Origin of the sequence: Williamsia muralis NBRC 105860 (assembly GCF_001598915.1) — a bacterium.
GTDB lineage: Bacteria > Actinomycetota > Actinomycetes > Mycobacteriales > Mycobacteriaceae > Williamsia > Williamsia muralis.
On sequence record NZ_BDAP01000007.1, the window covers coordinates 115344 to 172406 of the forward strand.

The 57063-nt window shown below is 65.3% G+C and carries 55 protein-coding genes and 1 tRNA gene (1 of these 56 cut by a window edge); 31 read left to right on the forward strand and 25 right to left on the reverse strand.

What is annotated here, in order from left to right:
* Positions 1-223: 223 nt before the first annotated feature.
* Complete coding sequence (locus tag WIMU1_RS22285) at positions 224-1534, forward strand: DUF222 domain-containing protein (protein WP_062800457.1); 1311 nt, start codon at positions 224-226, stop codon at positions 1532-1534.
* 16 nt (positions 1535-1550) lie between these two features.
* Positions 1551-2120, forward strand: a complete 570-nt coding sequence (locus WIMU1_RS22290) for an HNH endonuclease signature motif containing protein (protein WP_245969082.1) — start codon at positions 1551-1553, stop codon at positions 2118-2120.
* 117 nt (positions 2121-2237) lie between these two features.
* On the opposite strand, the gene mscL is transcribed toward WIMU1_RS22290, so the two are convergent.
* From mscL to WIMU1_RS22305, 4 genes are all read right to left on the reverse strand, one after another.
* Entirely contained in the window at positions 2238-3167 is a 930-nt protein-coding gene (gene mscL, locus WIMU1_RS22295; RefSeq protein WP_062800460.1) for a large-conductance mechanosensitive channel protein MscL, read from the reverse strand.
* Positions 3168-3258: 91 nt separating this feature from the next.
* Complete coding sequence (locus tag WIMU1_RS22300; protein ID WP_062800462.1) at positions 3259-3930, reverse strand: SAF domain-containing protein; 672 nt, start codon at positions 3928-3930, stop codon at positions 3259-3261.
* 93 nt (positions 3931-4023) lie between these two features.
* The gene (locus WIMU1_RS25910) at positions 4024-4353 is read right to left on the reverse strand and encodes an FmdB family zinc ribbon protein (RefSeq protein WP_081906855.1); all 330 of its coding nucleotides are present in this window, start codon (positions 4351-4353) and stop codon (positions 4024-4026) included.
* An 81-nt stretch (positions 4354-4434) separates the two neighbouring features.
* The gene (locus WIMU1_RS22305; RefSeq protein WP_307715565.1) at positions 4435-5061 is read right to left on the reverse strand and encodes a 5-formyltetrahydrofolate cyclo-ligase; all 627 of its coding nucleotides are present in this window, start codon (positions 5059-5061) and stop codon (positions 4435-4437) included.
* Between the two features lie 47 nt (positions 5062-5108).
* On the opposite strand from WIMU1_RS22305, the gene WIMU1_RS22310 reads away from it, so the two are divergent.
* The 8 genes from WIMU1_RS22310 to crtI all read left to right on the forward strand — a co-directional run bounded on the left by WIMU1_RS22310 (position 5109) and on the right by crtI (position 13133).
* Positions 5109-6059, forward strand: coding sequence for a UTP--glucose-1-phosphate uridylyltransferase (locus tag WIMU1_RS22310; RefSeq protein ID WP_062800466.1), 951 nt, complete (start codon positions 5109-5111; stop codon positions 6057-6059).
* A 187-nt stretch (positions 6060-6246) separates the two neighbouring features.
* Positions 6247-7512: a molybdotransferase-like divisome protein Glp gene (gene glp / locus WIMU1_RS22315; protein WP_030170543.1), complete on the forward strand. Its 1266-nt coding sequence runs from the start codon at positions 6247-6249 to the stop codon at positions 7510-7512.
* Positions 7513-7521: 9 nt separating this feature from the next.
* Positions 7522-8175: a GNAT family N-acetyltransferase gene (locus tag WIMU1_RS22320; protein WP_062800468.1), complete on the forward strand. Its 654-nt coding sequence runs from the start codon at positions 7522-7524 to the stop codon at positions 8173-8175.
* A 222-nt stretch (positions 8176-8397) separates the two neighbouring features.
* The gene (gene sepX, locus WIMU1_RS22325; RefSeq protein WP_062800469.1) at positions 8398-9600 is read left to right on the forward strand and encodes a divisome protein SepX/GlpR; all 1203 of its coding nucleotides are present in this window, start codon (positions 8398-8400) and stop codon (positions 9598-9600) included.
* Between the two features lie 40 nt (positions 9601-9640).
* Positions 9641-9713 (forward strand) — tRNA-Ala (locus tag WIMU1_RS22330).
* Positions 9714-10009: 296 nt separating this feature from the next.
* Positions 10010-10585: an isopentenyl-diphosphate Delta-isomerase gene (gene idi, locus WIMU1_RS22335; protein ID WP_023962789.1), complete on the forward strand. Its 576-nt coding sequence runs from the start codon at positions 10010-10012 to the stop codon at positions 10583-10585.
* A gap of 38 nt (positions 10586-10623) precedes the next feature.
* Positions 10624-11541: a phytoene/squalene synthase family protein gene (locus WIMU1_RS22340; protein ID WP_062800471.1), complete on the forward strand. Its 918-nt coding sequence runs from the start codon at positions 10624-10626 to the stop codon at positions 11539-11541.
* Complete coding sequence (gene crtI, locus WIMU1_RS22345; protein ID WP_062800473.1) at positions 11538-13133, forward strand: phytoene desaturase family protein; 1596 nt, start codon at positions 11538-11540, stop codon at positions 13131-13133. Before WIMU1_RS22340 ends, crtI begins: the two co-directional genes overlap by 4 nt.
* A gap of 41 nt (positions 13134-13174) precedes the next feature.
* Here the strand turns inward: crtI and WIMU1_RS22350 are convergent, their stop codons facing one another.
* From WIMU1_RS22350 to WIMU1_RS22360, 3 genes are all read right to left on the reverse strand, one after another.
* On the reverse strand, positions 13175-14290 hold the full coding sequence (locus WIMU1_RS22350) for a polyprenyl synthetase family protein (protein ID WP_062800474.1): 1116 nt from the start codon (positions 14288-14290) through the stop codon (positions 13175-13177).
* A gap of 143 nt (positions 14291-14433) precedes the next feature.
* Entirely contained in the window at positions 14434-15219 is a 786-nt protein-coding gene (locus WIMU1_RS22355) for a class I SAM-dependent methyltransferase (RefSeq protein WP_062800476.1), read from the reverse strand.
* Entirely contained in the window at positions 15216-15923 is a 708-nt protein-coding gene (locus tag WIMU1_RS22360) for an alpha/beta hydrolase (RefSeq protein WP_062800478.1), read from the reverse strand. Before WIMU1_RS22360 ends, WIMU1_RS22355 begins: the two co-directional genes overlap by 4 nt.
* Before the next feature lie 118 nt (positions 15924-16041).
* Between WIMU1_RS22360 and WIMU1_RS22365 the strand changes: the two genes are divergently transcribed.
* Positions 16042-16743 (forward strand): CDP-alcohol phosphatidyltransferase family protein, encoded by a 702-nt coding sequence (locus WIMU1_RS22365; RefSeq protein WP_062800479.1) that lies wholly within the window; start codon positions 16042-16044, stop codon positions 16741-16743.
* On the opposite strand, the gene WIMU1_RS22370 is transcribed toward WIMU1_RS22365, so the two are convergent.
* From WIMU1_RS22370 to WIMU1_RS22395, 6 genes are all read right to left on the reverse strand, one after another.
* Complete coding sequence (locus WIMU1_RS22370; RefSeq protein WP_062800481.1) at positions 16722-18245, reverse strand: phytoene desaturase family protein; 1524 nt, start codon at positions 18243-18245, stop codon at positions 16722-16724. The two genes, WIMU1_RS22365 and WIMU1_RS22370, sit on opposite strands and share 22 nt — an antisense overlap.
* Entirely contained in the window at positions 18242-19141 is a 900-nt protein-coding gene (locus tag WIMU1_RS22375; protein ID WP_084248485.1) for a YihY/virulence factor BrkB family protein, read from the reverse strand. The genes WIMU1_RS22370 and WIMU1_RS22375 overlap by 4 nt, the downstream gene beginning before the upstream one ends.
* 37 nt (positions 19142-19178) lie before the next feature.
* Positions 19179-19652 carry a phosphoribosyltransferase gene (locus tag WIMU1_RS22380; protein WP_023962797.1) on the reverse strand — a complete coding sequence of 158 codons (474 nt, stop codon included), beginning with the start codon at positions 19650-19652 and terminating at the stop codon, positions 19179-19181.
* A 32-nt stretch (positions 19653-19684) separates the two neighbouring features.
* Positions 19685-20704, reverse strand: a complete 1020-nt coding sequence (locus WIMU1_RS22385) for an LLM class flavin-dependent oxidoreductase (protein WP_062800483.1) — start codon at positions 20702-20704, stop codon at positions 19685-19687.
* 144 nt (positions 20705-20848) lie between these two features.
* Positions 20849-21544: a type 1 glutamine amidotransferase domain-containing protein gene (locus tag WIMU1_RS22390; protein ID WP_062800645.1), complete on the reverse strand. Its 696-nt coding sequence runs from the start codon at positions 21542-21544 to the stop codon at positions 20849-20851.
* A 78-nt stretch (positions 21545-21622) separates the two neighbouring features.
* Entirely contained in the window at positions 21623-22597 is a 975-nt protein-coding gene (locus WIMU1_RS22395) for an EamA family transporter (protein ID WP_245969081.1), read from the reverse strand.
* Between the two features lie 77 nt (positions 22598-22674).
* On the opposite strand from WIMU1_RS22395, the gene WIMU1_RS22400 reads away from it, so the two are divergent.
* Entirely contained in the window at positions 22675-23220 is a 546-nt protein-coding gene (locus WIMU1_RS22400; RefSeq protein ID WP_062800486.1) for a CGNR zinc finger domain-containing protein, read from the forward strand.
* A gap of 10 nt (positions 23221-23230) precedes the next feature.
* Here WIMU1_RS22400 and WIMU1_RS22405 read toward each other — a convergent pair whose 3' ends face one another.
* Positions 23231-24280, reverse strand: coding sequence for a type III polyketide synthase (locus WIMU1_RS22405; RefSeq protein ID WP_062800488.1), 1050 nt, complete (start codon positions 24278-24280; stop codon positions 23231-23233).
* A 267-nt stretch (positions 24281-24547) separates the two neighbouring features.
* Between WIMU1_RS22405 and WIMU1_RS22410 the strand changes: the two genes are divergently transcribed.
* The 5 genes from WIMU1_RS22410 (at position 24548) to WIMU1_RS22430 (ending at position 29319) form a co-directional block, all read left to right on the forward strand.
* Positions 24548-25840 (forward strand): glycosyltransferase, encoded by a 1293-nt coding sequence (locus WIMU1_RS22410; protein WP_245969079.1) that lies wholly within the window; start codon positions 24548-24550, stop codon positions 25838-25840.
* The gene (locus WIMU1_RS22415; protein ID WP_062800490.1) at positions 25837-27366 is read left to right on the forward strand and encodes a bifunctional 3-(3-hydroxy-phenyl)propionate/3-hydroxycinnamic acid hydroxylase; all 1530 of its coding nucleotides are present in this window, start codon (positions 25837-25839) and stop codon (positions 27364-27366) included. The genes WIMU1_RS22410 and WIMU1_RS22415 overlap by 4 nt, the downstream gene beginning before the upstream one ends.
* A gap of 62 nt (positions 27367-27428) precedes the next feature.
* A complete protein-coding gene (locus tag WIMU1_RS22420; RefSeq protein WP_062800492.1) occupies positions 27429-28619 on the forward strand; it encodes a lipase family protein in 1191 nt (396 codons plus the stop codon).
* Entirely contained in the window at positions 28616-28996 is a 381-nt protein-coding gene (locus WIMU1_RS22425) for a DMT family transporter (RefSeq protein ID WP_062800494.1), read from the forward strand. Before WIMU1_RS22420 ends, WIMU1_RS22425 begins: the two co-directional genes overlap by 4 nt.
* Positions 28993-29319: a DMT family transporter gene (locus tag WIMU1_RS22430; RefSeq protein ID WP_062800496.1), complete on the forward strand. Its 327-nt coding sequence runs from the start codon at positions 28993-28995 to the stop codon at positions 29317-29319. The genes WIMU1_RS22425 and WIMU1_RS22430 overlap by 4 nt, the downstream gene beginning before the upstream one ends.
* A gap of 103 nt (positions 29320-29422) precedes the next feature.
* Here WIMU1_RS22430 and WIMU1_RS22435 read toward each other — a convergent pair whose 3' ends face one another.
* Together WIMU1_RS22435 and WIMU1_RS22440 are read right to left on the reverse strand one after the other, a co-directional pair.
* Positions 29423-30391: an isopenicillin N synthase family dioxygenase gene (locus WIMU1_RS22435; protein ID WP_062800497.1), complete on the reverse strand. Its 969-nt coding sequence runs from the start codon at positions 30389-30391 to the stop codon at positions 29423-29425.
* Positions 30392-30502: 111 nt separating this feature from the next.
* Positions 30503-31669, reverse strand: coding sequence for a hypothetical protein (locus tag WIMU1_RS22440; protein ID WP_062800499.1), 1167 nt, complete (start codon positions 31667-31669; stop codon positions 30503-30505).
* Positions 31670-31988: 319 nt separating this feature from the next.
* Here WIMU1_RS22440 and WIMU1_RS22445 point away from each other — a divergent pair, with 319 nt between their 5' ends.
* From WIMU1_RS22445 to WIMU1_RS22470, 6 genes are all read left to right on the forward strand, one after another.
* Positions 31989-32771, forward strand: a complete 783-nt coding sequence (locus WIMU1_RS22445; protein WP_062800649.1) for an ABC transporter ATP-binding protein — start codon at positions 31989-31991, stop codon at positions 32769-32771.
* A complete protein-coding gene (locus tag WIMU1_RS22450) occupies positions 32768-33652 on the forward strand; it encodes an ABC transporter permease (protein WP_062800501.1) in 885 nt (294 codons plus the stop codon). Before WIMU1_RS22445 ends, WIMU1_RS22450 begins: the two co-directional genes overlap by 4 nt.
* Before the next feature lie 53 nt (positions 33653-33705).
* Positions 33706-34761 carry an isopenicillin N synthase family dioxygenase gene (locus tag WIMU1_RS22455; RefSeq protein WP_062800503.1) on the forward strand — a complete coding sequence of 352 codons (1056 nt, stop codon included), beginning with the start codon at positions 33706-33708 and terminating at the stop codon, positions 34759-34761.
* Positions 34762-34775: 14 nt separating this feature from the next.
* Positions 34776-35420: a GntR family transcriptional regulator gene (locus WIMU1_RS22460; protein ID WP_062800505.1), complete on the forward strand. Its 645-nt coding sequence runs from the start codon at positions 34776-34778 to the stop codon at positions 35418-35420.
* 52 nt (positions 35421-35472) lie between these two features.
* Positions 35473-36723: an amidohydrolase family protein gene (locus WIMU1_RS22465; RefSeq protein ID WP_062800506.1), complete on the forward strand. Its 1251-nt coding sequence runs from the start codon at positions 35473-35475 to the stop codon at positions 36721-36723.
* 105 nt (positions 36724-36828) lie between these two features.
* A complete protein-coding gene (locus WIMU1_RS22470; RefSeq protein ID WP_084248486.1) occupies positions 36829-38058 on the forward strand; it encodes an MFS transporter in 1230 nt (409 codons plus the stop codon).
* Positions 38059-38064: 6 nt separating this feature from the next.
* On the opposite strand, the gene WIMU1_RS22475 is transcribed toward WIMU1_RS22470, so the two are convergent.
* Complete coding sequence (locus tag WIMU1_RS22475; RefSeq protein ID WP_211339028.1) at positions 38065-39267, reverse strand: trans-sulfuration enzyme family protein; 1203 nt, start codon at positions 39265-39267, stop codon at positions 38065-38067.
* A gap of 29 nt (positions 39268-39296) precedes the next feature.
* Entirely contained in the window at positions 39297-39872 is a 576-nt protein-coding gene (locus WIMU1_RS22480) for a TetR/AcrR family transcriptional regulator (RefSeq protein ID WP_062800510.1), read from the reverse strand.
* A gap of 98 nt (positions 39873-39970) precedes the next feature.
* Between WIMU1_RS22480 and WIMU1_RS22485 the strand changes: the two genes are divergently transcribed.
* Positions 39971-41782, forward strand: a complete 1812-nt coding sequence (locus WIMU1_RS22485) for an ABC transporter ATP-binding protein (protein WP_062800653.1) — start codon at positions 39971-39973, stop codon at positions 41780-41782.
* Positions 41783-41817: 35 nt separating this feature from the next.
* Here the strand turns inward: WIMU1_RS22485 and WIMU1_RS22490 are convergent, their stop codons facing one another.
* Positions 41818-42675 (reverse strand): helix-turn-helix transcriptional regulator, encoded by an 858-nt coding sequence (locus tag WIMU1_RS22490; protein WP_062800511.1) that lies wholly within the window; start codon positions 42673-42675, stop codon positions 41818-41820.
* A 91-nt stretch (positions 42676-42766) separates the two neighbouring features.
* Between WIMU1_RS22490 and WIMU1_RS22495 the strand changes: the two genes are divergently transcribed.
* Positions 42767-44395, forward strand: a complete 1629-nt coding sequence (locus WIMU1_RS22495; RefSeq protein WP_062800513.1) for an AMP-binding protein — start codon at positions 42767-42769, stop codon at positions 44393-44395.
* A gap of 17 nt (positions 44396-44412) precedes the next feature.
* Here WIMU1_RS22495 and WIMU1_RS22500 read toward each other — a convergent pair whose 3' ends face one another.
* On the reverse strand, positions 44413-44913 hold the full coding sequence (locus WIMU1_RS22500) for a DUF5994 family protein (protein WP_051721550.1): 501 nt from the start codon (positions 44911-44913) through the stop codon (positions 44413-44415).
* Between the two features lie 669 nt (positions 44914-45582).
* Between WIMU1_RS22500 and WIMU1_RS22505 the strand changes: the two genes are divergently transcribed.
* Positions 45583-46458 carry a universal stress protein gene (locus WIMU1_RS22505; protein WP_062800515.1) on the forward strand — a complete coding sequence of 292 codons (876 nt, stop codon included), beginning with the start codon at positions 45583-45585 and terminating at the stop codon, positions 46456-46458.
* 100 nt (positions 46459-46558) lie between these two features.
* The gene (locus WIMU1_RS22510; RefSeq protein WP_023962849.1) at positions 46559-47089 is read left to right on the forward strand and encodes a hypothetical protein; all 531 of its coding nucleotides are present in this window, start codon (positions 46559-46561) and stop codon (positions 47087-47089) included.
* A 6-nt stretch (positions 47090-47095) separates the two neighbouring features.
* Here WIMU1_RS22510 and WIMU1_RS22515 read toward each other — a convergent pair whose 3' ends face one another.
* Together WIMU1_RS22515 and WIMU1_RS22520 are read right to left on the reverse strand one after the other, a co-directional pair.
* Positions 47096-48583, reverse strand: coding sequence for a DHA2 family efflux MFS transporter permease subunit (locus WIMU1_RS22515; RefSeq protein WP_062800517.1), 1488 nt, complete (start codon positions 48581-48583; stop codon positions 47096-47098).
* Positions 48584-48585: 2 nt separating this feature from the next.
* Positions 48586-49116, reverse strand: coding sequence for an NADPH-dependent FMN reductase (locus tag WIMU1_RS22520; RefSeq protein ID WP_062800519.1), 531 nt, complete (start codon positions 49114-49116; stop codon positions 48586-48588).
* A 53-nt stretch (positions 49117-49169) separates the two neighbouring features.
* On the opposite strand from WIMU1_RS22520, the gene soxR reads away from it, so the two are divergent.
* Positions 49170-49646: a redox-sensitive transcriptional activator SoxR gene (soxR, locus tag WIMU1_RS22525; RefSeq protein ID WP_031333534.1), complete on the forward strand. Its 477-nt coding sequence runs from the start codon at positions 49170-49172 to the stop codon at positions 49644-49646.
* Between the two features lie 124 nt (positions 49647-49770).
* On the forward strand, positions 49771-50775 hold the full coding sequence (locus tag WIMU1_RS22530) for a TauD/TfdA family dioxygenase (RefSeq protein WP_084248501.1): 1005 nt from the start codon (positions 49771-49773) through the stop codon (positions 50773-50775).
* On the opposite strand, the gene WIMU1_RS22535 is transcribed toward WIMU1_RS22530, so the two are convergent.
* Positions 50776-51360, reverse strand: coding sequence for a TetR family transcriptional regulator (locus tag WIMU1_RS22535; RefSeq protein ID WP_062800521.1), 585 nt, complete (start codon positions 51358-51360; stop codon positions 50776-50778).
* A gap of 68 nt (positions 51361-51428) precedes the next feature.
* Here WIMU1_RS22535 and WIMU1_RS22540 point away from each other — a divergent pair, with 68 nt between their 5' ends.
* A complete protein-coding gene (locus tag WIMU1_RS22540) occupies positions 51429-52940 on the forward strand; it encodes an MFS transporter (RefSeq protein WP_062800523.1) in 1512 nt (503 codons plus the stop codon).
* 13 nt (positions 52941-52953) lie between these two features.
* On the opposite strand, the gene WIMU1_RS22545 is transcribed toward WIMU1_RS22540, so the two are convergent.
* Positions 52954-55101 (reverse strand): molybdopterin-dependent oxidoreductase, encoded by a 2148-nt coding sequence (locus WIMU1_RS22545; protein WP_062800526.1) that lies wholly within the window; start codon positions 55099-55101, stop codon positions 52954-52956.
* Positions 55102-55156: 55 nt separating this feature from the next.
* On the reverse strand, positions 55157-55990 hold the full coding sequence (locus WIMU1_RS22550) for an oxygenase MpaB family protein (protein ID WP_062800657.1): 834 nt from the start codon (positions 55988-55990) through the stop codon (positions 55157-55159).
* A 149-nt stretch (positions 55991-56139) separates the two neighbouring features.
* Here WIMU1_RS22550 and WIMU1_RS22555 point away from each other — a divergent pair, with 149 nt between their 5' ends.
* On the forward strand, positions 56140-57063 hold the 5' portion of the coding sequence (locus WIMU1_RS22555) for an MFS transporter (protein WP_030170675.1). It continues 288 nt past the right edge of the window; 924 of the gene's 1212 nt are visible here — the first part of the coding sequence; it begins with the start codon at positions 56140-56142; its stop codon lies beyond the right edge, outside the window.

The following is a 57063-nucleotide window of genomic DNA, read 5'->3' on the forward strand; positions in this document are numbered from 1 at the left end:
AAAGCCGGACCACCGCAAGGTGTTCCGGCTTTCGGCGTTTCACCAGGATGCTGACATCGCCGGTGCTGGCCGGGCAGGCGCCGAGGCGGTGATCGGAGTTCGAACACGTGTTCGACAAACTGCGGATACTGGACTACTATCGGTCATAGGGAAACGTCCTGACAACAGAGGCACTTTGTATCTAGTTGTCAGCGTTCGCTTTTCGGTTGACTGGGGGGTCATCATGTCCGACGGTGCTGGCATCGATTCGCCTGTGGTGGGCGCGGTGTCGGGTCTGGAGTCGGCAATCGATCAGCTCGGCGAGGTGAGTCTGACGGCGCTTTCCGACGAGGATTGTGTACGTCTGGTCGACCGGTTGGAGGTCGCGTCGCGGCGGTTGCAGTCCGCGGGGTTGCCGGTGTTGCGGGAAGTGGTTGTGCGACGCGCGTATTCGAAACTCGGGTGCTCCTCGCCGGCTGCGATGTTGACCTCGCTGGCACGGCTACGCCCGGGTGCTGCCCGAGCTCGGGTGGAAGCGATGGACGCGTTGACGCCGTCGGCGACTCCCAGCGGTGAAGTTGTAGATGCTCGATTCCCGAACACCGCAGAAGCGTTGCGCGAGGGTGTGATCGGACTTGATCACGCTGGGGTGGTGGCGAGGGTGATGGCGAAGATTCCGCACAAGGTCGATGCGGAGAAGCGGACAAATACAGAGGCGGCGCTGGCTGATCTGTGCCGCAAGCACACTCCTGGCCAGGTAGAGGCGATCGGTGAGCGCATCGTCGAATACTTGGATCCCGACGGGACGTTGGCCGATGACGCCGACAGGGCCCGGAAACGTGGATTCAGTGTGGGGAAACCGGCCACGGATCTCATGTCGACGGTAGCGGGGCATCTGGACCCGGTGACCCGGGCCTTGCTGGATGTGATGCTCGCGGTGTGGGCCGCTCCGGGGATGAACAATCCTGATGATCCGCTGTCGCCCTCAGGTGCGGCCGATGATCCGACGGTGGACAAGGACCTCTTGCAAGCTGCGGCAGACAACGACACCCGCAGTGCGGCGCAGCGTAATCACGATGCGGTGAAGTCGATGCTGATGTACCTGCTCGAATCGGGGCAGCTGGGCAAGACGCATCACGGATTGCCCGTGCAGGTCATCATCAACATGACCAAAGACCAGCTCGATCAATACATGCTCGAGCAGGTGTCGCCAGAAGGCGTTGACGGAGAGGACGTTTCGGGATCTGAGTTTGAACCCGGTCGAGCGCCGGCGTCAGCAGCAGAATCAGGCCGTGAACCGGAGCCAGGCTGCACGTCAGAGCCAGACCGCGAGGCGGAGCTAGCCCGCGAGGTGGAGCGCACGCCAGAGCCGGCATCAAAGCTGGAGCCAGACCCCGAGGCGGAGCAAGACCGTGAATCGGAGGTCGTTCATCCGTACCGGGAGACGCACTGGGAGGATCCGAGCTGGTTGCCTTCGGTCACTGGTGGGCCGACGCGACCGGTACGGGACGGGGCTGGTCTACACGGCGACCGGTGCGGTGTTGCCGATCGCTGATGCGTTGAGGCTTGCAGTGCGTTCCGACAAGACGTTGGCCATTTTTGCGAACCATTCGAATGAGCCGTTGTTTCTGGGTCGAGCACGCCGTCTGGCCAGTGAGGCGCAGCGTCTGGCGATGTTTGCCGCGCACCGAGGCTGTTCGCATCCGGGTTGTTCGAATCCGGCGTTGTGGGCCGAGGCGCACCATGTTCGCGAATGGGCGCAGGGCGGGTTCACCGACATCACTCACCTGGCTCCGGCATGCCCGCAACACCACCAACTCGTAGGACCGGGGGAGCATCAGTGGCAGACGGTGATGATCACCGACGGCCCCGACGCAGGGCGGTGTGCCTGGATCCCACCGGCACTGTTGGATCCGGAGCGACAACCCCGGGTCAACCGTGCCCACCACCCGGACGAAGCCATCATCGAGGCCCGTCAGGGCATGATCGCGCGCCGCAAAGCCGAACTCGAACAACGCAATCGAGAACTCAGCCCTCAACCACCAGATTCACTACCGACCAGACCGTCGGAGAACAACCCTCCGCCAGAAGCCCCGCCTCCACCAGGTGCCCCGCAGGCCGTGGAGGTCCTCGTGGAATAGGGGCAGTGAAAACAGGAACTGCGAAGCAGCAGGAACGGCGTGCCGAGGTCGCTGGGCCCCTTCGACAAAAAATATCGCCCCGGCCTGAGCCGGGGCGATACGTCGATCTCGAAATGTTTACGGGCTGCTGTGCCTGCCGCCGCCGTTGTGGTCGTCGCGACGTCCCGGTGGGGGCCCGTAGTTCGGTGGTGGACCGGTGAGCGGGTCGTAACCGGGTGACGGGCCGGTCAACGGATCGGGGCGGTAACCCTGACCCTGATCTGGCCCCTCATGCGGCGACGGGTTCGGGCGGGGCGGCGGACCCGGGTTGTACCCGGGCGGCGGGCCCGGCGGCTGCTGATAACCGGGAGGCGGTCCACCCAGCGGCGGCTGGCTCCGCGGCGGCACACCGCCCTGGGGCGGCTGTCCCTGCGGCGGCTGGCCGATCGGTCCTGAGCCACCGGTAGGCGGACCCTGCGTCGGATAGACGTTGGCGCCACCGATCCGGTCCGACTGCTGCGAAGAGAACTGCTGCGTACCGGCAGAAGACGCGCCTGCGCCGGCGGCGGCCGGACCCGAGTAAAGCGGACCGGAGTGCGGGCCGTCGTCGCCACGCCGGTCGATGAGAGCCTGATCCTTCTCGCTTGTCGCGCCGGCGATCTTGGCCTTCTCCTCGGCGGGATCCTTGCCTTGGAGAATGTCGCGGATCTCGGCGAGCAACTCCGACTCCGTCTGGGCCGCGGCGTCGTCGCCGTCGCGCGCTGCGAGCGTCTTCAACTTCTCGTACGGCATCACGATCAGGAAGTAGACAACCGCGGCAACGATCAGAAAGTTGATGGCGGCGGCGATGAGGGCGCCGATGTCCACAAACGTTTCCGGATTGCCGGACCTGATGGTGAATCCCAGCCCCTGCGCGGAATCGGTGCCACCGATCGAGTTCACCAACGGTTGGATGATGTTGGTGGTGAACGCTGTGACGATCGCGGTGAAGGCAGCACCGACGACCACGGCGACAGCGAGGTCGATGACGTTTCCCCGCATGAGGAAATCTTTGAAGCCCTTGAACATGTAGTGACCCTTCCCACGAGGGAAACGAGCTCTAATTGCTGTCCGCTGATCCTAACCAGCGGTCGCGGAATTTGCCGTTCACAACATGCAGTCAGTGAAAAACCAGTGTGATCGGAGCGGTGAGGGTGGCCGCTGCGACCACGTGCGCGTCGCGCTCCGGCAAGGCGAGAACGGCAAGTCGGGCATCTGACCCCGTCCGCGAACCTGACTCCTGCGACACGAGTGCGACCACTGCTCCCTTGGCCAAAACCTTTGTCGCCGATGACTCTTCAGCGGTGTCGGCATCGTCGATGCTCAGCACGTCGACCACGTCTCCTTCGCGGAGGAGATCGATCACCGCTGTGTCGGCCACCTTCACCGGAACCAGGCGCGCATCGGGACGCTGCATGATCTGAGCCGGCAGGCGGCTGGTGAGCACACGGGAATCGGTCAAGATCTCGCCCGCCCGTACCGGGCCGGTCACCGTCTTGTCCAGGAGGTCGGCCGCGTCGTCGACTGTGCCTGCCGGGAGGTCGCCCGGACGGAACTCGCGCGTGGTCAGGTCGCCGATCGTGAGGGGTTGCCCAGGGCTGATGTCATGGGCCGCGATCACCGCCGGCCGCAGTTCCTCGGTGCGGCCCGCCGTCAGTGCGGCCACGAGCGCGACCGCCAGCAGCACGATTGCACAGGCTCGGCGGAGGAGCAGCGACCGTGTCCATCCGGGCCTGACGGCATGACGGACGCGGTCGGAGAGTGTCGGGTTCAGAGCATTGCGCGCGGCCATGGGCGAACGTTATGGCGATTGCCATCCATCGTCCGCTTGGTCAGGCACCGATATGAGGTTGCCTGTGCACAGTCCACTGTGTGTGGACAGGTGTCAGGAAGCAGCCTTGGCAGTGGTCGAACTGCTGGACGTGCTGCTCGACGAGCTGCTGCCCGAATCCGTCGACTTCGCTGCAGGCGCCGATTCCTTGCTGCCGGAGTCGGACTTCGACGAGTCGCTCGAACTCGACTCGCTGCTCGTGGTGGTGGAGCGGCTGTCGTTGCGATAGAAGCCGCTGCCCTTGAACACGATGCCCACGCTGTTGAACAGTTTGCGCAGCTTACCGGCGCATTTCGGGCATTCGGTGAGCGAGTCGTCGCTGAAAGATTGCACGATGTCGAAGCGGTTGTCGCACTGTGTGCAAGCGTACGAATATGTGGGCACCGAAGACCTCCGAAGGTGTTAAGCCGAGAACGTTGTGGATTCTACCGTCGAACTGGCACTCTTCGTTAACGAGTGCCAAGGTCAGCTTGTTCCCAGTCGTCTGAACCCCTCGCCGGGTGTCAGGCTCCAGCCCATCGGCACGTCGAAGTCGTCCGTTGGCAGCTCGTCCACCAGCTCGTCGTCGAACACCACGGCAACCAGTTTGTCTGTGTCCACCTCTGGTATCGACCGGTCGTAGTAACCGGCTCCGCGACCGAGTCGAATACCGTGGCGGTCGACCGACAGCGCCGGGACCAGGATCAGAGCGGCGTCGCCGAGCGCGTCAGGTGAGGTGCTGTCCCCACCGGGCTCCAACAGTCCAAACCGTCCTTCATGCAATGACTCCGGTCCGTCGTACCAGGCCCAACGCAGCGGGGCAGGCGGGCCCGCCGCCACCTTCGGCAGCAAGACCCGGAAGCCGCCCTCGCGCAACACCTCCAACAGCGCAGTGGTGCCCGGTTCGCTCCCGATCGGGACGTAGGCCGCAATGACGGCGCCCGGCTCCACCCGCGGACCGCCCTCGGGGAGGTTCGCGATCCACGTCACAATCGAGGCATCCAGGCTCGCCTTAACCTGGGGAGACAGGCTGTCGCGACGCTCGAGGGCGAGCTTTCTCCAGGTTGCTTTGTCGATGAAAATCGGTACGCCCCTCTCATGTTTGGCGATCAGCCGATAGGTTTACTCACACACCAGTGTGATCAACCTAGGGTGGGAAAATGACTGAAGCGCAGACCAGCCCGGCCAACGAGGTCGAATACGAGTCGGTTCCGGGCACGCCGCCCATTCCGCGAACCGCAATTGTGCCGGCCGCCGGCTTGGGTACCCGTTTTCTTCCGGCGACCAAGACCGTGCCGAAAGAACTCCTTCCCGTGGTGGATACACCCGGTATCGAATTGGTGGCCGAAGAGGCCAAGTCGGCCGGTGCCGAGCGACTGCTGATCATCACGTCGCCGGGTAAAGACGGTGTTGTCGCGCACTTCGTCGAAGACCTGGTGCTTGAACACACCCTCGAGTCCCGCGGCAAAGACACCATGTTGGCCAAGGTGCGGAACGCGCCATCGTTGCTGGAGGTCGCGTCGGTCATCCAGGAGAAGCCCCTCGGACTCGGCCACGCGGTTGGATGCGTCGAGGCCAAACTCGACGACGACGAGGATGCTGTCGCGGTGCTGTTGCCCGACGACCTGGTGCTTCCCAACGGCGTCCTGGAGGTGATGGCCCGAACACGCGCCAAGCGCGGCGGCACGGTGCTCTGCGCCATCGAGGTCCCGACCGAAAAGATCAGCGCGTATGGCGTATTCGACGTCGAAGAACTTCCCGATGCTGCAAATCCCAATGTGATGAAGCTGAAGGGAATGGTCGAAAAGCCCGAGGCAAAAGACGCACCCTCGAATTATGCGGCGGCCGGGCGATACATCCTCGACCGCGCAATATTTGATGCATTGCGACGAATTGAACCCGGCGCAGGTGGCGAATTGCAGCTCACCGATGCCATCGCTTTGTTGATTGACGAAGGTCATCCGGTTCACGTGGTGGTTCACCGCGGAACTCGCCACGACCTCGGGAACCCGGGCGGGTACCTGAAGGCGTCGGTCGACATCGCCCTCAACCGTGAGGATTACGGCCCCGAATTGCGCGATTGGCTGGTCGAACGCCTCGGCTGCAACTGACCGCCGACCCACAACAGCACCCGGTTCAACCGCGTTTATGCGATGGCGCGCGGCGATCCCTGGATGCGAGAGAACGGAAATCGCCGACAAACCAGCTAACGTCAGTCGTCAGAACTACGACACGGCGACCCGTTGGCACGGCGAACGAGCACTATCGGGCCGCCACGGCGATTGAAGGAGGCGATCGGTGCGTTCGGTGGAAGATCACCTGAGCCGGGTGACCGCCGCGGCAGTGGCTCCCAGGCCGGTGCGCGTCGCGATCTCGGAGTCACAGGGTCTGCTGTGTGCCGAAGAGGTTGTTGCCGACAAGCCGTTGCCCGGGTTCGATCAGGCTGCCATCGACGGATATGCCGTTCGCAGTGTGGATGTGGCCGAAGCGGGCACCATCGCCGATGAGGAATCGGAGTCGCCGGGCGACCAGGTGATCGTCGTCCTGCCGGTGGTGGGGGAGTTGAAGGCGGGTTCGCGGACGCCAACACGGCTCCAGCCAAGGCAGGCGGTCAGGGTGGAGACCGGCGCTCCCTTGCCGACACTCGCCGACGCCGTGGTGCCCAAGCGGTGGACCGACGGCGGACTGCCCAAGGTCCGAATCGGTCATGCGGTACGCAGCGGGCAATACGTCCGGCACGTCGGCGATGACGTCCAGCCCGGTGACGTAGCGGTCCGAACCGGAACGATCATCGGTCCCGCGCAGGTCGGTCTGCTCGCCGCAGTCGGTCGCGACCGCGTGCTGGTGCATCCGCGGCCACGGCTTTCCGTCATCTCCATCGGCGGCGAGCTGGTCGATATCGACCGGACGGCCGGGGGCGGTCAGGTGTACGACGTCAACAGTTACGCGCTCGCCGCGGCTGCTCGTGACGCCGGCGCAGACGTCAACAGGGTCGGCATCGCCGACAGCGAGCCGTCGCAACTCCGTGAACTGGTCGAGGGGCAGCTGATTCGTTCTGAGATCGTCGTGATCACCGGCCCGGTCGGTGGGGCCGCCTCGGAATCGATTCGCGAAGCCCTTTCGGAACTGGGCGAATTGGAGATCGAACGCATTGCGATGTACCCGGCGTCGGTCCAGGGTTTCGGCCAGCTGGGCCGCGACGAGGTGCCCACCTTCCTTCTTCCTGCGAACCCGGTCTCGGCGTTGGTGGCTTTCGAAGTGATGGTGCGACCGCTGATCCGGATCGCGCTCGGCAAACGCCAACCGATGCGGCGAGTGGTACGTGCCCGCACGGTCAGCCCCATCACCTCGGTGGAGGGAAGGCGCGGATATCTGCGTGGACAGCTGATGCGCGATGAGCAGACGGGCGAATACCTCGCTCAGGTGATCGCGGCCGCAGACGGTGGATCACATCTGCTCGCGGGCTTGGCGGAGGCGAACTGCTTGGTCATCATCGAGCCGGAAGACGTTGAATTGCGCGCCGGCGATGAGGTGGACGTCGCATTCCTGGCTCAGCGGGGGTGAGAGTGCACCGTGCGCGCCTGGAGCAGGGGTGACACCGGCCGCCGTGGATGGCCGGCCAAGCTCGGGCCGATATCCGTTGCGGGAGGCGCGGTTACGGTACGTCCGGTCCGGCTGCGTGACGCCAGGGTGTGGAGCAGGCTTCGCATCGAGAACCAGAATTCGCTGTTGCCGTGGGAGCCGACGGGCGTCGGCTTGTGGTCGGCCCGGCACAACCCGGCGGCCTGGCCGGGTCTGCATTCGGTCCTGAGGGCCGAGGCAAAGGCAGGGAACATGCTGCCGTTTGTCATCGAATTGGACGGCGAGTACTGCGGACAACTGACGGTGGGCAACATTCAGCGTGGTGCGCTGCGCAACGCATGGATCGGATATTGGGTGGATGCCGCGGTCACCGGACGTGGAGTGGCAACGGGCGCACTGGCACTCGGCGTCGACCACTGTTTCGGACCGGCGGGTCTGCACCGACTCGAGGCCACCGTGCAGCCTGCCAACGCGGCGTCGCTGGCGGTACTGCACAAGGTGGGATTCCGTGACGAAGGCCTGCTCAAGCGCTACATGGACGTCAACAGCGCTTGGAGGGACCACCTGTTGCTCGCGTTGACCACCGAAGATCTCACCAGCAGTGCCGTGGACACATTGATCCGCAGCGGCCACGCCACGGCCTGAACCCCTGCGCCCACATGCCTCTCTGCTCGCGCTGGGAGGCCGCTCCTCTCCGATCACCGCGTGATCACCCACAGATGGAACGAATCGGCCGGGACATCGGCGCGTCGGCGCTGGTTGGGCAGCGGTGAGCCATAGCCTGATTCCTATCGTCTGTTACAGGTGTGACTGACGCGTACTCGACCGGCCGGTCGGGGCGAGATTGCCGACAGGAAGGAGCTGCCCATGCCGAACTCGTTGCTGTGGGTGTGTCTGGTGGCGATCTGGCTCTTTGTTCTGGTGCCGATGGTGGTGAAGTCGCGTCCCACCGTGCGCAAGACAACCGACGCCGCAATGTCGACACGGGTGCTCTATCGAGGTGGCCGGGCCATCGCCAAGACCCGTCGTCGCATGGCTGCAGGCCGTCATCCGCACGATCCCGATTGGGAACCCCCGGTGCGTGAGTACCGCAAGACCGCAAAAGCAACGGCGGCAACAGATGCCGTTGACGTCGAGGACGCCACGACGACCAAGGTTTCGGCCGGCAAGTCCGAGCCTGCACCGGTCTCGGTGAAAACCGTTGCAGCTGCGGCTCAGACAAAGACTGTCGACACCAGTGACAGTGATGCCGACGCAACCACGGACGACAAGACGGTAGTGGCTGAAGCTGCCGACCTTAAGTCATCCGATCACCGCGACGCCGTTGCTGAGCGCGATGACAAAGATGCAGACGCAGATCGCGATGATCGGCGCGTCGAGGACGCAGAGCTCGACGATGCTGAGCTCGAAGACGCGGACCATGATGACGCGGACCATGATGACGCGGAGAACGACGTAGATTACGAGGACGCCGACCACGAGGTCGCCGACCACGAGGACGCGGACTACGACGACGGCGACTACGAAGACGCTGACTACGACGACGATCTCACCGACGAGGACATCAGCGCCGACGAGGCTGCGGATCAGGCGGAGCAGGACGAGGTCGCCCGGCGTGCACGTCGCGGAGGCTTCGACCCCGAGGCCGATCGCGAGCGCAGCGACAAGCGCTACCGGTTCCGCCAGCGTGTGATGGCCGTGCTCGGAGTGCTGGCGCTGCTCGGCATCGCGGCCGGCTTCTTCCTGGGTTCGGTCGGCTGGATCCTCGCCGCGGCCACGGTTGTCGCGCTGGTCGGTTACCTTGCCTTCCTGCGCCGCGCGGTGCGAAACGAACAGCGCATCCGTCGTCAGCGGATGCAGCGGCTCGCCCGGGCCAAGCGCCAGGAGGAAGAACGCCGCGCGCACCCCGAGGTCGACCCCCGGGCCGAGGTGCCCCGCAGACTCCGTCGGCCAGGCGCGATCGTGCTGGAGATCGACGACGAGGACCCGATCTTCGACCACCTGCCGCGGTTCGAGCACCGCGAAGAGGTTGTCCGTGAACCCTCGTACCGGCGGGTGGTGGGGCAGTAGTCCCGCCCTGTTAATCTTGTCGAGTCGCTCACGCGGCAAAGGGGCTATAGCGCAGTTGGTAGCGCGTCTCGTTCGCATCGAGAAGGTCAGGGGTTCGATTCCCCTTAGCTCCACAGAAACACCGAGCCCCACCGAGCCGAATACGCGCCAGTTACCTCGAAACGCTCCACCTACAGGTGGAGCGTTTCTGCGTATGTGGAGCGTTTGGCGCGGATCAGCCGCTGGGCAGGAGTGACCTGGGCTCTTTCGGGGTATCCGAAGACAAGCAGCGCCGGTCCAGACAGCGTTTTCTCGGTTGTGCGCATGTGGCGAAGGGGACCAAAAACTTCTTCTGGTCGTAGTCGTCCGCTCTGTGAGCGGTTCCGAATACCAGGAGAGGAACATACACACCCGAAAAGACGAGGTATGCATGACCGACGACTTGGTGGTTTTGGCAAGCGCTGACGGACGTCCGTGTGGGACGGCTGACCGTGCGACCGTGCACACCTCACACACCCCCTTGCATTTTGCATTCTCGTGCCACGTGGTCGACGAGGGTCGCCTGCTGATGACCCGGCGTGCACTGAGCAAGCGGACATGGCCCGGCGTGTGGACCAATTCTTTCTGTGGGCATCCGCGGCCCGGTGAATCCGTCGAGGACGCGATTTACCGTTACGCGCAACGCGAGCTGGGCATCGATGTCGAGGATCTGCGTTGCGTGCTACCCGACTTCCGCTACCGGGCCGTCGATTCCAGCGGCGTGGTGGAGAACGAGATCTGTCCGGTGTTCGTCGCGAGCCCGGTGGGGACGCTGCGACCGGACCCGGACGAAGTCGCCGAATACGCGTGGTCCGACATCTCCGATGTGTGGGCAGTTGTCGAACGTGCCCCGTGGGCCCTGAGCCCCTGGCTCGTCGAACAGATCCGGTCGATGCCCGCACCCGACCCCTACGGTCTCGACGCACATCCCAACTGGCTGCGGGCGCAGATGGAGGTCAACCGATGACCCTGCGAGCCGGTGGACCGAAAGCGAGGGCGAGTCGAATGGTGCAAACACGTGGGCGCATGGATGCGATGGCGCCGTACCTGCGGTACGACGCGGCAGCCGACGCCAGCGCGGCGCTGGTGATCCGTTGCTACTCCTCGTCTTTCGGGCTCGCGACCCGAATGCTCGGTGGGCAGGTGCGGCAAGACGTCCGCAACATCTACGCATTGGTACGGATAGCAGACGAAGTGGTGGACGCCCCCCGGCCCGGCCAGGACGGCGTCGACCGGCTGGTGGAGCTCGACAAGCTCGAACAGGACACCTTCGCGGCGATCGAAACGGGATCGAGTGCCAATCTTGTTGTTCACGCGTTCGCGAGGACCGCTCGTCGAGTCGGGATCGACAAGGAACTCGTCGCCCCGTTCTTCCATTCGATGCGCACAGACCTACAGCGCACAAAGCACGACTTCGCCAGCCTCGGGAGCTACATCTACGGCTCAGCTGAAGTGATCGGCCTGATGTGCCTGTGCGCATTCGTGGCCGGTGAACCCAACCCCTCCGGTCGTTACGCGGAGCTGGCGCCCGGCGCCCAGCGCCTCGGTGCCGCATTCCAGAAGATCAACTTCCTCCGGGACTTCGGCGACGACAGCGACGGACTCGGACGGCAATATCTTGTCGGCCTCCAACCCGACGACCTCGACGAAGAGATCTGGAGCAGCTGGCTCGACGACATCGAGATGGACCTGGCCGCGGCCGCGGAGGTCATTCCACGGCTACCGCGAGGCTCGCGCGTGGCAGTGTGTACCGCGCACGACCTGTTCGCCGAACTTACCCGGCGCCTGAGGGCGACGACGGCGGCGCAAGCTCGGCTGACCAGGGTGCGCGTGCCCACGCCGGAGAAGGCTCGCATCGCGGCCAGAGCAGCCCTGCGCCGTGGGCGACCTCACGACATCGATACGGAGAACAGCTTCAAGTGACCGCACCATCGAAAAAAGTAGTCATCATCGGCGGTGGTGTTGCGGGGCTGGCCACCGCTGCCCTGTTGGCCCATGACGGCCACGACGTCGACTTGGTCGAGAAGAACGATGATCTCGGTGGCCGTGCCGGCTCCTGGGAGCACGAAGGATTCCGTTTCGACACCGGACCGTCGTGGTGGCTGATGCCCGAGGTGTTCGACCACTTCTTCGATCTGCTCGGGACGTCCACCGAAGAGCAGGTCGACCTGGTTCGTCTCGAACCGGGCTATCGGGTGTTCTTCGAGGGCGCCGACGAGAAGATCGATGTCGAAGGTGACGAGGAACGAAACCGGGCACTGTTCGAGAGCATCGAGCCAGGTGCCGGAGCGGGCTTGGGCGATTACCTCGACTCCGCCCGGCATGCCTACGACATCGCCGTCAAACGTTTCCTCTACACGAGTTTCGATTCTCCGCGAGCCTTCCTCGGCCGAGACGTGTTGCGCAACGCGCCGAAGCTGGCCGAGCTGCTCACCAGGTCCTTGCAATCATTTGTCTCGCAACGATTCTCGGATCGACGACTGCAGCAGGTCCTCGGCTACCCGGCGGTGTTCCTCGGTTCTTCTCCGGAACGCACCCCGGCCATCTACCACCTGATGAGCTGGCTTGATCTCGCTGACGGGGTCCGTTACCCCAACGGGGGTTTCACCACGTTTGTCGACGCGCTGTCCAGGCTGGCCGCCGACAACGGGGTGCGATTGCACACCGGTACGGCAGCGACCGCAATCCTCACCCGCCCGAGGGCCGACGGCAGGCGGGGTCGCCGGGCAATCGGGCGACGCCGCGACGAGGTTGTCGGGGTGCGGGTCGCCGACGGTCATGGGACTCAACGGGATATCGCGGCCGACATCGTCGTGGGCGCCGCCGACCTGCACCACGTGGAGACCCGGCTGCTGCCGGAGCATCTGCAGACGTTCCCGCAACGGTGGTGGGACAAGGCGACTTCGGGGCCCGGCGCTGTCCTGGCGTATCTGGGTGTGCAGGGGAGTCTTCCTGAACTGGCTCATCATTCGCTGTTCTTCACCGACGACTGGACAACCAACTTCGACGCGATCTTCGAGTCCCCGACGCACATGCCGGATCCCGCATCGCTGTACGTGTGCCGCCCGTCCGCGACGGACGACTCGGTGGCGCCAGCAGATCACGAGAACATCTTCATCTTGGTGCCCTCGCCTCCGGATCCCGGTCTGGGACATGGGGGCATCGACGGTGCCGGCGCTCCCGACATCGAGAAGGTCGTGGACCAGGCTGTTGCGACGATCGCCTGGTGGGCGAACATCCCGGATCTCGCCGAGCGGATCGTCGTCCGGCGGTCGGTGGGGCCGGCCGACTTCGTCGACAACGTCAACTCGTGGTCGGGTGGTGCACTCGGTCCGGCGCATACATTGCGGCAGAGTGCGTTTCTGCGCGCCACCAACCGCTCCCACAAGGTCGAGGGCCTGTTTTATGCCGGGTCGAGTACCCGCCCCGGCATCGGTCTGCCGATGTGTTTGATCAGCGCCGAGCTCATCCGCAAACGCCTCAAGGGAGATCGGACCGTCGGTCCATCACACTGACATCTGCCCGTCACACTGACGCGCCTTGCCGAAGAGATCGCTCAGGCTTGGCGCCAGACGCACTTCTCGATGAGGGTGGTCAAAGCCTGCCGGGTCACGGCGTCCACCGGTAGTGTGTCCACGATTTCTATAGCGTCGCTGGTGAGTTCGCCGATCCGCGCTTCGATGGCCTGATCGGCGCGGGTCTCGGTGAGCACCGAACGCACGGCCTCGAGGTCGGCGTCGGTCAGTTCGGGATTGCCCAGCGAGCGCCTCAGGATGTCTTTCTGCGCGTTGTCGGCGCGCGATTCGGCGACTGCCATCAGCAGGGTGCGCTTGCCTTCACGAACATCGTCGATCGCTGGTTTACCGGTGATCTGAGGGTCGCCGAACACACCCAGGAGATCGTCACGCAGCTGGAAGGCTTCGCCGGCGGTCAGCCCGATCTGGTCGTAGAGGTGCAGGAGCGTGTCATCGGCACCGGCGATCGCGCCACCGAGTCGGAGCGGATGGCTGATCGTGTACTTGGCGCTCTTCAATCGCAGGATGAGGTCGGCGCGGCGGCGGGAGGTGGCGGCCTCGGTCTGGCTGAGCATGTCGAGGTATTGGCCCGCATAGGCCTCGTCGCGCATCTGCGACCAGATCGCCCGAACCGCGCGGCGTGACCTCGGATCGAGAGCGTCGGTGGCCATCGCGGACAAGTCGTCGGACCACGACAGGCACATGTCGCCGACCAGGATGGCAGCCGCCGAGCCGTGTTCGTCACCGTCGCCGAGTCGTTGCTGGCGCGCGTGTTCGGCCGTGAAGTGGCGGTGCATCGTGGGCAGGCCGCGCCTGGTGTCGCTGTTGTCCATCAGGTCGTCGTGCACAAGTGCGGCGAAGTGGAAGAGCTCGATCGCCGCTGCCATCTCGGCGACGCCGGCAGCCAGTTCGCCTCCGGTCACACCGTACGAACCCCACATGCAGAACTGAGCGCGCAGCCGTTTCCCGCGGTCCAGGCTGTCGGTGACAGCCGTGGCCAGGGGTGTGACCTCCGCGCTCAGATCGCTCATCGCGGCCGAGTGGTCGGAGACATGGGCGGTGAGCACGGCGTTGACAGCAGTGACGATCTCGTGGCTTCGGTCCTGGAGCAGATCGTTCGAGATCGGCGCCTCGGTGTGGTGATCTACTGACGTCATGTGGCGTTCTCCGTCCCCGAGCGGCGATCAAACTGTTGAGTCGTTGCATTGGTTGCTTCGGAACAGAACACGAATCGGATGGGTGGTCGGCGCATCGACTGATGGCCGGTTTACACAGGCAACCGTTCCCGCAGGCGATCAGGTCACTGAGCTTCGGGCACGCGGGCCGTGACGAGCCAGGCCCGCGCGTCGAACCAGACACCGTCTGCACGTTGGTGGCTCGCCAGCATGTCGCGCAAACGCCCCGTCGCCTGTTCCGCCTCGGGCGGACTCAGCCGTGCCATCGTGCCGGCAACGTTCCCGAAGCCACCGACCCAATCGAGGGCGGCGTGGACATCTCGGCCGTAGAAGACCGGCTCATGGACGCCGTCGACGACGACGTCGACAAACCCGGCATCACTCATGATCGCCGTGACGGTTGATGGATCGGCGAGTGAGAACGCATCGGGTACCTGACCGGGGCCCGACGGGCCGGTCGCGGCGAGGGCACGGGCGATGGCCGAGCTCCATTCGTTGTGCTCGCGTGCCTGCCACACGAGCATGGCCAGTCGCCCGCCCGGCCGTATCGCGCGTCCGATGTTGGTGAACGCTGCGACCGGGTCGCCGAAGAACATGGTTCCAAAGCGGCTGATCGCCACATCGAAGCCGCCCGGTGTGAACGGGTGGGTCTGTGCGTCCGCGACCTCGAACGTCACGGTTGAAAGTCGCTCGGCATCAGCGATTTCGCGGGCTCGCTCGATGGCGGATTCGGAGATGTCGATCCCGAAGGCATTGCCGGCGTGAGCTGTTCGCGCCCCCTGACGCGTGGAGTGTCCGGTTCCACACCCGATGTCGAGAACGCGGTCGCCGGCTCTGATCGCGCAGGCCCGATGCAGTGGTTCGTCGTAGAGCGACAATTCGGCGTCGTAACCGTCGTAGATGTCTGTCATGGCAGCACCTGGCCGCTGGTCTCCTGCCCGACGCTCGCAGGCGCCAGGCCCTGCTCGGCCGCGTAGGTGTGGAGGCGGGCTGCCAAGTCGAGTGGTCGACTGAGCGCGGGGGTGTGTCCGCCGTCCATCTCGTCCGGGGTGATGCCGAGTCGCTCGGAGACCACCCGGCGTAGGTAGGCAGCAGGGAACACCCGGTCCTCCCGGCAGATCAGCACTCGGGTGGGGACATCAGGCCAGGCGCGCAGAGGTGTCGGTTCCTCGGCCCGCGCCTCGGACTCATCGCGACCTTTCGCCACGGCCTGCGCGGCCAACTCCGGCGGCACGTCGTGATAGAACAGCGCGACAACATCGTCGTAGTGCGTGCGCTTTTCGTCGCCGAGGCGGGTGTTGGTGAAGTAATCGCCGGGTGCCTCACCGGCGGTCGGGATCATCGGCGCGACCAGAACGAGCAACTCGACGGCGACCCGCTCACAGACGAGGGGAGCGGTGAGTCCGCCCGCCGAATGCGCGACGACAACGATGTCGGACCGATCGCTCACCGCAGTGGCAATCGTGTCGGCATACTCGGCGACGCCGGCAGAGCCGTCTCCGCAGGGCAGATCAGGTGCCACGGTGTCGTGTCCCCGCGTGCGTAGATCGGATTCCACGAGGTGCCAATACCAGCCGACATCCCCGGCCCCGTGGATGAACGCAAAGGTGGCCACGGCTTCCTTCCTCGGCTCGATCGAAGTGCGTCCCGGCCCTGCACCCACGTTGCCGGTTCATGGCGTACGCCACGGTGCGGTCGGGTTTGCGAGTCGCAGATCGGAGGTATCAGTACTCATGCGGCCCGTGTTTTCCCGTGAAGAAGCGTATGCCGGTTGGTCGCGTCTGCATGGCGGTATCGATCCCCGGAGTTCGATGTGGATCAGCGGCTGGGTTCGTATCGCTCACACATGCGCCACCCCGTTGGTGCGCGCAGGTGTCAGCCCCAGCACGGTCACGGTCGCGGGAGTCGCGGTCATGGCGGCCGTTCCGCTGATCGCCTCGGCCGGTGCCGCGTGGCCCATGGTGGCCATGCTCGTGATCCTCGTCGGCGCTGTGCTCGACGGTGTTGACGGAGCGATCGCGGTACGCGCAGGCAAGGCGTCGCGGTGGGGCCGGGTGCTCGACCCGTTCGCCGACCGCTGTTCGGACCTGTTGCTGATCCTCACGCTGGTTGTCCTCGGTGCCCCTGCGTGGCTCGGGGTTTCGCTCGCTCTGCTCACGTTGCTGCTCGAGTCGGTACGTGCGCACGCGCAGGCCACCGGGATGGAGGGGCCTGGAGTGCTGACGTGGTGGGAGCGTCCATCGCGGGTGATAGTCGCATCCTTCGCCACCGCCACCAGCGCGATCGAGTGGGGTGCCAGGCGCTCGGGGATCGACGTGCTGCCGGCCCTCGACGGCGTCACCCTCGTGACCATCTACTCCATCATCGCAACCGTGTTGGCGGTTGCGGGCCTTGCGCAGTTACTGGTCGCTGTTCACTCGGAACTCGAGGACTGACTGCCCTCAGCGTCCCCGATCATGTCGGCGACGATCTTGGCCGACATCATCACCAACGGCAGGCCGCCGCCCGGATGGGCCGAGCCGCCGACGAGGAACAGGCCAGGAACGGGCGATCTGTTGGCCGGCCGCAAAAATGCCGCCATCGCACCATTGGACGACGTGCCGTAGATGGAGCCGCCCGGTGTCATCGTCCGTCGCTGCAGATCGGCCGGGCTGATGATCACCCGGTTCGTGACCTCGCCACGTACATCCAGCCCGCGGTCGGCCATCAGGTCCAAGATCTGGTCGGCGTACCGGTCGCCCAGGCCGGGGGCGTCCCAATCGGTACCCGATTCGGGGTCGTGCGGAGGCGCGTTGACAAGAACGAACCACGCACCCGCGCCCTCGTGCGGAACGATCGCCGGGTCGGGGGGAGCGCTGACATAAATCGTCGGACGAGGAACCGGACGGGCCCGACCATGACGGCCGAAGACCGCGTCGAACTCGTCGTCGTAGTCTTCGGCAAACATCACATGGTGGTGTGGCTGACCGGCAGGGGCGTTCTGCAATGCCAGCAGGATCACGAAGCCGGACAGCGAACGGGTGGTGCGGCGCAGGCGCCATCGCGCCTGCCGGATCGGCCAACGGCGGGCCGTGAGCAACGTGTTGTAGACCTGGTGTGCATCGGCGTTGGCCACCACCGCATCCGCGGAGATGACCCCGCCGTCGTCGACCCGAACACCGGTGACACCTGTTGCGTCCGAGACGATCTCGGTGACCTTCGTACCAAGACGTACGTCGACGCCCAGGGTCAGCGCGCGATCGAGTAGCGCAGCAGCGATACGCCCCAGACCCCCGGCCACGTACCAGGATCCAAAAGCCTGCTCCGCGTACGGCACGCTCGCCAGCGCGGCCGGGGCACGGCGGGGATCAGACCCGGTGTACGTCGCGTATCGGTCGAGCAACATCCGTAGGCGGGGATCGGACAGATACGATTTGCCGATCCCGCGCAACGACCGCCACGGTGCCACCGCCGCGAGCTCATCCAGGTGGCGGGAGAGTCCGAGCATCGTGCGGACGTCGATCGGTGATTCCAGGAACGGGATGCGGGTGACGTCCCAGATCCGTTGGGCACGCTCGGAGAATGCACTCCACTGTGCGCCTCGGCCATCGCCCAGTGCCGCGTCGAGCGCGGCGGGGATGTCGCGCATCTCTCCGGGGAGATCGAGGACGGCGCCATCGGGGAAGGTGTACCGGCAGGCGATGTCGAGGCGTTGCAGTCCGAGTTCGTCGGATGCCGAGCCGCCGCCGGTTGCGGCGAACAGATCGTCGAGGACCTGGGGGAGAGTCAACAGGGATGGGCCCGTGTCGAACACGAAGTCGTCGATCTTCTCCACACCGAGCTTGCCGCCGACCGTGGCGGCTTGTTCGACGAGGGTGACAGCGTGCCCCTGTGCCGCCAGACGTGTTGCTGCGGCCAATCCGCCCACACCCGCTCCGACAACAACGATGTGGCTCAAGCTTTTTCCTCCGGATCATTGCTGGTGTGGTCGGGTTCGGCCCCACGCCGGCCGTCCACCACGGTGTCGAGGGATCGTGTCACCGCCCACCCCATGATCACCACCATATGCAGGATCCAGAGCCACAGACCGACCGCGACCACACCGCCGATGACATCGAGACCCGCGTAGGGGATCCCGACGTCGATGGGCAGCGACAGGAACAACGCGAAGCCCTGGAGGAATCCGGCCATGAACGACGCGGTGGTGACTGCGCCGACCGCTGCCACCCACCATCTCGGGTTGCCCGGTGTCACAGCGCGATACACCCAGACGAGTGCCACCGAGAGCACCAGCCACGTGGCGAGGAAGCCGATCCAGGTGCGGAAGATCAGGTCGCCCGCGCTGCCTGTGCCACCGCCCTCGGGTGCGAAGGTGACGAGCTGCTCGCCCACGGTCCGGAACACCAGTCCGAAGACCGGTATCGCGATGAGCAAGGCCAAAACGCGGGCCCGGGCTCTCCATCCGGTGAACCGGTCGGGTTCGGGCGAGATTGCCAGACACGCGCGCCGCAGACCTTCGCCGTAGAACGATGCCGGGAACAACAGGACAAGTGCTTTGAGTGGGTCCATCTGTACCCCGGCCTCGACCAGTGCGTCGTACGCCGGTCGTGCCCCCATGTCAGGCGGGATGAGGACCCGCAGCGCCAGCAGCTCCTGCTGTGCCTGCAGGTCGGGTTCGAACCACGTGGTGCTCCACATCGCGAGCAGGAACCAGGGGACGATGGCGATCGCTGCGAAGTAGGTCAGCGTGGCGGCAGCACCGGCGATGTCGCCGCCGGCCAGACGTCGTCTCGCTCCGCGGAGAACAACGGCGGTCTCGCCGGTCAGTGTGCGCAGATCGATCACGGCGCCCACTGCGCGGCTCGACTGAACGGCTGCACATCCACCCTGATCAGCGAGGCGTGATGGGCGGCTCGGTGGACCAGGGGAAGTTGATCCAGCGGTCGGTGTACCGCCAGGTGTAGTCGGCCTTGATCACCGATGCGGGCTTCTCGTACAACACCGCCGTCCGTACCTCGGAGGCGTGGTTGCGACAGAAGGTGTGTACGAGTTCCAGTGTCTTTCCACTGTCCGCGACGTCGTCGACGACGAGTACGGTCAGGCCGTCCAGTTCGGTCGCATCGAGGATGGGCGGGAGTATCACCGGTTCGTCGAGCGTGGTGCCCACACCGGTGTAGAACTCGACGTTCATCGTGAACAGTGATTTGCAGTCGAGCGCGTACGCCAGCGCCCCGGCAGGCACCAGGCCCCCGCGCGCGATACCGAGCACCACGTCGGGCGCGAACCCGGAATCGGCGACCGTCTGAGCGAGGTCACGACTCGCCGCCCCGAACAGATCCCAGGTGAGTACTTCGCGTTCGCTCATCGAGCCATGGTCGCACGCAGGCGCAGACGATGTCAGCGCCAACCGAGGGCGGGGGCGACGTGCGTCAGGATCGATTCGATGACGTGTGCGTTGTAGTCGGCACCGAGCTGGTTCGGCACGGTGAGAAGGAGGGTGTCCGCTGCAGCGATGGCCTCGTCCTCGCGGAGCTGTTCGATCAACCGGTCTGGTTCGTCGGCATAGCTCCGGCCGAATCGCGCCGTGGTCCCGTCGATGATGCCCACCTGATCGGCATCTTGTCCGCCACGCCCGAAATAGGCGCGGTCCCGATCGTCGACAAGGGCAAAGATGCTGCGGCTGACGGACACTCGCGGCTCGCGCTTGTGTCCGGCCGACTTCCAGGTCTCGCGGAAACGCTCGATCTGTTCGGCCTGCAGTTGATGAAAGGGCACTCCGGTGTCTTCGGTCAGCAGGGTTGAACTCATCAGGTTCATCCCTTGCTCGGCTGTCCACTCCGCGGTGGCCCGTGTACCGGCGCCCCACCAGATGCGGTCTCGCAAGCCTGGCGATTGGGGCTCGATGCCCAGCAGGCCAGGGGGATTGGGGAACATCGGCGACGGGTTCGGTTGGGCGAACTTGGCGTTGTCGATGACCTTGAGGAAGACATCGGTGTGCTGGCGGGCCATGTCCGCGTCCGAGGCGTCCTCATTCGGCGCATAGCCGAAATACCGGTAGCCATCGATCACCTGCTCGGGCGAACCACGGCTGATCCCGAGCTGCAGTCGGCCGCCCGAGATGAGATCCGCAGAGCCGGCGTCCTCAGCCATGTACATCGGGTTCTCGTAGCGCATGTCGATGACGCCGGTCCCGATCTCGATGCGGCTGGTCCGCGCGCCGACTGCGGCTAGGAGTGGAAATGGCGACGCCAGCTGCCGAGCGAAGTGATGCACACGGAAATAGGCGCCATCAGCGCCGAGTTCCTCGGCCGCGACCGCGAGATCGATCGACTGCAGCAAAGTGTCTGCGGCTGACCGGGTCTGCGAACCGGGTGAATCCGACCAGTGCCCGAACGACAAGAATCCGATGTTCTTCATGACACTGTAAATGAAACCACGGTCCGTTTAATTCCGCGCCATGGCCCCGTACAGAAGACGCCGACAACAAGACGCCGGCAACGACGGGGCTGATCGGTCTCTTCGACCGCTCGTCGTTGCCGGCGCCCATGCACCAAATGGTGGTCAGCCGAGGTCGCCGAGGATCCTCTGCGCAAGCGGAGCGGACGACGCTGGGTTCTGGCCCGTGTAGAGGTTGCGATCCACGACGACCTTGGGTGCCCAGGGCTCGCCCTCCTGGTAGTCGACGCCGAGATCGATCAGCCGGTCCTGGAGCAGCCAGAGGGCCTTGTCGGCCAGGCCTGCCTGGGTTTCCTCGGCATTGGAGAAGCCCGTGGCCTGGTAGCCGGCGAAAGTGAACGACCCGTCATCGCGGGTGGCGGCCAGCAACGCTGCGGGAGCGTGGCACACCACGCCCAGTGGTCGCCCGGAATCGATGGCGTCGGTCAGCAGTCGACCGGACACCTCGTCGACCGCGAGGTCTTCCATGGGGCCGTGACCACCGGGGTAGAAAACTGCCACGTAGTGGCTCAGGTCAACGTCGTCGAGAGAGATCGGATGCTTCAGTTCTTCATTCGACTCGAGTTTCGCGGCGATCGCGTCGGCCTTGTCCTGCCCACCGTTGGCGTCGGCGGCCAAGCTGCCCTGGTCCACCCCAGGCACCTTGCCGCCTGGGGTTGCCACCACCACCTCGTGGCCGGCGTTCGTGAACTCCTCGTAGGGCGCCACGAACTCCTCGGCCCAGAAACCGGTCGGATGCTTGCTTCCGTCCTTCAGGGTCCAATGATCGGCGGCGGTCATCACGAACAACACCTTTGCCACAACATGCTCCTTTGCACTTTTGTCCGGTTCAGCCGTCTGTTCATCGGCCTTGTGGTGCAAGTCCGGACCCCCGGCGGGTTATTCCACGGGTACCCGCGCCGCGAGTTGTGAATCGCTCTTGAGCCGCCCGCCCATGTTGACCGCCACCAGTCCCGACAGCAGCACAGCCGCGCCCGCCAGCTGGGCGACGGTCATGGTCTGGCCCAGCAGCCACCACGACACCACCGCGGACGACAGCACCTCGATGAGCGCCACGAACGAGGCGGGAGTGGCGCCGAGGAGCCGAACGGCATGTACGCCGGTGACGTACGCGAGGCTGGTGGAGATCCCGGCTATCGCCAGTGCGACCACCCACCAGGGCACCGAGGTGTCGGCGAGCACGGTGGACCCGGTGCCCGCGGCCATGGGCAGCAGACCCAGCGCGCCGGCGATGCAGATCACCGCTGTACCGAGCAGCAATCCACCGGTGGTCAGGGCCAATGGCTCCACGCTCTGACCCGATTTGCCGAAATCCTCGGTGGCCAGGATGAAATAGGCCGCGAGCCCGACGCCGGCGATGACGGCCCACACGAATCCGACGGGGTCGATGTCACCGATGTCGCCCCCGCCGACGATGACCATCACAAGCCCGGCAAGTGCGATGACACAGCCGATACCGGTCAAGGTCGTCGGCGTGCGTCCTCGGATGAGCCAGTCGTACGCCACGACGAGGATCAGCCCCGAGTATTCGATGAGCAGGGCAACCGGCACGTCGAGGTATCGGACCGCGTTGAAGAAGCTGAGTTGGACGACGGCGACGCCGAGGATGCCGTAGGCGATCACGAGCATCGGCGATCGGGCCCACTGGGCAAACAGGTTGCGGCGCAGCAATATCAGCGGAACGAGGAGTAGGAGCGAGCCGGCGCCCAGCCGTACGGCCGTCACCGCGGCCGAGGACCAGCCGCTGTCGATCAGTCCCTTGGCGAGCGGTCCCGAGGTGCCGAACGACACGGCCGACGTCACGCCCATCACCAAGCCGAACCCGGGCAGGGTGCGCGCATCAACGAACTTCAAGATTCCTCCGATGAGGGTGACAGGAGTAAAACTGTTTACACTCATGACAGCTAAACGGATTGCTGGTAAGGAGTCAAATGCTATTTGCTCATGACACCGATGTCGCGTTGGTGGCCACTGCCGCGTTGATCAACACCGGCCGCGACGACGTCGACACGCTGAGCACCACCGGCGAGCTCCGCGACTTCCTCGACGACCAGGGCTACACGGGCCGCCGGGACGGTGACGCCGCCGAACTCGATGCCGTGCGAGCACTGCGCACCCGGCTCGACACCCTCTGGCAACTCGGGATCGATGACGCGGCGCACGAGGTGAACGTGATGCTCCGAGAGGCGGACGCCCGGCCGTACCTCACCCGCCACGACGGTTGGGATTGGCATATCCACGTCACCGAACCCGAGGCGCCACTGGCCGACCGGATGGCCGCAGAGAATGCGATGGCGTTGATCGACCTGATCCGCACCGATCAGCTGAGCCGACTGAAGACATGCGCGGGAGAGGGTTGCCGGCTCGTCTTCATCGACTTGTCCCGCAACCGATCTCGTCGATTCTGCAGTGATGGGGGATGTGGCAACAGGGCCCACGTCGCGGCATACCGCAGGCGCCGGGCCGAACAGGACTGATCGGGGCCGATCAGAGGCGGAACAGCATCGTCTCCGCAGTCAGGCCGGGCCCGAATGCCATCGCACTACCCATCCCGGTCGGGCCTCCCGCGGCTGCCCGTTTCATCATCTCGGCGAGCACGAACAGCACGGTGGCCGACGACATGTTGCCGTAGTTGTCGAGCACGTACCGCGACACCTCCAAGGCGGAGGGCTCGAGTTCGAGTGCGTTCTCCACCGCGTCGAGAATGGTGCGGCCCCCCGGGTGGATCGCCCAGAGATCGATGTCGCCGGGGGTGCGCCCGGCAAGGATGAGTTTGAGGTTCTCCTGGTTCAGTGCGCGGCCCAACTGCCCGGGGACCTTGCCGGAAAGAACCATGTCGTAGCCGGCGTTGCCGATGCGCCAGGTGATCAGATCCCGCGTATCGGGAACCATGACCTGTTTGAACGAGTCGAGCTCGATGCCCGATCGATCGGCCGAGATGACGGCGGCGGCACACCCGTCCCCGAAGATCAAGAACGACAACATCGATTCCAGGCTCTTGGGCTGCTGCATGTGGACCGAGCACAGTTCGACACTCACGAGCAGGACTTTCGCCTGTGGGTTCGCGCGGACGATGTTGTCGGCGGTCTTGAGTCCGGTGATACCGGCGAAACAGCCCATGAAGCCGATCTGGGTGCGGTCGACGTTGGGGCTGATGCCACAGGTCTTGATGATGTCGTAATCGATTCCCGGAGAATAGAATCCGGTACAGGTGACGATCACCAGGTGGGTGATCTCGTCGGCCGCGTCACCGAGATCGAGGCCTTCAACGGCCTTGCGTGCCAGTTTCGGGGCCTTGTCCTCGTACTCGACCATGCGTGTCTCGGTGTCGACCGAGCTCGGGTTTCCACCGTAGAAGGTGATCGGGTCCTCCACCGCGGACCACCGATGAGAGATCTGGGCACGCTCTGCCATCCGCCGGAACAACAGCATCTTGCGCCGTTCCTCGATCAGTTCGGGCGCGTGGTCGACGAAGATGTTGTGGACATCGAGGTCGGGTACAGCGGTGCTGATCTGGTTGACAAAGGCAGTAGCCATGAGATGAAGTCCGAATCTTGTCTCAAAAGAACTGGGGCAGTCGTTTTCTCGCATCCGTGCGAACGTCGTGACTGACGCAAACGTAGGTCCGATCGGGTGCCACCGCAACCGTGAGGCGCCGGTTCGACCGTGATTTTCAGGAGATCTTCAGGGCGTGTCGTTCAGCCGCTCGACCTTTGGGCTGCCGATCTGTCGCGGCGACGTCGACGATGGTGCTCTTGTGGCAACATCGGGAGTTCGGTGGGGCTGGAAGGACGAGGTTCGCAGGTGCCCGGTGTCTTGTTGTGCAGTGCGCCGCTGACAGGCCATGTGGCGCCGATGATCGCCATCGGCCGACAACTCCGACTGGACGGCTGGACCGTTGTGGTTCTCACCGGCAGCCGCTTTCGCCGCCGCATCGAAGAGGCAGGACTGGCACACGTCCCGCTTCCTGCATCGTGTGACTTCGATGACCGCGACCTCGACCGGGTCTTTCCCGGCCGCCACCGTATGCCCGGCGTCCTGCGGTCGCGTTTTGACCTCGAGCATCTGTTCGCAGCAAAGATCGCCGACCAATACCGAGCGCTGTCGGCGTTCTTGGACGAGACCGACGTCGATGTGGTGTTGGCCGAAAACCTGTTCCTGGGCGTTCTCCCACTGCTACGGCGGGCCGGCCGGCGGCCGAGAGTCGGTTCGGTCTGTACGTCGCCGTTGATGGTGAACAGCCAGGACACGGGTCCGTTCGGGCCAGGGATCCCGCCGTCGACCACACGCCTGGGCATGATGCGCAACCGAATGCTGACCGTGGGCGCCGAACACCTCGTGCTGCGCCGGGTGCAACACCTCGCCGACACCGCGGTGCGTGAATGCGTCGGGCACGGTGCCGGCGCGTTCATCCTGGATTGGCCACTGCTGGCAGACGACATCTTTGTGCTCACCACGCCATCGTTCGAATACCCGCGACGGGACCTGGCCGGCCGACTCGATTTCGTCGGACCGGTTCTCGATCCGGTTGGCAGCCAGCATGATCCGCCGGAATGGTGGCCTGAGGTGACCGGCTCGAGGCGAGTCGTGGTGGTGACGCAGGGCACCCTCGACAACGGTGACCTGAGCAAGCTGGTGGAACCGACCCTGGCCGGTCTGGCGGACATGGATGCCGTGGTGGTCGCTGCAACAGGTGGCAAGTCGCAATCCTCGGTGCGGGTTCGAACGGCCAATTCGATCGTCACGGAGTTCGTTCCGTTCGATCTCATGCTGCCGAAGGCAGACGTGCTGGTCACCAACGGCGGCTGGGGCGGGGTGCACTACGCCTTGAGGCACGGCGTTCCGATGGTGGTTGCCGGGACAACCGAGGACAAGAACGAGGTCGCCGCCCGAATAGTCCGGTCCGGGTGTGGGATTCGGCTCCGATCGGCGCGACCGCGAGCGATTCGTCGCGCGGTCGAGACGGTGCTCTGCGATCCGGGGTACCGTCGGCGTGCTCGTGAACTGGGTGATGAGATCGCGCAGCTCGACGGGCCGGCCAACATCAGCCGGGCGCTCACCCGGCCGCCTCGGGGACAAGCGCGGTCGGCCGGATGACAACGGTGCCGGTGGTGGTGGTCGGGGCCGGACCGACGGGTCTGACCGCGGCCTGCCTGCTGGCCGCACACGGCGTTGATTGTGTGGTCGTCGAACGACGGCGGGGTGTGCATCCGTTGCCTCGCGCTGTCCACCTCGACGACGAGGTCTACCGGATACTGCAAAGTGCCGGCGCCGCAACCGAGTTCGCGTCCAGCGGGCGAGCCGCACATGGCTTGCGCTTGGTGAATCCGCAGGGCCGGGTGTTGATGGAGTTCGCACGTGATCGCACCGTGGGTCACAGCGGCTGGCGTGAGACCACGATGTTCGATCAGCCGGACCTGGAACGGGCACTGCGCTGCGCCCTGGCCGAACACCCGGGAACCCAGGTGATGGAAGGCTCCGTCGTAGAGGCGATCACACCCGGAACCGACGGGGCGGTGGTGAGCGTCCGACGGGACTCTGGTGCCCGCGCCACGCTGCACGCACGCTATGTCCTCGGTTGCGATGGCGCTTCGAGTGCGGTGGCGCAAGCCATCGGAGGGGCATGGCGCGACCTGCGATTCACCCAGGAGTGGCTGGTCGTCGATGTCCGTACCTCCCACGAGGTGACGATGTGGCCGGGCGTGCACCAGGTCTGCGCCGGGTCTGGAGCATCGACGTTCATGCGAATCGGAGCTGACCGGTACCGGTGGGAGTTTCGGCTCCCGACCGATCTGGACCGCGAACCGGACGCGCTCTGGGCACTCGGTGAGATTCGGAGGTCGCTGCCCGACAGCTGCGACATCGAGGTGGTCCGGACGGCGCGATACCGGCACGCCGCGCGGGTGGCACGGCGTTGGCGCGCAGGCCCACTGTTCATCCTGGGCGATGCCGCACATCTCACCCCGCCCTTCATCGGTCAGGGACTCGGCGCAGGACAACGCGATGCGATGAACCTCACCTGGAAGCTCGCTGCCGTACTCGACGGCCGCGCGGACGACCGTCTGTTGGACAGCTACCAGACCGAACGCGCACCGCATGTCCTGCGGTCGGTGGTCGCGGCAACAGCGATCGGCAGGGCCATGTCCATCGAGCCCGGACCGGGCAGAGCGGCCGTGGACGCGGTGTTGCGTGGGCTCGGCGGTGCGCCAGGTGCCGCGACCATCGGGCCGCGGCTGATCTATCCGCGGGTCGGCAGAGGAGGCGTGCCCGCACGGGAGCGCATCCGACGGGGGAGTGGTCGACTCGGTGCGTTGTTCCCCCAATTCGTCCTGCGCTCCGGCCCCGGCGGTGAGATGGTGGCCGGCTCCGACGACGTGCTGGGGCTCGGCCCGGTGCTGGTGCACCACGGTCGGTTCACCGACGAGCTGGCCGACCACACGGATGCCGTTGGCGCACGCAGAGTGGCGGTCGGCGAATTCGGCCCGGCCGCACCCCAACTCACCGAGTGGCTTCGCAGCGGCCAGCTCAACGCCGTTCTCGTTCGACCCGACCGGGTGATCGCTGCCGTGGAGTCGACGTCCGGCCGGGTCACCGCGTTCAGGACATGCGCGTTCGGGACATGATCGTGAATGTCGCAGCCCGCGGCGTGCACTGCGCCCATGGGTGCCGCTGGTAAGTTCCTGCCGTGGGTCTGACGAGGCGAGCGGTTGCACTCGCCGCACTGGTTGTGGCCCTTGTGCTCGCCGGCTGCGGCGGCGATGCCATCTCGACATCGAACGGCGAGGAGACGAGCTGGACCAACCCGGCGCATCTACCGTTCCCGGGCCCAGGTGACGTGGTCGAGGTGACGGACTGGGTGTCCGGTGGCGCCGAGGCTACGCAGGTGTCCGGCAAGCGGATCCTGTACCGATCCACCGACATCGAGAACCGGCCGATCGTCGTCTCGGGAACCGTGTTCGTGCCGTCGGGGGAGGCGCCGGAGGGCGGTTGGCCGATTCTTGCGATCGGACATGGGTCCACCGGGATCAACGTTGACTGCGCACCTTCACTCACCCCGGACCTGTATGGCCTGCTCCGGTTGGTCCGCAACTACCTGCGTGCGGGGATGGCCGTCACCTTCGCCGACTACTCCGGGCTCGGCACGCCGAGTGGACCCCACCCCTATCTCGACCCGTATGCGGCGGCCCGAACGGTGATCGACTCCGTACGCGCCATCCGACACGTCTTCCCCAGCATGTCGTCGACATGGGCGACCTACGGCATCTCTCAGGGTGGAGCAGCCAGCTGGGCGGCCGACGAGCTCGCGGCGGACTATGCGCCGGAACTCCGCCTTGTCGGAGCTGTTGCACAGGTTCCGTCGACGGACAAGACCCCGATGGTGGATCTGGCCGCTGCCGGCACCTTGACCCTCGAACAACAGGGCATCCTCCAATGGCTGGAGGAGTCGTTGGCGCGCAGGCATGCCGATTTCGACCTGAACAACTACCGTCAGGGTGGCCTTGCGGAGCGGTGGACCGATCTCAGTGGCTGCGGGCGGTCGAACGCGCGCGAGCGGGCGCTACGGCAGATCTCTGCCTCCGAGTTCACGCCGTCGAGTCCTGCCGCCGCCGAACGCTTGCGCACGTTGCTGCAGTCGATGGCGTTGCCGCGCACACGGTTGTCGGCCCCGCTGTACGTCTTGTACGGCGGCGCCGACCGGTTCAATGCCCCCGAGTGGATCACCGCCGGAATCCGGAAGGCGTGCGAACTCGGTGGCCCGATCACCATCACCTACAGCCCCGGGGCCGGGCACGGCAATGTGGACACGAGCGGCATCGCGCGGTACCTGGCCGACCGGGTCGCCGGCGGGCCGGTGCGCGATGACTGTCGTCGATGACCACCCTCTCGAACATCGCGACGAACAAGTGGCTTGTCCTCGGCTGCGCCATCGTCAGCGAGGTCAGTGCCACCCTTGCCCTGCGGGCGTCGGTGGACGACGCGCGGTGGCTGGTTCTGGTGGTCGCCGGATACCTCGGAGGGTTCGCCTTCCTCGCGCTTGTCCTGCGGGCCGGGATGCCGGTGGGGGTTGCCTACGGGATCTGGGCGGCCGTGGGGGTTGCACTCACCGCGGTGCTGGCCGCTCTCATCTTCGGTGATGCGTTCACCGTGGGCATCGGAGTGGGTATCGCGATCGTGATCGGTGGAGTCCTCCTGGTCGAATTGGGCTCGCACGGCGGCCATGAGACGGCGGACGAACCCAAGGCGCCCGAATGACGTGGACGTACCTGATGATCGCGATCGTCTTCGAGGTCGCGGGCACGCTCTCACTGCGAGCGTCGGACGGCTTCCGCAAGATGATCTGGCTGATTCCGACCGTCGTCGGTTATCTGGTTGCGTTCGGCGCCCTGTCGCTGACCTTGGCCGGCGGCATGCCCGTCGGTGTGGCCTACGGGATCTGGGCCGCGTGCGGCGTCGCGTTGACCGCGGTCGTGGCGAGGTTGGTCTTCAAGGACCCGCTGACCTGGGTGATGGGTGCAGGCATCGTCCTGATTGCCTGTGGCGTCCTGGTCATCGAACTGAGTTCGTCGCACCACTGACGGTTCGCAGGCCTTGCGCCGCCGGACAATTCGTCGAGGACGCGGCCCCGGGTACCGAACCCGGAGCCGCGCTGTGACCACGCGCTGGAACCACGCGCTCGAACTATTTCGCGAAGTTCGCACTGATCCGCTGGTGCAGATAGTCCTTCGCGGTGATCGGCGGGTACTTACCGCTGGGCCCCTCGATGACAACCTCGCTGTTGGCCTGGGCGAAGAAGGCGATGGAATACCGCGCACCACGGTCGTCCCCGGCCCCGGGGCTGCGCACCCGATGAAAGTTGGACGGTAGTACGTCGTCGCTCCACCGCATCAGCATGTCCCCGATGTTGCAGGTGATCGCATCGTCGGAGGGTTCAACCGACGTCCATTCCTGTGAATCCATCTCCTTGCCCGGGCACACCTGCAATCCGCCTTGGCCGTTTCGCTGGAAAAGCAGTGTGAGGCAGTCGAAATCGGTGTGCGCTCCCGCTCGCCACATCCCGGTCAGTTCGGCGTCCTGCGGGACCGCGAAGTAGTGCAGCAGACGCAGGGTGCTCTGGTAGGTGGCCGATGTCGGGTCGTGGGCCGCCGCGAAGAAGTCACGGTGGAAACCCATCTTCTCGGCGAACAGCGACAGCAGATCCATCGCCAGGCGCCAGCATCTGGCTTCGAAAGCCTTGATGGTGTCGGTGAACCCGACGAGTTCGTCGTCGGACGGCCAGAGTCCATCCATATTCGAGAGGGTGACCTGGTAGGACTCCTTCTGGTCCGGGGTTCCCACCGACGGCCGAACCTGGGTCATGCTCTCCCATCCGGAGTTGAATCGTTTCGGATAGCGGGCCTTGACCTCGGCCGGCAGTGCGAAGAATGCTTCTGCCATCGCGAAGGCCCGGCGTACCTCGGTCAGGTCGATACCGTGGTCGACCACCTGAAAGAAGCCGATGTCGGTTGCTGCCGACCACAATTCATCGGCGATCTCGGCGCGTCTGGTGCTGAGGTCGGCCAACGAGATGCGCCGCACCTCGCGTGCGCTTTCGGTGCCGATTGCGCCCATTCGGCGTTCGCGCTGCAATTCGGTCATGTCGTACGTCATGAGCTGAGGACTTTCCGTTCTGAGGTCTGTGGGTCTTGGGGGCTTGGGTCTTGGGTCCGGGGTTTTGGATGTCCGGGAGAGAACGCGCGGTGTTCGCGAGAGTGCTGCTGGTCAGGGAATGGAGATGGCGGGGACGGTGAACTGATTGGTGAACATCTGCTGCGCGGTCATCGACGCGGGCACACTATTTCCCCCTGCGGCCAGTACCGGTGTCAGTTCTGCGACGTTGCGGCTGGTGCGGGCGTCGTCGTAAACACCGAACGCGCCGTTGTCCTCGTTCGCGAGCAGACCCTTCTCCTGCAAGAGATCAGCACTGAAAGCGGCTTCGCCCTCGCTGTAGGGCGAGTAGGTCTGGTCTTGCGACACCACGTCGACGATGACCTTGTTCGTAGCCTCGGGAGAGGTGATGTAGTCGACGCCCGCTTGCTGGATGATGGGCACCAGCTTCTCGAGGCACGGCGAGAACTCGGCGAGTTTGTCAGCTCGCACAGAGACATTCGAGGCGTAGATGTCGTAGCCGGCATCCTTGATCAGGCCGTAGGACACCGGTTTGTCCCACGCGGGCGTCTCCTCCTCGTACGTGTACGGCTCCGAGTTCGCGAACCCCTGCTGGGCGATCGCCGGGTCACCGACGAACCTCGATGGTGCGCCGTCGTAGCTGGTGTCGATCTGGGACGGCTTCAACAGACCTTTCGCCACCATCCACTGCGGGAAGATCTGGTCCTTGGAAACCACCACGGTGGCATCGCCGGTGCCCACATCGCCGACGGATTTCCATTCGGGATGCGTCTGCGGATCCCACATCAGAATCGCCGGGCTGTATTTGAGCAGTGGGGTCACCCCGACCACAGGTTGGTCGGCGGCCGCCGACACCAGCTGATCTCCGTGCACCACACCGAGCATCGCCGAGTCGTCCACATACAGCTGCGAGGTGACGGACTGGAACCCGATCGCCGGTCCGCCGGACTTCAGTGTGATGTCCACTCCCGTGTCCTTGCCTCCCGCCACCAGCGGGCCGGTGACCGATTTGTCGTCGGTGTTCACCTGGTAGCCCGGGCCGAGCATGGCAAAGAGAGCGCCCATGTCGGACTGTGGCTGCCACTGCAACTGCACGCCGACGTTTGCCGGACACACATCAGCGAGGCTTTGCTCCGCTGCCGCCGGTTCGATCGAGACCGTTTCTGCCGCGTCGTCGGACCCGAATGCGCAGGCGGACAAGGTCAACGTGGTGAGCGCTACGGCAGTGATGCCGAAACGCCGACGGTGCGAGAACGTCATGGTTTCTCCTCGAAAGATGGTTGGGGGTGGTCGCGGACGCTCACCTGGATTGCGATCGAGCATGTGCTCGCGCCGCCCGGTCGCCTCGTGCGCCGGAACAATTACATGCAATCAGTAGTGTGTTGCGGCGTTGTTACCGCCTGTTAAAACCGTAGGCAGCATCCAAGGACACTTCAAAAAGCCAGTTAGACAGCCCGCAAAGGAACCGATGTCACGAGAACGTAACTGCGTGCAACTCGATCGTCATGCATGTAATCCACCATGATGAGGAACGGACAGCCCACTGTTACATGTACAAGCCGATCGTATGGAGGTCGAGATGAGACTCGCGGACACAGTGCGGGACGCAGACGCGCGCAGGCTCACAAAGAACACGCAGATCGTCTTCGCCGATGTCGGCAAGCAGTTCGACACCGGGACGGTTGCCGTGGAGGGAGTCGACCTCGAGGTGCGCCGCGGAGACTTTGTTGCGGTTGTCGGGCCGTCGGGTTGCGGGAAGTCCACGCTTTTGCGGATGGCAGCCGGTCTCGAGGAGCCGACCGCGGGATCGGTCGCAGTGGCTGACGATTCGGTCGGCTTCATCTTCCAAGAACCCACGTTGCTGCCGTGGCGAAGTGTTCGGGCGAATGTCGAGTTGTCGGCCGAGTTGCGTCGCGAGAATCGTGCCGCCGTCAAACGTCGTGCCGCGGAGTCGATCTCCGCGGTGGGCTTGGAGCAATTCGCGGATCAACTACCCAAAGCACTTTCTGGTGGCATGAAGATGCGTGTGTCGTTGGCGCGGGCGCTGACGCTGTCGCCGGCCACGATGCTGCTCGACGAACCGTTCGGCGCACTCGACGAGATGACCCGGCTGGACATGCAGGTCGAACTCCAAAGGCTCTACGCCGAAAGGCATTTCACCGCGATGTTCATCACGCATTCGGTGTCCGAGGCGGTCTACCTCGCCAATCGGGTGGTGGTGATGACCGCACGACCGGGACGCATAGCCGCTCAGTTCGACATCGACTTTCCTTATCCGCGCAGCCCCGAGCTGCGATTCGACACCCGCTTCACCGACCACGTCTCCGAGATCTCGGCGACCCTGCACAGGAGCAACCGATGACCCAGCTCGATGCCACGCTCGCCCGGCCAGGGAGGACATATACGGCGACGGCACGGCCGGGCGCGCCGTCCGGTCGACTGTCCAAGCGGCGGATCCGCACGGCGACAGCCGTTGTGCTCGGGCCCCTGCTGTCGCTGCTCGGCGCTCTGGTGTTGTGGTCGATGGTCAGCTACTGGGTGCTGTCACCGGAGCGGAGATTCCTGTTACCGCCGCCGGGCGATGTGCTGAGGAACTCCCTGATGGACTGGACGCACCTGCGGCCCATGCTCGAAGCGCTGGCGGTGACGGCGCAGGTGGCGATGGTCGGATTCCTGGTGGCGGTTGTGGTGGGTGTCGGCACCGGAGTGCTGATGAGTCAGGCCAAGTGGATCGAGCGCATCATCTACCCCTACGCCGTGGTGATCCAGGTGATCCCCATCCTCGCCATCGTTCCGCTCATCGGTTTGTGGTTCGGATACGGGATGATGTCGCGCACCCTGGTCTGTGTGCTGATCGCCGCCTTCCCGATCATCACCAACACCCACTTCGGGATAAGGTCGGTCGACCGCGGACTGCACGAGCTCTTTGCGCTCTCTCGTGCGTCACGTTGGGACCGGTTGGTCAAACTCGAACTGCGGGCCGCACTTCCGGCCATTCTCACCGGTGTGCGCACCGCGTCGGGACTGGTCGTGGTCGGCGCGATCATCGGGGACATGTTCTTCGCCAAGGGACAGCCGGGAATCGGCACACTGCTCGACGTCTACCGCGGCCGTCTGCAGTCCGATGACCTGATCGCAGCCATCGTGCTCGCGTCGATCTTCGGAGTCGCGGTGTTCGGTGTCATGGGGATCGTGTCGAAGCTCGCAGTCGGCAGCTGGCACGAGTCCGGGCGTGACTCGTGAACGATCCGTATCCCGAGACCACAGAGAATCGATCATCGACAAGGGAGCATTCTGTGCCCGGCACACCGTTTGAGGTACCCACCATCGACATCAGCCCGTACCGCGACGACAAGCGCCGCTCGGATCCGTCGGCGCGGGCAGAGGTCGCGTCCGCCCTCGACCGTGCGTGCCGCGACGTCGGTTTCGTCCAGATCGTCGGTCACGGTATCGACACCCACACCATTGCGGGACTCGCCGGCGCGCTCGATGAGTTCTTTGCCCTGCCCCTGGCGGTGAAGAAGCAGTACCGACGGGACCCGGCGACCAATCGTGGCTACTCTCCGCCCAAGTCGGAGTCGCTCAGCATGAGCCTGGGCATCCCGACAGCAGGACAGATGAACGACTTCTACGAGGCATACACGGTGGGCACCGAAGCGGCGGACTTCATGCCGCTCGAACTACCCGAGACCAGCTACGCGCCGAACAACTGGCCCGACGCCGCGCCGGGGTTCGCTCCCGCGATCCAGGCTTACTTCGCTGCAGCACAGGTACTCTCGCGCATTCTGATGGGCGCCTTCACCGATGCGCTGGGTCTGCGACCGGGGTACTTCGAGAATCTGATCGACCACTCGATCGAAGCGCTGAAGATGAACAACTACGCCCTGCCGGAAGGCGACACCGAGTTCACCGGTGACCTGACGGGGATGGGGGCCCACACCGACTTCGGGATCCTGACCATTCTGTGGGCCGACCGCGTTCCCGGTCTCCAGGTACTCGACCGCGAGGGACACTGGCACGATGTCCAGCCGGCCGAAGGTGCGCTGCTGATCAATCTGGGAGATGCGATGTCGCGCTGGACCAACGACCGCTGGATGTCGACCATCCATCGCGTCGACCCTCCGGTGGTCGACGGTCAGATCACGCGGCGTCGTTCGGCGGCATTCTTCTTCGACGGCAATCACGACGCGGTCATCGAAGCTCTTCCCGGGACGTTGGCAGAGGGCGAGACGGGCTACCCTCCGATTACGATTGCCGAGAACATCGCCATGAAGGTTGCCGGCCTGCGCACCGGTGTGGCACCTGCGACGCAACTTCGAGAGGCCGCGCGTGTTGCCGCGGCCGAGAAGTAGGGAGGGGAGCAGAGGTGACGGCATCTGAGCGTGCCCTGCTCACCGACTCGGTGCACGACGCGCTGCAGGAGATGATCTTCTCCGGCGAACTGCAGTCGGGGAGCCCGTTGAGTGTGCCCGCGTTGGCCGCTCGGCTGAAGGTGAGTCGGACTCCGGTCCGAGAAGCGGTGCAGCAGCTCATCTACGAAGGTCTTGCATCCCATACGCGCAACGCCGGCGCCCGGGTGGCCTCACTCGATGCCCAGACGCTCAAGTCCGTGTTCGAGGTCCGGGAGGTTCTGGACGGGCTGGCGGCGTACAACGCCACTCTCACTGCCACGCATGAGACAGTGGCCCACCTGCGCAAGATGGTCGAGGTGCAGCGTGAATTGCTCGAGGATCCGGCCGACTCCCGGCGGGACGCCACCCTAGACCTCCAGTTCCATACCCTCATCCGTGAGACGGCGAACAATCGTCCACTGGGCGAAGCGCTTTCGCGGCTCGATGGCCAGTCGCACCTGTTCCGGTCCGACGTGTGGACCGCCGACCTCAATCGCCGTCTCGCGGTGATCGAGCACGAACGGATCGTCGCCGCGATCGAAGCAGGAGACGCCGAAGGTGCGCGCACCGCCGCGTGCGCCCATGTGGCCGGGGTGTTCGTGCGTACCCAGCGGGTGTGACAGGCGCCCCCGCATCACTTCTCGCCCCATGTGCAGATCAGAAGGTTGAACAATGAATCTCTCTTTGCCGCAATCGCTCTCGCAGCTGCGCGGCGCCGTGCTCGCCGACGGATCCGTGGTCGACCTCGACATCTCGAGGGTCGATGGTCACGCGGTCGTGACGGCTGTGCGGCCCACAGACGAGCGCGCGGTTGCTCCGGACCGAGCCGACGTACTCGACCTGCGTGGGTACGTTCTGCTCACCGCACCTGCCGAGCCTCATGCGCATCTGGACAAGGCACTGTCGTGGGATGTGTTGCGGCCGCCCCTCGGCGACCTGCACGATGCGATCGCGAACTGGAAGGAAGGCAGCGCCGGTCTCGACGAGGAGTCATTCCGGACACGCGCGCGAACGGCCGCCCTGGCCTTGCTGCGCAACGGCACCACCGCCGTCCGGTCGCATGTCGACATCCTGCTCGGCCCCGACCCCCTCCGGGGTATCCGGGCCATCGACCGGGTTCGAAGGGAACTCGAGGGGGTGATGGACATCGAGATCGTAGCGCTGAGCAAGGTGTACGCCACCGACGAACTGGTGCATCAGGCACTCGACGCAGGCGCCGACCTCGTGGGCGGCTCACCGCACAGTGCGCCGGACCCGCTGGGCGACCTGGACCGCCTGCTGACGATCGCCGAGGCCAGGGGAGTGGGCGTGGACCTGCACACCGACGAGTTCCTGGAGGGCGATCACCACACCATCGGGGCATTCGCCGAACGCGTGGCGACATGGCCGGCGGGCCGGATCCGCACCGCCGGACACTGCACCCGGCTCGGCACGATGAGCAGAACAGAACTCGCAGGACTGTTGCCGGTCATCGCCTCGAGCGGCATCGGGGTGGTGGCCAACCCGATCACCAACCTCTATCTGCAGGGCAGAGGTCACCCGGTCTCGACTCCGCGGGGCATCACCGCCATCGAATCGCTCCGAGAAGCGGGCATCCGGGTGGCGGCCGGTGCCGACAACGTGCGGGACGCGTTCAACCCGGTCGGGCGCAGCGACGCACTCGAGACCGCGATGCTGGCCATCACGGCAGCGCACGTACACCCGGACATCGCCATGGCGATGGTCACCGAAGACGCGCGGGCAGTGATGGGGCTGCCCGACGCAGGCCCACGTGTGGGTGCACGCGCAGAGTTCCTGGCCGTCCGAGGAACGAGTGTGCTCGACGTCATCGCCAACGCCCCCGCGGATCGGGTGGTGATCCACGACGGCAAGCTGGTGTCGGTGAGTGAAACCCGAACCCAGATGGCCGTTTCCGCACACTGACTCGGACATTCCGGGGTCATCCGGCCCCCGCGGAAGATCGTGAGCGTTGCTGACGTTGAGGTGCCCGTGCGTACCCGCGAGACTCACCAACCGAAAGGCTCTGCCATGACTGCTGCTGGTGCCGGAGTCGACACCCACACCGGGCAGCCGGCGCCGGGCCGAGGACTACGGCTGATCGCCTTCCCCGCGGCGGTGTACGCGTTCGCGGTGGTGATGATGGGCACCACGTTGCCGACCCCGCTCTACCCCGAATACCAGCGGGAGTTCGGCTTCGGCAGCCTGATGACCACCGTCATCTTCGCGACGTATGCGGTCGGGGTCATTGCCGCGCTCATCGGGGTGGGTCAGTTCTCGGACACGATCGGCCGCCGCCCGATGCTGTTTGCAGGCGTGGCCCTGTCACTGGCCAGCGCGGTCTTGTTCCTGATCGGTGGCAGTGTCGAGATCTTGTTCGTCGGGCGCCTGGTCTCGGGATTCTCCGCGGGCATCTTCACCAGCACGGCAACCGTCGCGGTCATCGAGGCCGCACCTGCGGCTCGCCGCCGGATGGCACCGGCGATCGCCACCGCCGCCAACATCGGCGGCTTGGGCCTGGGTCCGCTGGTCGCCGGCGTGGTCACCGAGTTCGCGCCGTATCCGACGCGGACGGTTTTTGTTGTGCATGCCCTCCTGCTCGTGATCGCCGGTGCCGGCCTCCTCACCGTTCCCGAGACGGTGAAGGTGCGCAAAGGGGCTCGGCCGACACTGCAGCGGATCAGTGTGCCGCCCTCGGTTCGCGGGATCTTCCCGCAGGCGGTGGTCGGTGCGGTAGCCGGATTTGCGGTGTGCGGTCTGTTCACCGCGGTCGCCCCCAATTTCATGACCAAGGTCCTGGACATCTCGTCGCCCACGATCACGGGGCTGGTGGTCTTTGTCCTCTTCGCGGCCTCGGCTGCCACGCAGATCGTCTTGTCGAATGCACCGGTTCGCCCATCGCTTGTCGCCGGATACATCTCACTCACCGTGGGTATGGCCGTGTTGATCGTCAGTCTGGAGGCTGCGTCGTTGGCGGGATTGATCGTCGGCGCCGTGATCTCCGGGGCGAGTCAAGGCCTGCTGTTCAGCAAGGGGATCTCCGCCATCGCCGCCCGGGTGGAGCCCGAGCGCAAGGCCGATGCCACATCCGCCTACTTTGTTGTTGCCTATCTTGCCATCTCGGTGCCGATCATCGCGGATGGCTTCGCCGCGCAGGCGTGGACGCTGACCACCGCCGGCGTGGTGTTCGCCTCGGTCATCGCCGTGATGGCTGTGGGCGGGCTGATCGCCCTGCTGATGCGTCCGTGTGACGCGATCTGACGGGCGTCAGCTGAACGTGTCGTCCAGAGCCGCGGACAGATCGGCGATGATGTCGGCGGGATCCTCGAGCCCGATGGACAAACGCAGATGCCCCCACTCGCGGAACTCGTTCGGGTAGTTCGCGACTCGCGCGCCTTCGGTGCCGACGTGCACGATGAGTGATTCGTCGTGTCCGAGCGAGACCGCCGAGGTGATCATCCTCAGGTTCGCGACAAACCGGTTCTGGGTGTCGGAGTCCCCACGGACGGCAAACGCCATCATCGCTCCGTGACCTCGACCGCCGAATTGGCGAGAGGCGAACTCGTGCTGGGGATGTGAGGCCAGTCCCGGATAGGCGACGTAGGCCACCCGATCGTCGGCCTCGAGGAACTGCGCCACCTGCTCGGCCGAGGTGAGATGTCGGGACAGCCTCAGCGGCAGCGTGATCGAACCGCGGCTGATCAACCACGCATTGAAGGGCGAGATCACTCCTCCCACATCGACCATGGCATGAGATTTGATGGGATCGATCAGGCTGCGTGCGCCCACCACGGCACCGCCCATCGCGTCCCCGTGCCCGTTGTAGTACTTCGTCAGTGAATGCACCACCAGGTCGGCCCCGTCGGCGAGGGGCCGATACAGCGGGGGCGGGGTGAATGTGGAGTCGACGACGAGCAACGCTCCGCCTTCGTGCGAGATGGCGGCGACCGCGGCGATGTCGGTGACCTTGGTGGTCGGGTTCGCGATGGCCTCGACATGCACCAGACGAGTGGTCGGGCGCATGGCCTCTTCGACCGCCTGCGGATCGGATGCGTCGACGAAGGTCGCCTCGATGCCGTATTTGACCGGGAGTAGTTCGGTGAACAGTTTCCACGTGGCCTCGTAGGTGACGTCGGCGACCACCACATGGTCACCGGTGTTGAGATACGTGAAGAAGACCGCGTGCAGTGCGGCCACCCCCGAGGCCAGGGCGACTGCGTCTTCCGCCTCTTCGAGCGCCGCCAACTTCTTCTGCAACGCAATCTGATTGGCGCCCGAGTTGCGTGTGTACAGCGGGATGTCGGTCCCGGACCAGCTGACGTTCGACGGGTCATCGGGCAGGGCGTACGAGTTCGCCATCACGATCGGCGTGCGTACGGCGCCGGAGCCCTTGTCCACCGAGTTGCCCGCGTGCACCGCGCGGCTGTCGAAGGACAGGGTGGACGGGTCGTCGTTGTCGGGGCGGCTCATCAGCTCAGATTACGACGCGGGCACCGGTGTCACGCGGGCACCGATGTCGCGGAAATGGCTTTGCGTAGGCTCCGCAGTGTCATCGTCTGCACCTTCATGCGGGTGCCGGATGCACGATTGACGTGGTCGACGCTGGCATAGAGCAGTGCCCACATCATGTTCACGATCCACTCCGCTTCGAGTTCGGCATCGATCGAGCCGTCGGATCGTCCGCGTTCGACGGCTTCTATGACTGTGCCGTCCGTGAAGGCGATGTCCTGATCATTCACCCCGGAAGCGAAGAACAAGACGGCGAGCACATCGGTGAGTTCGAAGTACTCCTCGCATAATCGCAAGATCGCTTCCAGACCCGTGCCCCGTGCGAGGTCGGCGCGCTCGCCGGCGTCCGCGACGGACTGCTCGGCGAACCGCGCAACCGCACCGAGCAGATCGGAACGTTCCGGGAAATAGCGGTGCAACGTGGTGCGGCCGACTCTCGCGCGATCTGCGATTTCCGCGAGCGGCGCAGTGGGGGACTTGGCGAGTGCGGCCACAGCCGCGTCGAGAATTGCCCGGCGAGTACGCTCACGCGCTCCGGACTCCTCGGCGGTTGAGGTCGCGACCATGACGTGAGCATAGTCGCGCTGTCATCAACGACGGAATGTCGCCGTACCGCGCCGAACAAGTGAGTTTCCAAAATGGAACATGTGTGTTCCACTTGGGCATGGACACTTCGATCGCAGAGAACAGCCCTCCCGCGGCGGCATCCGGTGATCTGAAGAACATCAAGGTTCTCGCCGGGTTCGCGCGTCCTCACCTCAGATCGATCGTCCTGGGCCTCGTGCTGGCGCTCAGCGGTTCGGTCACCGTCCTCGCGACGCCGATGGTGACCAAGTGGATCCTCGATTCGCTGGGGAGCGATTCCTCGATCGTCACCCCGGTCCTGGTGCTCGTGATCTTCCTGGTGGTCGGGGCGGTACTCGGCTGCGCACAGTGGATCGTACTGGGAACCGCTGCGGAGTCGATCGTCTACGACGCTCGTTCGTCACTGGTGCGCCGGTTGCTCGGAGCCACCGTCCCGTCGGTCCAGGCCCGGCCGGTGGGCGAGTTGGTCACTCGCGTCACCTCCGACACGGTGTTGCTGCGCGAGGCCGCGTCGAGCGCGGTGGTCGGGGTCATCAACGCGACCTGCGTCGCCGTCGGGACCATTGTGCTGATGGGTGTGCTGGATCTGGTGTTGCTCGGGGTCACCATGGTCGCGATCATCTGTGTCGCGGCGGTGTTCACGGTGCTGATGCCACGAATTGCCAAGGCGGAAGCGCGCACCCAGGAAGCGCTAGGCCATCTCGGCGGTGTCCTGGAAGGCAGTCTGCGCTCGGTGCGAACAGTGAAGGCGGCCGGAGCGGAGGACCGGGTGGGCGCGGTCATCGGCGACAACGCCGCTCGTGCCCGCGCGCATGCAGTGGCCGCGGTGCGTGTCTCTGCCGGCGCCATGACGGCCGGGTGGACCGGCGTGCAGGGCGCGATCATCGCCATCCTCGCACTGGGGGCGTGGCGTGTGGAAGCCGGCTCGATGGATGTGTCGACACTGATCGCTTTTCTGTTGTACGCCTTCACCTTGATGGGGCCCGTGTCGGAGTTGACGCAGAACATCACCGCACTGCAGTCCGGGATCGCCGCAGCAATCCGCATCCGGGAGATGGAGAGCCTGGAGTCGGAGGTCTCGGCTCCGGCGGTGAAAGTCCCACTGCCCCAGCATGGTGGTGCAGACAGCGGGGGAATCGTCTTCGACGACGTCACATTCCGGTACGGCGACGACCTGCTGCCCGCGCTCGACCGGGTGTCGGTCGAGATCCCCGCCATCGGGCACACTGCCATCGTCGGACCGTCCGGTGCAGGCAAGACCTCGCTCTTCTCGGCGATCCTCCGCTTCATCGAACCCGACAGCGGCGTTCTGCGACTCGGGGGCGTCGGGTATCCGGAGATGACGGTGGCAGAGGTGCGAGAGCAGATCGCCTACGTCGAACAGGAATCGCCGCTCGTACCGGGCACGGTGGGTGAGAACCTGAGATTCATCCACCCCGATGCCGATGACAACGAACTCGCAGAGGTGCTCACCTTGCTCAAACTCGACTCGACCATTGCCGCTCTGCCGGCGGGTGTGGACACGCCGATCCGTGACACGGACCTGTCGGGCGGACAACGCCAACGGATAGCGATGGCGCGCGCGATGATTCGTCCCTCGCCCATCTTGTTGCTCGACGAGGCGACATCACAGGTCGACACCCTCACCGAGGCGGTGATCGTGGACTCGATCAGACGACGCGCCCAGACCGGCGCCGTGATCACCATCGCCCATCGCTTGTCGACGGTGCGACATGCCGACATGATCATCGTCATGGACGAGGGGCGGGTGAGCGCGGTGGGCAGTCACGACGCATTGATGAAAACCGATGATCTGTATGGGCGAATGGTGCGAGCCGGAGGATTCGAACTCAGGCACGACGTGCAACCGATCCGTCCCGCAGTGACGTGATCCGAGTCCGCGTCGACGGGTCGCCGAACTGACGCTCAGGGGAGTAGGTTCATCCGTCGCGCCGCGACCACCGCTTCGTGCCGGTTGTGGGCATCCAGTTTGCGCATGGCACTACGCAGGTAGCTCTTCACCGTCTCGGGACGTAACGACAGTCGCTTGGCCACATCGATGTTGGAACCGCCGAGCGATATCGCGGAGAGGACGTCGATCTCACGGGGGGCGAGTGCCACATCGCCCGGGGTGTCCATGTCAGAGTTGATGATTCGGGCGAGGCGTTCGGACATGTCTCGCAGCCGGGTGCCCGCGCGGTTGTCGAGTGTTGCGCCCAACTGGCGCAACTCGGCATGGATACTCCGGAGTTCTTCTGTGGCAACAGGATCGGTGTGTTGCGGGATGGCGGCGACCGCGGTCATCATCGACACACGTCGATCCACCTCGTCTCGGATTGCGATCTCTGCCGCCAGTCGTCGGCAGGCCTCGACCACCGCGTCCGCGGTGCGCCCTCCAATGGGTGCGGCGTCGCGCCGAGCTGCGTACAGGACGGCGCGCGGACGGTTGTCCACCACCACGGGCACGGCCAGCACCGATCGCAGGCCTTCGCCCAGAACCGGCCGGTCGTAGTGGTGGGTGATGGCGGAGGCGTTGCGGTAGTCCGAGACCGACGCCGGACGCAGTCGGTCGACCACACGGCCGCCCAGCCCCGACGACGAACTCACGGCCAGACCCCGCAGTCCGTTGGTTCGGGTGCCGACGAACTCGCTGAGGATCAGGGTGCCCGCGTGGACCTCACCGCCGAACAGCACCGGCGTCTCCGACCGCGTCGCCACCTGACGCATCTCGCTGCGTAGAGCGTCGGTGTCGCGTGGACGGAGTACGGGGGACGAGCTGGTCATGTGTCACCCCTTTTCGGGGGTAGCGGGCGGACAAGTGTGACCTGGATCCTACTCGTGTGTGGAACGAGCGAGCGAGACGAGGACTCCGCAGATGAATGCCATCGATGACCGAGTGGCCGAGTTGCTGGCCCAGTACGACAATCCGCAGGCGTGTGCTGCCGACCTGCTGTGTGATCGGCACCCGGGTGATGCGATCGCGTTCACCGTCATCGACTCCGCAGGCGCCGGAAACGTGACGTCGGTGGACCTCACCTATGGCCACCTTCGAGAACAGTCCTCGAGATTCGCGGCGGCCCTTGCCGACCTCGGGGTGGAGCCGGGGGACCGGGTCGCGACGCTCATGGGGAAGTCCGCCGATCTCATCGTTGCGGCACTGGGTATCTGGCGTCGCGGAGCGGTGTATGTCCCGCTGTTCACGGCCTTTGCTCCCCCCGCGATCGCGTACCGACTGCAGTCCAGCGGTGCCAAGATCGTCATCTCCGACCTCGACCAGCTGACCAAGCTCGCGCCCGGCGAGGACATGCCGGCCGACGCGCCGTGGCAGGTGATCGCGGCGGGCGACACCTCCGACGACCGACTCCAACTGTCTGCGCTGATCGACGCGCACGCGTCTGACGAACCGGGTGCGTCCGCGGTGACAGTCGGCGGCGACGGCCTGCTGGTCGAACTCTTCACCAGCGGCACCACCGGCACACCGAAGGGCGTCCCGGTTCCGGTGCGTGCACTGGCGTCGTTCCACGCCTACCAGGAGTTCGGCCTGGACGTGCGGCCGGAGGACGTGTTCTGGAACGCCGCCGACCCGGGCTGGGCCTACGGGCTGTACTACGCACTTCTCGGGCCGATGGCGTCCGGCACCCGAAGCCTGCTGCTGCACTCGGGATTCTCGCCTGCCTTGACGTGGCAGGTACTCCGAGAGTTCGGGGTGACCAACTTCGCCGCGGCGCCGACCGTCTACCGCGCACTGCGAGCGGGGGATGCGCCGCCGGAGAAGATCACGCTGCGCCGGGCGTCTTCGGCCGGTGAGCCGCTGACCCCGGACGTCGTCGGTTGGTCCAGCGATGCTCTGGGTGTGGCGGTGCGAGATCACTACGGGCAGACCGAGCATGGCATGTTCATTGTCAACGCCTGGCACGATTCGCTGCGCACCGATGTACCGGCCGGCTCGATGGGACGGGCACTGCCGGGCTGGTCATGTGCCGTGCTGCAAGAGGATTCGGACGATGTGGCCCCCGCCGGAACGCTCGGGCGGGTGTCGATCGACACCTCATCCAGTCAATTGCTCTGGTTCAACGGCTATGTGAACGCGCCGGAGAAGACGGCGAGCCGCTACACCGGCGACGGCCGGTGGTACCTGACCGGGGACTCGGGGGCGGTGGACGGTGACGGCTTCTACTTCTTCTCCTCGCGCGACGACGACGTGATCATCATGGCCGGTTACCGGATCGGGCCGTTCGATGTGGAGAGTGTGCTTGTCATGCATGACGCGGTCATGGAGGCGGCAGTGGTCGGAAAGTCCGACGAATTGCGCGGCGAGGTACTCGAAGCGTATGTGGTGCTGCATGATTCGGCCGAGCCCTCGCCGGAGCTCGAGGCAGACCTGCAGCAACTGGTGAAGAGGAAGTTCGCGGCCCACGCCTATCCGCGCAAGGTTCATTTCATCGATGCTCTGCCCAAGACTCCGAGCGGAAAGGTCCAGCGATTCGTGCTGCGGAAGCGGTGAGAAACGGTCGGAGCCGATCAGGCCTCTGAGCGCGCTCCTCCGCGCGGTTTGGCCGCGGGTGTCTTGGCGATTGGCAGGGCGCCGTGGATCTGCTTGGTCGCCTCGCGGACGATCCGTCTGGCCGAAACCCGCGCCTTGGCCGATGCATTGCCCGCGGAGGCGATGCCTGCGGACTCACCGAGAATTGCCACGGCCAATGCGGACGACGTCCGGTAAGGGATGACCAACAACGTCGCGGTGCGTTTGAGGCCGGTCAGGCAGATGATTCGTTGGGCGACCGGGATCAGCGAGTTCCTGATGCCGTCGTAGTCGACAGCGTCGAGATCCGGGAACGAGTCGGAACGCGACCAGTTCACCGACACATCCCGGACCACTCCGAGCAGCGGATTGAGGGCACTGACCAACAACGGCAGTTCGTTGCCGACGCGGGCGGTCTCGGGCCACCAGGCTCCGTCGATGTTGGCGCCGCGCTCGCGGGCGAGCGTGAAGCGGATCGGCGCCGACATCGGTTTGCTCATGGTCAGCCACGGTCCGATACGAATGTGGATTGCGCTTCTTGGCGTTTTGCCTTCGGGTCGATCACGAGGTCGGAGAACACCGGTTGAGGGATGTCACCCGACGGGGCTGCTTTGTGCGAATCATCAGAATGGCTCAATTCGCGGTGCGAGAAAAGGTCTCGATCCTGCATGTTTGTCTTCTTTCTGGTGTGAGAGCCGATTGTGTGGCGCTCGAGTTTGTGGGCCGCGGCGAGGGGAATGGATCCAGCGGTCGCCGTCGGCGGTGGAGCATGAACACGATCTGCGAGACGAGCCGGGCATCCGGCTGCGATCTAGGGAGTGAACGAGCGGTGTATCGGTTTCAGGTCTGCTACCCGACACCGCAGCGGTATGGATCGGCCTTTCGTAGCCGCTAGCCATTTCATGCCGCTCACCTGGGCTGATGGCCCATTCCGACGCCTTCTCAGGCCAGGTGGGAGAGACGGCGGCCGGTGGATGTTCGAGCACGAACAGCGTTCGTAATGTGTCCGACGTCTCTAGTGTACGGGTACCCCGGCCACAAACGCGGTTGTGGGGCCCGCCTGTCGGCCCGAGCAGTTCACCTGCATGTGTCGCAGTAGACGCGCGCCGCGCGTTGACGATGAACAAAAGGAGAGAAGGATGGTCGGGGGACGCGAAAAAGGAGGTTCAATGGTGAGCTCGACAATTGTTGTCGGAATCGATGGATCGGAGTCTGCCCTCGAGGCAGCGGTATGGGCGGCACAAGCTGCCGAGCGGCAGGGAAAGTCGTTGACGATCCTGGCCGCCTACGAGACACAGGCCGCGGCATACGCGCCGGCGTTGGTCATCCCGCAGGACGTCATCGACATCATTCGCAAGGAAGCCGAAGAGAACGTACACAAGGCAGCAGCGAAGGCGCGCGAAATCGCTCCGTCTGTCGACGTGACCGGAAAGGTCGTGGAGGGCCGGCCCAGCCCGGTGTTGATCGACGCCTCGCATGACGCGGCTCTGGTGGTTGTGGGCAGCCGCGGCCTCGGTGGCGTTCGTGGCCTGTTCCTCGGATCGGTCGGTGTGGATGTCGCGGCTCACGCGACGAGCCCGGTTGTGGTCTACGCGGGCCCGGGTGGCCCCGGCCCGGTGGTGGTCGGAATCGACGGCTCGGAGTTGAGCGAGGCCGCACTGTCTGCCGCCTTCGAACAGGCATCTCAGCTCGGGACGAAGCTCAAGGTGGTGCACACCTGGACAGACCTGGCCTCGGACGCGCTGAACGGTTACGGACTCGACGCGGACCAGTTGCAGCGGCTCGCGGACGAAGCCCACGAAGTCGTCGCCGAGCGCATCGCCGGATTCGGCAGCGATTACCCGGACGTCGAGATCGAACGCGTCGTGGTGCCGGACGGCCCGGCGAACCAACTGATCGAACATGCCACCGACGCTCAGTTGCTCGTGGTGGGTAGCCGCGGCCGAGGCGGGTTCCGCGGGCTGCTGCTCGGTTCGACCAGTCAGGCCGTGTTGCACAAGGCCACGTGCCCGGTTCTGGTGGTCAAGCCGGCGCGAACGAAGTAGTCCTCACCCGGCGGCCGGACTCCGAGGTTCATCGTCCCTTTGCCGCGCGGTGGCGAAAACCCGTGGCAGATGTGGTGTTCTGGGCCTAACGTATGCAGCTGTGCAGGTCATCTTCCGTAGAACAGGTCAGCGGCAATACGCCGTGGAAGCGCGTCGTCAACACGCCGACGATGTGGTCATGAAGCCGGCCCCCGGGTACGACGACCATCTGCCCCATGACCTCATCCACCTTCTGGTGGAACGTCATTGGCGGATCCAGGACGGCATCTTCGGACAATTGGCAGCCGGCGGCGACGCGCACACCTTCGTGCCCCTCGATGCCCAGCGTGACAAACGATGGGCGAAGCGAAGTTCGAAACGGAACGTGACCGCAGGACACGGTGTTCAGCGTTCGGAGTCGCTGGCTTTTGTCATACATGTGAGGTGGCACCAGCGTCATGACGGACATCTGGTGCCACCGCGGCTGGATGATCGGATCGAGATCGCCGGCGCCACCGCGCGCCAGATCGACGACTGCCTCACCGAAGCTGATGGCCTGGCCCGCCGCTGGCGGCAGCTCGGCGTCGGCGGCGAACTGCAGTTCGATTGGCCGTGGCCCGAGCGCGGTCGTGTGAGGCGTGTCGTCGCCTAGCGGTGTTCAGCCCGTTTCCGCGGCGAGTTCGGTTCGTTCGGCGGGCTCGGCCGTTCTGAGCGGGACTGCTGTCCGCGGGAGAAGGAACGACGCCACAAGTGCCGCGACGAGCAGGCCCAATGTCAGCAGGTAGGTGTCGGCCACGGCGTCGGCGAGTGCCGGCCCTGCGTCCGATCGTTCGGCTCCCGAGAGCCCGAGCGCCGCGGCCATACCGCCGTCGTCGAGCAGGGGCACCCGATTGTTGAGGTGAGTCGTGAGCACGGTCGCGGCCGCCGCCGCGCCGATCGCGGCGGCGAACTGGTTGCCGGTCGTCAATATCGTTGTACCCGAAGGCATGTGCTCGGCCGAGACGCCACGTAGGGCGGCAGTCATCACGGGCATCAACGTGGAACCGATGCCGATACCCATCACCACGCCGATCAGGGCGACCACGACGTACGAGGTGTTGTCGTCGAGGATCGTTGTCATCAACGACATGGCGACCACCGTGGCCGAGATCCCGAACCACACCACCATTCGCGGGTCCACACGATCGACCAGACGGGTGGCGATCTGCACCACCACGCCGGTGGTGAGTGCCTGGCCGATCATCAGTAGGCCGGCAGTGGTCGCGGTGTCTCCCCGAACTGCCTGGACGTAGATGGGCAGAATCATCATCGAACCGAAATACGCCCCGGCCACCAGCAGCATGGTCAGCGCGCCCGTCGACAACGACCGCTCGCGAAGCAACCGGAGGTCGAGCAAGGGACGTTCGGTGTTCAGTGTCCGCCGCGCGAAAAGCGCCAGCAGCAGTGCCCCGGCCCCGGCAGGGGCGATGACAGCGAGCGTGAGAGGGTCCCCGTGGTCGCCGGCCTTGGCCAGGCCGAACACGAGCAGTGCGCCACCGGGTGCCAGCATCAGCAGGCCCGCCCAGTCGAGGGGGCGTATCTCTGTTCCCTTTGTTCGCGGGAACACCTTGATGGCCAGGATGATTGCCGCGATCCCGATCGGAACGTTGATCAGGAAAAGCGATCGCCAGCCCACGCTGTCGACGAGGAACCCACCCGCAGTGGGGCCGAGGACCGGCCCGATGAGCAACGGGAGGCCGAGCCAGCCCATCATCTTCCCTCGGTGCCGTTCATCGACGAGCTGAAGAGCTATCGTCATGCCGACCGGTTGCAGGAAACCTCCGCCGAATCCCTGAACCGCCCGAAAGGCGATGAGGCTCTCCACATTCCAGGCCAGACCTGCTAGGGCCGATCCTGCCACGAAGATGGTCAGTGCGCAGATGTACACGCGTGCGGCACCGAATCGTCCGATCATCCATGCCGCTGTCGGCATCACGGCGACAAGTGCGAGAGCGTATGCGGTGGTGACCCATTGCACGGTTGCGAGATTTGTGTCGAACGATTCGGCGAGCCCGGGGATCGCGACAACGGTCACCGTGACGTCCAGCATCACCATCAGGGTGCCCAGCGCGAGAATCGCTGCCACCTTCTTTGCTCGAGCATCCATGATCACGCCGCCCCTTGATCCGCCACGCGTGCCGATTTCAACAACTCGGCCCACCAGGTCAATTCGTCCATCGCCGCCCGGGCGGAGGCGACGGCGGCATCGTCGAGTTCGAGCGTTCCGTCGACCAGGTGGTCCCACGGCGAGTGGATCACCACGCCATTGCGGGTGCCGACCGAATAGAGTTCGGCGAACACGGCGCGAAGATGTTCCACGGCACGAAGACCGCCCGACATCCCGCCGTAGGACACGAAAGTGACGGGCTTTTTCTTCCACTCCTCACGGTGGGCATCGATGAGGATCTTGAGCTCGCCGGGGTAGGAGTGGTTGTACTCGGGGGTGACCACGACGAAGCCGTCGGCGGATGCCAAGACGTCGCTCGTCCGGGTGTCGCTGGGGTGGGCGAGGTCCACCACCTCGAAATCGGCGTCACGAGAACGCATGTGCTGCAGGAACCACTCCGCGACCTTGAGGCCGATCCGGCCCGGACGGACCGAACCGATGATGAGAACGAACTTTGGCTGTGTGTGCGTCATGGAAAACGAGTATTCAAGTTCAAGTGAACTTGAAGTCAAGCTACGATGTGGTCATGCCACCGAAGAAATTGGAGATGACGGTCGGGGAGCTGGCCATCCGAGCAGGGGTCGCGCCATCGGCGGTTCGATACTACGAGGATCGCGGATTGATATTCAGCAGGCGCACGACAGGTAATCAGCGCCGCTACCACCGGGCGATGTTGCGCAGGGTCGCGTTCATCCGCGCGTCGCAGGCGGCAGGCATTCCGCTCGCCACCATCGGCTCGGTACTCGAAGCTCTCGGGGAGCACGAGTCGCCGACCAAGTCGATGTGGCACCGCGCGTCACAACGATGGGTCGACGACCTCGACGAGCGAATTGCTCTGCTGCAACGTATGAGAGACCTGATGGACTCGTGCGTGGGGTGCGGCTGCTTGTCGATGAAGGCATGCATGCTGCTCAATCCCGGAGATGCCTATGCGCAACAGGGGTTGGGCAACAACCGGCTGATCACCGACTCCTGCGAACGCAAACTCGAGGCGACCGACTAGCGGCAGCCGGCCCACGGCGTCGCCGGGCGCGTTCGGCTGGCCGTCCTTGTTGCGGTGTGCGCAGCGGTGTTGCGCACTACGCTGTTGTTACCGCAACGAGCATGGACCGGAGGGCGGACTCATGATGAGTGCACAAACGCACGCCGATTGGACACCTCGAACCCCGTGGCCGACCGTCCGGCGCAAGTCGGCCGCCGGCAGTCGCGAGGTCGTCGAGTTGATTGCCCAGAACATCACCGCCGACTCCCTGGCCGACCCCCACGCGTTCGCACGCCAGAGCCGTCTCGCGACGGCGCTGCTACCGGCCGAACTGAGGGAGTTGCTGTTCGACTTCCTCGTCGAGGGCGACGGGGGGCTGTTGCTCAGCGGGCTCGAGGTCGGCCCGATTCCGCCGACTCCCGACAATGCGGTGGGTGCGAACACACGCCACACGCTGATGGCCAGGCAATCGGCCCTGCTGCTGTCGAGCATCGTGCATCTCGTGGGTTACCGGCCGGAATGTCGCGGAGAACTGGTCCAGACGCTGGTCCCGGTGCGTCGCCACCTGCGTCGGCAGACGTCCACCGGGAGTGCCGTGGACCTCGAGAGCCACACCGAGCAGTGTCACAACCTGCGCACCCGCCCGGACTTCATCGCGTTGGGCTGCCTGCGCGGCGACCCCAACGCCTCGACGTACCTGCTCTCCGCGCGAGAGTTGCAGCGCAGACTGCCCGCAGAGACCTCGCGACTACTGCGCGATCCGGTCTATTTCACGCGCGTCGACAGCTCGTTCATCGATGGTGGCGTCCCTGACGAGGTGCGTGGTCCCATCCCGGTGCTGAGTGGATCCTGGGACGACCCGGTGCTCACGTACGACGAGGACCTGATGTCGACGGCCAGTACGGAACATCGGAGTGCGCTTGCGGCCGTTCGTGACGTGTGGATGGCCCACCGCAGTGAGGTGGTGCTGCATCCGGGTGAACTCTTCATCCTCGACAACAGTCGAGCAATCCACGGCCGCAGCGCATTCACCGCACAGTGGGACGGCGGCGATCGATGGCTGTGCAGGACTCAGGGGCTGTGCAACCTGGCGACATCTCGCTTCGCCCGGCGTGAGGGATCGCCGATCATCGAGATCGAGGGTTGCTGATCAGTTCGGCGCCGGACTGAAGATCCGGCGCGCGGACTCGCGAACGATCGATCTGCGGTGATCGACGACAACGGGGGAGACATCGACGTGGCCGTCTGACCCCGGGGTGGTGACCCAGCTCGACACCAGCCCGAAGATGATCGTCAGCACGTCTTCCGGATCCCAGTGCGGCTCGATCTGCCCCGCTTGCTGTGCGGCACGGATGGCGTCGATGCGGATGCGCCATCGCGGATCGGACGTCGCGAGCTCACGCAGTCGCGGCGCGCGGCCCTCGAGTTGGCCCCACAACAGCAACCGCTGGGTCTGGGGTCTGGCGACGAGGTCGTCGAAAAGGGCCACCACATAGGCGGGCACATCCTCGGCGTCGAACGGGACCGCTTCGAGGAAGCGATCAAAATCGGCGTCGAGGATCGCGTGGAACAAGGCCACTTTGTCGCCGAAGTACGCGTAGAGACGCTCCTTGCTGGCACTGGCATTCGAGGCGATGCGATCGATTCTGGCGCCGGCCAGTCCATGGACCGCGAACTCGTCTCGCGCTGCGTCGAGAATTCGCTGCTTTGTCGCCGTCACATCGGTGGGGGCCATCGATCAAGCATAGTCAGTCGAACTAGTTCGTTTGATTTTGGGGAGAAACAGGATTACCGTCGCTTCTCATGACCACATCCCCTGTGGGTACAAACGTGCCCGAAACCGGTTCCGCCGCGATCGACCCCGGACCCGCCAATCCCAATCACCAACGCCGCTGGCTGGTGCTGGCGATCGTGGCCCTGGCCCAGCTCATGGTGGTCCTCGACAGCACGATCGTCTCGATAGCTTTGCCGGACGCCCAGGCCGATCTGGGCATCACCGACGGCGACCGCGCGTGGGTGGTCACCTCGTATGCGCTGGCCTTCGGCGCGTTGCTCCTACTCGGTGGACGCATCGCGGACTACTGGGGGCGCAAGCGCTCGTTTGTCGTGGGCATGGTCGGTTTCGCGGTGATGTCCGGCGTCGGTGGCATCGCGCAGAACGGCATCGAGCTGTTCATCGCCCGCGCCGGTCAAGGTGTGTTCGCGGCGCTGGTCGCACCGGCCGCGCTTGCGATCCTCACCACCACATTCACCCGAGATGAAGAGCGCGCCAAGGCATTTGCTGTCTACGGTGCGATCTCCGGAGGTGGCGCGGCCATCGGACTTCTCCTGGGTGGCGCTCTGACCCAGTATGTCGACTGGCGCTGGTGCCTGCTGGTGAACATCCCGATCGCGATGGTCGCCATTGCCGCCGCCGTTCCGGTGGTCAAGGAGACCAAGGCGCACGGCGACACCAGCTATGACCTGCCCGGGGCGATCCTGGTCGCCGTGGGACTGGGTTCCCTCGTCTACGGTTTCACCCGCGCCGAGCACGGTTGGCTGGAACCCGACGCCATCGGGTTCATCGTCGGCGGACTCGTTGTGCTCGCGTTGTTCGCGGTGGTGGAACACCGGTCGGCCAATCCGCTGCTGCCCCTGTCGGTTCCGTGGCACCGCAACCGTGGTTCGGCACTCATCGGTATCGCACTCGCCGGCGTCGCGCTCGTCGGGAGCACGCTGTATCTGGCCATCTACCTGCAAGCGGTTCTGGGTTTCAGTCCGATGATCGCCGGTGTCGCCTGTCTGCCGATCACGGCGTTCATCGTGCTCGCGTCGGGCATCGCCGCGAAACTGGCTGTGGCGGCGGGGCCCAAGGTCCCCATGGCCATCGGCCCGGTGGTCGCCGCCGCGGGTCTGCTGTTGCTCGCCCAGGTCGACGTGGACAGTTCGTACTGGACCGGTGTCTTCCCGGCCCTGGCCGTCTTCGGATTCGGTATGGGACTGCTGATGGTGCCGGTGCAGAACGTGGCCCTGATCGGTGTACGTGATCACGACGCCGGCGCCGCCAGTGCACTCTCGAGCGCGGGCCTGCAGGTCGGCGCGGCACTGGGTACCGCTCTGCTGACCACGGTGTACACCTCGGCCAAAACAGATGCACTGCCGTCGAATCCGGCCACATCCGATGCGACAGCGTTCCTCGCCGCCGAGGTGTCGGGTTACACGTCCGCGTTCGCGTGGGCCGCGGGTCTGCTGGTCCTGGTGACACCGGTGGTGCTGATCCTGGCCCGGGTCAAGAAGCACGACCTGCCTGCCCAGGGCGCGGTCCACATGGGCTGACGCCCGGGCCTCGTCAGACGGCGGAGACGGTCACGGGCACGCCATTGAGTACGGCGTTGCCCGAGACCGCATCCAGCAACTGCGGGTCGGTCACGTCGTTGGCGCTCGGTGCGTCGATGAGACCGGCCACCGCCAGTTGGACGCCGCTGCGGTTCTGACCGAAGCCGTGGGGCAGGCTGACCACACCCGGCATGATGTCCTCGGTCTCGGCGACCGTGACCGTGGTGCTGCCGGCGCGTGAGCGCAGCACAGCCTTGTCGCCGGCACACAGTCCGCTGTGCGCCAGGTCTTTGGGGTGCATCAGAAGATGATGACGCTCTTGGCCTTTGGACAGTCTCTCGGAATTGTGCATCCAGGAGTTGTTCGATCGGAGATGCCGCCGTCCGATCAGCAGCAGCTCGCCGTCGTGTGTACCCACGAGGTCGCTGTGGACCCGCTCGAGATCGTCCACGATCAGCGAAGGAGCGACGTTCACCGTTTTGGACTTCGCAACCAGTTTGCGTCGGAGGCCGGGCCGCAACGGCCCGAGGTCACGACCCGACGGCGACCTCAGGAGATCGCGCATCGTGAGATCACCGGGCCCGGTTCGCAGCAGCAACGCGATCAACATCTTCGGGGTCGCATGGATTCGAGCTGACGATGTGGCCGAGGCGGGGGCGGCACGAAGCCGCTCACGCAGGCTTTGCTTGGTGGTGCGTGCCCGCCCGAGCGCCAGGGTCAGGTCACGGAAGATCTCCCAATCATGCTTGGCGCCAGCACGTTTCTTGACCACCGCGGGTGAGAATCGGGCGGTGTTGCGGACCGCGAGCTGATGGAACACAAGGTCGTAGTGGTCTCGTTCGAGGATCATCGTCGGCGGCAGGATGATGTCGGCATGCCGCGTGGTCTCGTTGACGTAGAAGTCCAGCGAGACCATGAAGTCGAGGTTCTCGAGGGCGTGGTCGAGGCGGCTTCCGCCGGGGGTGGATGACACCGGATTGCCGGCGAGGGTGATGAGCGTCTTGATCTGCCCGGTGCCAGGGGTGAGTATCTCGTCGGCGAGGGTGGCCACCGGCAGTTCGCCGCCGAACTCGGGCAGGTCTCGGACGCGGCTGCGCCACTTGTCGAAATGCCCACGACCGCTCAGCTTCCGGGCCACGAGGTCGATCTCGGGATCGGTCAAAAGAGACCCGCCCACGCGGTCGAGGTTGCCGGTGACAGCGTTGATCGCCTGGATCGCCCACTGGCACACGGTGCCGAACTGCTGGGTCGACACACCCATCCTGCCGTACGCCACGGCACGATCTGCCTCGGCAAAATCACCGGCGATGCGACGGATCTCGCCAGGATCGATCCCGGTGATCGGTCCGGCCCACTCCGGTGTGGTGGTGGCGCACGCATCGCGCACGCCGTCCATGCCCGACAACGGGAGATGTTCGATGCGTGCGTTGTCCACGCCCCGCTCATGCACCAGCACATGCAGGATCGCCAGCAGCAGCGCCGCATCGGTGCCGGGCCGGACGAAGTGGTGCTCGTCGGCGATGGCGGCGGTCTCGGTGCGGCGAGGGTCGATCACCACCAGCCGACCGCCGCGACGGCGCAGGTCGCGCATGCGGTTCCGGAAGTCGGGTGCGGTCATCATCGAGCCGTTGGACACCACCGGGTTTGCGCCGAAGACCAAGAAATGATCGGTGTTGTCGAGGTCGGGAATGGGGATCTGGAGCTGATGTCCGTACATCAGGTGCGCCACCAGCTGGATGGGCAGCTGGTCGGCCGATGTCGCGGAGAACATGTTCTTCGAACCCAAGGCGCCGAGGAAAGACAGACCGTGGGTCGCGAATCCGAGGCTGTGCACACTCGGATTGCCGAGGTATAGGCCCACCGCGTCGCGGCCGTGGTCACGTTGTGTTGCCGAGATGCGTTCGGCCACCAGCGTTGTCGCGTCTTTCCAGCTGATCGGTTCCCACCCGCCGTCGGCGGTCTTTCGAACCGGGGTGCGGAGCCTGTCGGGATCGGCGTGCAGATCGGTCAGTGCTGTCGCCTTGGGGCAGATGTGCCCGCGCGACAGTGGGTCGTCGCGGTCGCCGCGGATGTCGGTGACGCGGTTGTCTTCCACGGTGACCTGCAGTCCGCAGATGGCTTCGCAGAGGTTGCACACGCCGTGCGTGGTGAGGGGCAGCATGCGTGCCGAGCCTAGCCCCCGACCACCGGCTCGCGGCTCCGTTCGGGACAACTGGTCAGAAGACACGGATACCCAGTTTCCGGCGCACGCGCAGGCCCGCCAGCATCAGTTGGTTGTAGCCCTTGAGCATGCCGGGATTGACCCGGTCGAAGCGGCGGTGCATGGCGATGGCCTTGCGGTAGCGGCGGTCGTCGTCCGCTGTCCAGGTGAAGCCCATCGCATCGCGGAACTCGGGCGGCAGGGCGCCCTTGGTCATGAACAAAGTGCGTTGACCGAGGGCCCGCTGCATCACCACTCCGGTCCGTCCGAGGGGCCCCGGCAAAAAGCTGAGGTCGGCCAGTGACGCAAGCATCTCCCGCACCGGCGGGTCGATGGAGATCTTCTGCATCTGTTCGGCCCAGTAGGCCTCGAAGGCACCTCGGTCGGCGGGCCACATGTCGGGTCGAACGTTGAGTGTGGTGCCGAGCCTGGCGGCATCGGCGTAGATCGCGTCGGCGGATGCGTCGCTGAGCCTGCCGTACATGAACTCGTACTGGTCGACGAAGTAGCGGAAGAGGCAGGCGGCCACCCACAGCTGCAGGCTGGGGTTGTTCGCGCTGTAGCCGACCGGGCTCTGCGGTGTCGAGGTGACCTGAGAATGGATCGCCTGGATCGCCGTGCGGACGTACTCGGCATCGTCGTCGGTGCCCTGGATGGCCACCGCGAGGTACTGCCCGGTCGTGCGCGCTCGTTTGAACGGGTGCTTGAAGGTGCTGCCGCTGTCCACCCGGCTCTCGAGCACCCCATAGCCCACCCCTGGCAACGACAGCTGCATGATGACGTTCGCCACACCCATGGTGGAGCCGAGTGTGGTCATGAGATCGGCCGTGCGGGTTGGGTTCTTGTGCATCGTGGTTTGGCTCCAGGGCTGTGGCATTGTGGTTACGCGTGTGATCAGATCGTAGACCTTCAGGCCGACTGCCGGCGCAGAACGGGGCCCGGCTCGTTCGCCGGGGCGCGGTTGGGGTCCGGTCAGGCGTCGGCGGTAACTTGGGCAGTGTGAAGCAGATACCCCGCGAGATCTGGGTACTGCTCAGCTCGAACTTCGTCATCGCTCTGGGTTTCGGACTCATCGCCCCGGCCCTGCCGACATTCGCCCGCAGCTTCAACGTTGGCATCACCGCTGCGTCGATCATCATCTCGGCATTCGCATTCATGCGTCTGGCCTTCGCCCCGGTGAGCGGCCGGTTGGTGCGGGTGCTGGGGGAGCGGCGGATCTACCTGGCGGGCCTGCTGATCGTCGCAGCGTCCACCCTCGCGTGTGCATTCGCGCAGACCTACTGGCAACTACTCGTCTTCCGCGGTCTCGGCGGTATCGGCTCGACCATGTTCTCGGTGTCGGCGACCGCACTGATGATCCGGCTGGCGCCACCCGACATCCGCGGACGTGTGTCCGGCTACTTCAGTGCCGGATTCCTCGTCGGCAACATCACCGGCCCTCTTGTGGGGAGCGCGCTGATCGGCTTCGGGCTGCGGATGCCGTTTGTCGTCTACGCCATCGCGCTGCTCGTCGCCTCTGCAGTGGTGGCCACCCAGTTGCGCGGCGTCGGCGGCCGACCACAGCCGGGTGCGGCCGCCCAGGCGGCGATGCCGTTGCGAGAAGCGTTGCGCGACTCGGCCTACCGGGCGATCCTCGCGTCCAGTTTCACGCAGGGGTGGGCGTCGATGGGTGTGCGGGTGGCGTTGGTGCCCCTCCTCATCGTCGACGAGCTGGGTGAATCGGCGGCGATGTCCGGTGTGGTGCTGGCCATCTACTCGGCGGGCAACGTACTCGCGATCATGGTGGCCGGGAGGCTGTCGGATTCATGGGGTCGCCGGCCGATCATGTTGCCGGGCCTGGCTCTGATGGGCGGGGCCACCGTGGTGCTCGGCTACAGCGGGAACATCTGGATCGTGGGCGGACTCACTTTCGTCGCGGGCATC

What these genes read in the sequence shown, in the direction of transcription:
- WIMU1_RS22490 (WP_062800511.1), bottom strand. Translation starts at nt 42,675, where the DNA reads ATGACCAGCTCGTCCCCCGTACTCCGTCCACGCGACACCGACGCTCTA.
- WIMU1_RS22415 (WP_062800490.1), top strand. Translation starts at nt 25,837, where the DNA reads ATGACAACGGTGCCGGTGGTGGTGGTCGGGGCCGGACCGACGGGTCTG.
- WIMU1_RS22450 (WP_062800501.1), top strand. Translation starts at nt 32,768, where the DNA reads ATGACCCAGCTCGATGCCACGCTCGCCCGGCCAGGGAGGACATATACG.
- WIMU1_RS22500 (WP_051721550.1), bottom strand. Translation starts at nt 44,913, where the DNA reads ATGAGCAAACCGATGTCGGCGCCGATCCGCTTCACGCTCGCCCGCGAG.
- WIMU1_RS22350 (WP_062800474.1), bottom strand. Translation starts at nt 14,290, where the DNA reads ATGACGTCAGTAGATCACCACACCGAGGCGCCGATCTCGAACGATCTG.
- soxR (WP_031333534.1), top strand. Translation starts at nt 49,170, where the DNA reads ATGCCACCGAAGAAATTGGAGATGACGGTCGGGGAGCTGGCCATCCGA.
- WIMU1_RS22495 (WP_062800513.1), top strand. Translation starts at nt 42,767, where the DNA reads ATGAATGCCATCGATGACCGAGTGGCCGAGTTGCTGGCCCAGTACGAC.
- WIMU1_RS22515 (WP_062800517.1), bottom strand. Translation starts at nt 48,583, where the DNA reads ATGGATGCTCGAGCAAAGAAGGTGGCAGCGATTCTCGCGCTGGGCACC.
- WIMU1_RS22285 (WP_062800457.1), top strand. Translation starts at nt 224, where the DNA reads ATGTCCGACGGTGCTGGCATCGATTCGCCTGTGGTGGGCGCGGTGTCG.
- WIMU1_RS22445 (WP_062800649.1), top strand. Translation starts at nt 31,989, where the DNA reads ATGAGACTCGCGGACACAGTGCGGGACGCAGACGCGCGCAGGCTCACA.
- WIMU1_RS22435 (WP_062800497.1), bottom strand. Translation starts at nt 30,391, where the DNA reads ATGACGTACGACATGACCGAATTGCAGCGCGAACGCCGAATGGGCGCA.
- WIMU1_RS22550 (WP_062800657.1), bottom strand. Translation starts at nt 55,990, where the DNA reads ATGCACAAGAACCCAACCCGCACGGCCGATCTCATGACCACACTCGGC.
- sepX (WP_062800469.1), top strand. Translation starts at nt 8,398, where the DNA reads ATGCCGAACTCGTTGCTGTGGGTGTGTCTGGTGGCGATCTGGCTCTTT.
- WIMU1_RS22380 (WP_023962797.1), bottom strand. Translation starts at nt 19,652, where the DNA reads ATGAGCGAACGCGAAGTACTCACCTGGGATCTGTTCGGGGCGGCGAGT.
- WIMU1_RS22310 (WP_062800466.1), top strand. Translation starts at nt 5,109, where the DNA reads ATGACTGAAGCGCAGACCAGCCCGGCCAACGAGGTCGAATACGAGTCG.
- WIMU1_RS22545 (WP_062800526.1), bottom strand. Translation starts at nt 55,101, where the DNA reads ATGCTGCCCCTCACCACGCACGGCGTGTGCAACCTCTGCGAAGCCATC.
- WIMU1_RS22530 (WP_084248501.1), top strand. Translation starts at nt 49,771, where the DNA reads ATGAGTGCACAAACGCACGCCGATTGGACACCTCGAACCCCGTGGCCG.
- WIMU1_RS22535 (WP_062800521.1), bottom strand. Translation starts at nt 51,360, where the DNA reads ATGGCCCCCACCGATGTGACGGCGACAAAGCAGCGAATTCTCGACGCA.
- WIMU1_RS22355 (WP_062800476.1), bottom strand. Translation starts at nt 15,219, where the DNA reads ATGACAGACATCTACGACGGTTACGACGCCGAATTGTCGCTCTACGAC.
- WIMU1_RS22385 (WP_062800483.1), bottom strand. Translation starts at nt 20,704, where the DNA reads ATGAAGAACATCGGATTCTTGTCGTTCGGGCACTGGTCGGATTCACCC.
- WIMU1_RS22465 (WP_062800506.1), top strand. Translation starts at nt 35,473, where the DNA reads ATGAATCTCTCTTTGCCGCAATCGCTCTCGCAGCTGCGCGGCGCCGTG.
- WIMU1_RS22300 (WP_062800462.1), bottom strand. Translation starts at nt 3,930, where the DNA reads ATGGCCGCGCGCAATGCTCTGAACCCGACACTCTCCGACCGCGTCCGT.
- WIMU1_RS22475 (WP_211339028.1), bottom strand. Translation starts at nt 39,267, where the DNA reads ATGAGCCGCCCCGACAACGACGACCCGTCCACCCTGTCCTTCGACAGC.
- WIMU1_RS22480 (WP_062800510.1), bottom strand. Translation starts at nt 39,872, where the DNA reads ATGGTCGCGACCTCAACCGCCGAGGAGTCCGGAGCGCGTGAGCGTACT.
- WIMU1_RS22470 (WP_084248486.1), top strand. Translation starts at nt 36,829, where the DNA reads ATGACTGCTGCTGGTGCCGGAGTCGACACCCACACCGGGCAGCCGGCG.
- WIMU1_RS22540 (WP_062800523.1), top strand. Translation starts at nt 51,429, where the DNA reads ATGACCACATCCCCTGTGGGTACAAACGTGCCCGAAACCGGTTCCGCC.
- WIMU1_RS22425 (WP_062800494.1), top strand. Translation starts at nt 28,616, where the DNA reads ATGACCACCCTCTCGAACATCGCGACGAACAAGTGGCTTGTCCTCGGC.
- WIMU1_RS22505 (WP_062800515.1), top strand. Translation starts at nt 45,583, where the DNA reads ATGGTGAGCTCGACAATTGTTGTCGGAATCGATGGATCGGAGTCTGCC.
- WIMU1_RS22405 (WP_062800488.1), bottom strand. Translation starts at nt 24,280, where the DNA reads ATGGCTACTGCCTTTGTCAACCAGATCAGCACCGCTGTACCCGACCTC.
- WIMU1_RS22485 (WP_062800653.1), top strand. Translation starts at nt 39,971, where the DNA reads ATGGACACTTCGATCGCAGAGAACAGCCCTCCCGCGGCGGCATCCGGT.
- WIMU1_RS22430 (WP_062800496.1), top strand. Translation starts at nt 28,993, where the DNA reads ATGACGTGGACGTACCTGATGATCGCGATCGTCTTCGAGGTCGCGGGC.
- WIMU1_RS22400 (WP_062800486.1), top strand. Translation starts at nt 22,675, where the DNA reads ATGCTATTTGCTCATGACACCGATGTCGCGTTGGTGGCCACTGCCGCG.
- WIMU1_RS22365 (WP_062800479.1), top strand. Translation starts at nt 16,042, where the DNA reads ATGCGGCCCGTGTTTTCCCGTGAAGAAGCGTATGCCGGTTGGTCGCGT.
- WIMU1_RS22340 (WP_062800471.1), top strand. Translation starts at nt 10,624, where the DNA reads ATGGTGCAAACACGTGGGCGCATGGATGCGATGGCGCCGTACCTGCGG.
- mscL (WP_062800460.1), bottom strand. Translation starts at nt 3,167, where the DNA reads ATGTTCAAGGGCTTCAAAGATTTCCTCATGCGGGGAAACGTCATCGAC.
- WIMU1_RS22440 (WP_062800499.1), bottom strand. Translation starts at nt 31,669, where the DNA reads ATGACGTTCTCGCACCGTCGGCGTTTCGGCATCACTGCCGTAGCGCTC.
- idi (WP_023962789.1), top strand. Translation starts at nt 10,010, where the DNA reads ATGACCGACGACTTGGTGGTTTTGGCAAGCGCTGACGGACGTCCGTGT.
- WIMU1_RS22520 (WP_062800519.1), bottom strand. Translation starts at nt 49,116, where the DNA reads ATGACGCACACACAGCCAAAGTTCGTTCTCATCATCGGTTCGGTCCGT.